The sequence below is a fragment of the Trebonia kvetii genome, assembly GCF_007827045.1.
Taxonomy (GTDB): Bacteria; Actinomycetota; Actinomycetes; order Streptosporangiales; family Streptosporangiaceae; genus Trebonia; species Trebonia kvetii.
Map to the genome: position 1 here is coordinate 167,260 of NZ_RPFW01000002.1, position 57,266 is coordinate 224,525.

Genomic DNA, 57,266 nt, shown 5'->3' on the forward strand with positions numbered 1-57,266 from the left:
GGACGATGTGGTGGCCGAGCGGCGTGTCGAGCGGGTTGCGCGGGTCATGAAAGCAGTTGTACGGGTCGATCTGGTGGCCGTGCTCGACGCGGATCTTCTCGCCGCTCGGCATCACCAGGTCGGCGGCGAGGCAGAGCTTCGCGCCCGTCGCCTCGCGGACCGCCGTCGCCGCCTTGAGGTCCCAGGCGAGGTCGCCGTCGTGGTTGCCGACGGTGTAGACGACCTGGCCGCCGCCTTCCGTCACGTGCGCGAGCGCCCGGCACAGGTCGTCGTGCGCGTCGAGGACGTCGGCGGCGGCGCGTCCGGGGTGGGCGAGCATCTCCACGATGTCGCCGGCCAGCACCACGGTGAGCGGACCTGGTTCGGCGCCAATCCGGCGAGCGAGTACCTCGCAACTGCGCCCCGAGACCGTCGTCCGCTCTGGCGGCAGGTGCAGATCGCTGATCGCGATCACCTTGCCGCCCGGAGCGACGGATATCTCTAGCCGATCGGAGACGTCAGCCCGCGGCGAAGCCATGACAATCCAGTTCCTTCCCCCGCAGTGATTCCATAATGCACCCGGGGCATCGAGTCCGGTGAGGCGAGGCCCACAAACAGTAGCGCTCTTCCCTGAGTGAGACGTATGGGTTGGCCGAATGCTTGGCCGGCGCTGAGTTGACTTGTACCGTGCCGATCCACGCCATGACAACTACCGGGAAAGCGGCGGTAGTAACGTGTCCGGCGTGAGCCGCATCTACCACATCGCCATCCGCGCCGACTGGGAGCAGGCGCTCGCGGACGGCGTCTACACGCGATCGTCTGTCGACAGAACGCTGGCTGAAGAGGGTTTCATCCACGCCTCCCAGGAGTCGCAGGTCGCCCGCACCGCGAACAAGTTCTACCGGGACGTGCGCGGCGATCTGCTGCTGCTGGTGATCGACACGGACCTGGTGGCAGCCGAGGTCCGCTACGAGGACGTGCCAGGCGCGGACCTGCCGTTCCCGCACATATACGGCCCGCTGAACACCGGCGCCGTGCTCGCCGCGGTCCCGCTGACGGCGGGTCCCGACGGAACGTTCGCCTTTCCGCCCGAGGCTGCTGCGCAGGCGTGACCGCCCTGCCGGGCTGGCGGCGTTTCGATATTCGTCGTACATGCGGGCCCATCGTCGTCTTGCTACGGATCCAGCATGGCTAGCCAAGTTGCCCGCCTCGTGAAAGTCCCTTGAAGGCGCAACTAAATGACCGTGTACGCCCGGCTAACGGGGTGACGCGGCCGCGTCCCTGGCGGCTTCACCTCACCCCGTGCGGATGAGGCGAGGCCGCGCCGCCTCCGGAGAGCATGGTCCCAGCCATCAGGAGGTGGGGTATGAAGACAAACCAGGGCACGGGTAACGACTTCATGGTTGACTCACGGCATCTCATTATCGGCGGGACGCTGTTCGGAATTGGCGTGGGCGCCTGCATCGCGGGGATCGCGATCAGCGGTTCCGCCTTCCTGTCCGCCGTCCAGTCCTGGGTCAGCGCCATGGAGCGCCCGCCCTCAGAGCTTGCCCGCGGCACCTGGGCACAGGCGAAGGCGGCGGCCGCCGCCGGCCGGCAGGCCTGGACGGACAGCTCGCAGGACATCAATCAGCGCGTTCACGCCTGATCAGCACGCACGCGCGGCGACGGTCCTCGGGCCGCGCCGGGCAGCCGTGTGCCGCGGTTAACCGCGGCACACGGCTGTCTTGTCAGGCGAACTAACGGTTCCGCGGCGTCAGCAGCGCCCAGATGACGAGGATGTCAAGGGCGATCACGACGAACGCCCAGACCGGGTAGTACGGCAGCAGCACGAAGTTCATCACCGCGCTGAGCGAGGCGATGACGACGCCGGCGATCCGTGCCCACAGATGGTCGGTGAGCAGCGCCGCGCCGATGACGAACACCACGGCGCCAAAGATCAGGTGCAGCCAGCCCCAGGTATGGACCGAGGTGCTGAAGGCATAGTGCGGCTGGGTCGTGAAGAACGATCCCCTGATCAGGGCGGCGAGGCCCGCGAAGAAGTCGAAGACGCCGGCGATCATCAAGAACACGGCGGCCATGAGCGTCAGCCCGAGCGCGAGGCCGCTCGGGCCCTCGGCCTCGTACGTCACGTCGTCGTAGCCGGGTGCGGGCCGGGGGACGTAGGTCCCCGACGACGCCGACGCGCTGCCTGAGGTGGCAGAGGCGGTGCCCTGTGTGGTGCCGCCCGGCGCGCCGCCGCTTGACGGCTGGTTCTGCATATCGCTCATAAGAGACTTTCTCCTTTCACGCCCGGGGCGCTCGCGCGGTCCCTCGGGCGGAAACAGGTGTTTCGCTGTCTCCCGTCCCAAAAGGTGAATCTCGGTCGATCCTCTCCCGTGCGGGGCAGCCCTGACGTCATCCACCACGGGTGAAACCCGGGGCCGGAGGGGCCGGGTGGACGGTCACCGTTCCGGCGTCCGATGCCGCCGCCGTGACCTCGGGCGGCCGCTGCTCGCCCGAAGGCCGGGTGTGTTCACCCGCCGTGGGTGATGAGCCACCAGCGGTCACGGCCGATGCTGCACGCAAGGGAGTAATCCGGATTCCGGTGACCCCGCAACAGCGACAGGACGATCTGGAGGGCGAGATGGCATCCCTGACCGTGTGGAAGTTCTCCACGCCGTACGGTGCGGAAGCGGCGATGGAGAAGCTGGAGGCGCTGCAGTCTCAGCAGCTCATCACGGTGCAGGACGCCGCCGTGGTCAGCTGGGATGAAGGCAAGAAGAAGCCGAAGACCCATCAGCTGCACGACACCAAGAAGGGTGGCGCGCTCGGCGGCGGGTTCTGGGGCCTGCTGTTCGGCCTGATCTTCTTCGTCCCGATTCTCGGCCTGGCGATCGGCGCGGCCACCGGCGCGCTGTTCGGCTCGCTGGCGGACGTCGGCATCAGCGACTCGTTCATCAAGTCCGTGCGCGACCAGGTCACGCCGGGCACCTCGGCGCTGTTCCTGCTCAGCTCTGACGCGGTCATGGACCGGCTCAGGGAGGAGTTCCCGGCGCATGACGCCGAGCTGATCAGCACGAACCTCTCCACCGAGCAGGAAGCGAAGCTGCGCGAGGCCTTTGCGGACTGACTGCCGCGACGGCCGCGAAGAGTGAGCCTCGAGGGCTGAGGCGCGAGGACTGAGCGGAGGACCGAGCATTGGACGAGGAAAGCCGCGAGCCCGGCGCCGCTACCCCGGGGCAGCCGGGGCAGCCGGGGCAGGCGGACACCGCGCCGCCCGCCGACGTACCCGCCGCCCGCGAGCCTGAGGCGGCGGGCGCCGATCCGGCCGGGGTAAGCCCGGCCGGCGTGGTGCCCGCCGCGAGGGCACCGGACAGTACGCAGGAGGCGCCGGCCGCCGCTGACGAAACGGCCGCCACCGCCGAGGCGCTTGCCGAGGCTGAAACGCTGTCCGGGGAAGCGTCGGGCGGCGAGGCCACCAAGGAGGAGCGCGAAGAGCTCCAGCGGCTCCGCGCCGAGCTCGAGACGCTACGCGGCCGCCACGCCGCCGTGCCGGCCGTGAAGCGGCACGGCCGCTGGCGGGCGCCGGTGGCCTCGCTGCTCATCGTCCTTGGCTGCATCCTCGCCCCGCTGGCCGTGGTCGGCGTGTGGGCCGCGCAGCAGGTGTCCAACACCGACCGGTTCGTGGCCAACATGGAGCCGCTGATCCACGAGCCCGCGATCCAGAGCGCGCTCAGCGCCAGGATCAGCGCGCAGATCGAGGCCAGGATCAACGTGCCCGCTCTGGTCGACAGCACGTCGTCGCAGCTGGCGAGCGCGCACCTGCCGCGGTTGTCGCAACTGGTGCAGACCTTCTCCGGACAGATAGAAAGCGGTGTCAACAGCGCGATCCACACCGGGGTGTCCCGGGCGGTGGCGAGCCCGGCGGTGGCCACGCTGTGGGTCACCGCGCTCAGGACCGCGCACACGGGCGTGGTGAAGGTGCTGTCCGGGCAGGGCAACGGCTCAGTCAGCGTGGTGAACAACCAGGTGGTGGTCAACATCGGGCCGCTCGTCACCCAGGTGAAGGACACTCTGGTCGCGCGCGGACTGACCATCGCGGAGAAGATTCCCGCCGTCAGCGCCACGTTCCCGCTGTTCGAGGCGCCGAACCTGGCGAAGGCGCAGCAGGGTTACCGGCTGCTCAATACGCTGCGCTGGGTGCTGCCGTTCGCCTCGCTCGCGCTGCTCGGCGCCGGCATCTGGGTGGCGCGCAACCACCGGCACGGGCTGATCGGCGCGGCACTGGGCCTCGCCGCGTCCATGCTAGTGCTCGGCATCGTCCTGACGATCGCCCGCAGCGTCTACTTGAACAGCGTGCCGTCGACGGTGAATCACGACGCGGCGGGGGTGCTTTACGACACGCTTATCCGCTTCGTCAGGCAGGCGCTGCGGGTGCTGCTGCTCGTCGGGGTCATCGTCGCGATTGGCGCGTTCCTGACCGGCCCCTCGACCACCGCGGTCGCCACCAGGCGCGCGATGAAGTCGGGCATCGGCTGGCTGCGCGAGCGGGGCGAGCAGCGCGGGCTGAACGCCGGCCCGGTCGGCGAGTGGGCGGCGGCGCACAAGACGGTGCTGCGCGTCGGCGCCGTCGCTCTGGTGGCGCTGATCTTCGTCTTCTGGAGCCACCCCACACTCGCTGTGGTGATCTGGCTGATCGTGCTGCTGCTCGTGCTGCTCGGGGTGATCGAACTGATCGGCGGCAGGCCGCGGGTCGCGACGGCGGCGGGGACGGGCGCCGCGCCGCGCGCCCCGTAGCCGGCCCTCGTCAACAGAAAGCAAGGCGGGCCGGGCCGTCAGGCAGGCCAGAAGGAGGGGACCAGTGCTCGCCCAGGCCGCGGGATTCGCCGTACTCGCCGCCATCTCGCCGACCGCGCTCCTGGTCATGGCCGTGTTCCTCGGCTCGGACAACCCACGGCGGATCGCGGGGCTCTACGTTACTGGCGCCGTGGCGATGACCGTGGTGATGGCGATCACGGTCTTGCTCCTGCTCCAGGCCGCCGGCCTCAACCAGCCGCGGCAGCACGAACCCAGGTACGGCCTCCGTCTCGGCCTGGGCATTCTCGCGCTCGTCTTCGCGGCCGTACTGATCATGCGCGCGCGGCGGGCGTCCGCCGCCATCGCGGGCATCCCGTGGCCGGAGCCCGCCGCGATGAACGGCGCCGGGGTGAGCGGCACGCCGCGGCCTACCTCCGCCGTGGTCGCAGGTCCAGTGGGTGAGGGCGCAGTGGGTGCGGGCACCGGGGCGGCGCCCGCGTCGGTGAGAGACAAGGCGCGCAAGCCCGGCCTCATCGCCAGGCTCACCGCGAGCCCGCGGCCGGTGACCGCCTTCCTGGCCGGCGTGGTGCTGTTCGCGCCGTCGACCACGTTCATCGCCGCCGTTCAGGTCATCGCCACCTCCGACGCCAACATCTCGCTTGTCGCGCTCGCGATGCTTATCGTTGTCGTGCTGACGGCGCTGACCGTCTGGCTGCCGCTCATCGCCTACTTCGCCGCCCCCGAGGCCACCACGCGCACGCTGCGCAATGCCAACGCGTGGCTGGTCGCGAACGGCCGCATGCTGGCAGTCAGCGCCCTGCTGATCGCCGGCGTGGCCCTGGTGGTCAACGGCGCGCTCAACGTCTGACACCGCCGCAAGGACCCGCCGCGCGTGCCAGCAAGCCGTGATTTACGTCACGCCGACGTGCCGTAAAACTTGCCACGGGCGTCCCATTTACGGCACACTGGTGTTGTGAAAAACTCGGGGACGGCTCAGACGGCCGCTGCTGTCGTTTCAGCAGGGGCCGGACGTGGGTCCGGCGCGCCCGAGCACACCCGCGGCCAGGTGGCCAGGCTGATCCTCGAGCTCGGCCCGTGCACCGCGGCGACACTCGGCGGCCGCCTCGGCCTGACCCCCGCCGCCATCAGGCGTCACCTGGACAACCTCATCGCCGACGGCATGATCGAGACGCGCACCGCCCGGACATACGGGAATAGGGGACGTGGCAGGCCCGCTAAGGTCTTTGTCATCACCGACGCGGGTCGCAGCGCCTTCGAGCACGCCTATGACGACCTGGCGACCAGCGCGCTGCGGTTCCTCGAGGGAACCTACGGCACGCAGGCGGTCGCCGAGTTCGCCAGGCAGCAGGTCTCCGAGCTTGAGCGTCGCTACACGGCGGTGCTCGACCAGGCCGGCGGTGCGCTGGCCGCCCGGGTGCAGGCCCTGGCGGACGCGCTGTCCGCCGACGGGTACGCCGCCTCGGCGGGCCCGGCGCCCGCGGTGATCCCCGCGGGGAAGGGCACCACAAGCGGCGCCGCGCACGGCAGCACAGTGAGCGGCGAGCAGATTTGCCAGCACCACTGCCCGGTCGCGCACGTCGCGGCCGAGTTCCCGCAACTTTGCGAGGCGGAAACGGAGGCGTTCGGCCGGCTCCTCGGAACCCCGGTCAGGCGGCTCGCCACCATCGCGCACGGCGACGGGATCTGCACTACACACGTGACCTGTACCTCACGGGAAACGACACCAACGAGTCCGGAGGGCTCTACATATGACGACCACCGCGAATGACCAGCTCGAAGGGCTGGGCACGTACAAGTTCGGCTGGGCCGACTCTGACGTGGCCGGCGCGTCCGCTAAGCGCGGGCTCTCCGAAGAGGTGGTCCGCGACATCTCCGCCCGCAAGAGCGAGCCTGCGTGGATGCTCGAGAACAGGCTCAAGGGGCTGAAGTACTTCGGCCGCAAGCCGATGCCGAGCTGGGGCAGTGACCTGTCCGGCATCGACTTCGAGAACATCAAGTACTTCGTCAGGTCGACGGAGAAGCAGGCGGAGTCGTGGGATGACCTCCCGGCCGACATCAAGAACACCTACGACAGGCTCGGCATCCCCGAGGCTGAGAAGCAGCGCCTGATCGCCGGCGTCGCGGCTCAGTACGAGTCCGAGGTCGTCTACCACAAGATCCGCGAGGACCTCGAGGAGAAGGGTGTCATCTTCCTCGACACGGACACCGCGCTCAAGGAGCACCCGGACCTGTTCAAGGAGTACTACGGCACGGTGATCCCGGCGGGCGACAACAAGTTCGCCGCGCTGAACACCGCGGTGTGGTCCGGCGGCTCGTTCATCTACGTGCCGAAGGGCGTGCACGTCGAGATCCCGCTGCAGGCCTACTTCCGCATCAACACCGAGAACATGGGTCAGTTTGAGCGGACGCTGATCATCGTCGACGAGGGCGCCTACGTGCACTACGTCGAGGGCTGCACCGCGCCGATCTACAAGTCGGACTCGCTGCACTCCGCGGTCGTCGAGATCATCGTCAAGAAGGACGCCCGCTGCCGGTACACGACCATCCAGAACTGGTCGAACAACGTCTACAACCTGGTCACCAAGCGCGCCGTCGCCTACGAGGGCGCGACCATGGAGTGGATCGACGGCAACATCGGCTCCAAGGTGACGATGAAGTACCCGGCGGTCTACCTGATGGGCCCGCACGCCAAGGGCGAGACCCTGTCCGTCGCGTTCGCCGGCGCGGGCCAGCACCAGGACGCGGGCGCCAAGATGGTGCACTGCGCGCCGAACACCAGCTCCACGATCGTCTCCAAGTCGGTCGCGCGGGGCGGCGGCCGCACCAGCTATCGCGGCCTGATCAACGTGCAGGAGGGCGCGACGCACTCCAAGTCCACGGTCAAGTGTGACGCGCTGCTTGTCGACACGATCAGCCGGTCTGACACCTACCCGTACAACGACATCCGCGAGGACGACGTTGAGATGGGCCACGAGGCCACCGTCTCGAAGATCTCCGCGGACCAGCTGTTCTACCTGATGTCCCGCGGCCTGACCGAGGACGAGGCGATGGCGATGATCGTCCGCGGCTTCGTCGAGCCGATCGCCCGCGAGCTGCCCATGGAGTACGCCCTGGAGCTCAACAGGCTGATCGAGCTGCAGATGGAAGGAGCGGTTGGTTAATGTCGGGCCTGTCGGGGGCGGTCGAGACCGTCCCGGTTTCTGATCTGCATGCCCTCGGGTCGACCGACCCGGCGGACTTCGCGGTCCCCGGCGGCCGCGAGGAGGAGTGGCGGTTCACCCCGCTGAACCGGCTGCGCGGCCTGCACAAGGACGCGGCGCTCACCGGCGCCGTCACCGTCGACGTCGGGGCCGCGCCGGAAGTCGCGGTGGAGAAGGTCACAATTGACAATTCGGAACGGGTTCGGCTTACCGCGGCCGGCTCATTCCTCCCCACTGATCGGGTAAGCGCCAGGGCGTTCGCCGCCGTGACCGAGGCGACGGTCCTCACCGTGCCGAAGGAAGCGGTCGCCTCCGCCCCCACGTACGTCCGCGTCACCGGCACGGGGACCGAGACCGCGGCCGCGGGGCACCTCGTCATCGACGTGCAGCCCTACGGCCGGGCTACCGTGATCATCGACCAGCGCGGCTCGGCGACCTACGCGAACAACGTGGAGATCCACGTCGGCGACGGCGGCGACCTGACCGTCGTGGCGCTCGCCGACTGGGCCGACGACACGGTCCAGGTGGCGCACCACGTGGCGAGGCTCGGCCGGGACGCGCACCTGGCGCACTACGCTGTCACCCTCGGCGGGAACCTGGTCAGGCTCTCGCCGACCGTCAGGTACGACGGTCCAGGCGGCGACGCGGAGCTGTACGGCATCGTGTTCGCCGACGCCGGGCAGCACCTGGAGCACCGGCTGTTCGTCGATCACGACACGCCGAAGTGCCGCAGCCGCGTCGGCTACAAGGTCGCGCTGTCCGGCGAGCAGGCGCACACGGTCTGGATCGGCGACGTGCTCATCAGGCCCGAGGCCACCGGCACCGACACCTACGAGTACAACAGGAACCTGGTGCTCACCGACGGTGCGCACGCCGACTCGGTGCCCAACCTGGAGATCCTCACCGGCGAGATCGTCGGTGCCGGGCACGCGTCGGCGAGCGGCAGGCTGGACGACGAGCAGACGTTTTACCTGCAGGCCCGCGGCATCCCCTTCGAGGAGGCCCGCCGCCTGGTGATCCGCGGGTTCTTCGGCGAGCTGATCGCCAGGATCGGCGTGCCTGACCTGGAGGAGCGCATCACAGGCGCCATCGAGGCCGAACTGTCATGAGCCAGCAAGAGTCAGCCGCATTCGTTCGGGCGTGCGGTGTTTCTGATCTTAAGGACGACGGCGCGATCAGCGTTGTGCTCGGCGGCGACGAGGTCGCGATCGTGAAGACCAACGGAGAGGTCTTTGCGATCAAGGACTGGTGCTCGCACGCCGCGGTGCCGCTGTCCGAGGGCGATGTGGACGGCTACACCATCGAGTGCTGGCTGCACGGATCGTGCTTCGACCTGCGCACCGGCAAGCCGACCTCGATGCCCGCCACCGTTCCTGTGCCCGTTTACCCCGTGAAGATCGAGGGCGACGACGTCCTCGTCGCTATAGAGGAGTCATAATGTCCACCCTGGAGATCCGCGACCTGCATGTCGCCATCAGTGAGGCCGACGGCAGCCTGCGCGAGATCCTGCGCGGCGTTAACCTCACGATCCGCGACGGGGAAACCCACGCCATCATGGGCCCGAACGGCTCGGGCAAGTCCACCCTGGCCTACGCCCTTGCCGGGCACCCGAAGTACACGGTGACCTCGGGCACGGTGACGCTGGACGGCGAGGACGTGCTGGCGATGTCCGTAGACGCGCGCGCCAGGGCCGGCCTGTTCCTCGCCATGCAGTACCCGGTCGAGGTGCCCGGCGTGTCGGTGTCGAACTTCCTGCGCACCGCGGTCACCGCGACGCGCGGCGAGGCGCCCAAGCTGCGCGACTTCATGAAGGAGATGCGCGGCGCGATGAGCGGCCTGTCCATCGACCCGAAGTTCGCCGAGCGGTCGCTGAACGAGGGCTTCTCCGGCGGTGAGAAGAAGCGCCACGAGATCCTCCAGCTCGAGCTGCTCGACCCGAAGATCGCCGTCCTCGACGAGACCGACTCGGGCCTGGACGTCGACGCGCTCAAGGTCGTGTCCGAGGGCATCAACCGCTTCCGGGCCAAGCCGGGCCGCGGGGTGCTGCTTATCACCCACTACACGCGCATTCTCCGCTACGTCCAGCCCGACTACGTGCACGTCTTCGTGGCCGGCCGGATCGTCGAGGAGGGCGGCCCCGAGCTGGCCGAGGTGCTGGAGAACGAGGGCTACGAGCGGTTCACGGGAGCGGGCGCATCGGCATGACCGACACCGTGCTCGACACCATCCCGTACGACGTCGACGCGATCAGGAAGGACTTCCCGATCCTGTCCAGGACCGTGCGGAACGACAAGCCGCTTGTCTACCTGGACTCCGGCGCCACCTCGCAGCACCCGACGGTCGTGCTCGACGCCGAGCGTGAGTACTACGAGCGGCACAACGCCGCCGCGCACCGCGGCACCCACCTGCTCGGCCAGGAGGCGACGGAGATCTACGAGGGGGCCCGCGTCAAGCTGGCGTCCTTCCTCGGCGCCGCCCGCCCCGAGGAGATCGTCTTCACCAAGTCGGCGACCGAGGGGATCAACCTGGTCGCGTTCGGGCTCGCCTGGTCGCTGCGGCCCGGCGACGAGATCGTGATCTCGGAGATCGAGCACCACGCCAACCTGGTGCCGTGGCAGCAGCTCGCGCTGCGCACCGGGGCGACGCTCAAGTGGTTCAAGGAACTGCCCGACGGCCGGCTGGACATCGACCCGTCGCTGATCACCGAGCGGACCAAGATCGTCGCGGTGACCGGGCAGTCGAACGTCACCGGCGTGATCCCGCCGCTGCGCGAGATCGGCGAGCTGGCGCACGCGGTCGGCGCGCTGTACCTGGTGGACGGGGCGCAGCTGGTGCCGCACCACCCGGTCAACGTGCAGGAGCTCGGGGCGGACTTCCTTGCCTTTTCCGGGCACAAGATGCTCGGCCCGCTCGGCCTTGGCGTGCTCTACGGCAAGTACGCGGCGCTCGACGCGCTGCCCCCGTTCCTCACCGGCGGCTCGATGATCGAGGTCGTCCGGATGGAGGAGACCACGTTCCTGCCGCCGCCGGCGAAGTTCGAGCCCGGCGTCCCCGCGGTGTCGCTGGCCGCGGGCCTCAGTGCGGCGGTGGACTACCTGTCCGCGCTCGGCATGGACAACGTGGCCGCGCACGAGCAGGCGCTGACCGCCCACGCGCTCGAGGCGCTCGGCGAGATCGAGGGTGTCCGCATCCTCGGCCCGCTGACCACGGAGAACCGCGGCGGGACGGTCGCGTTCGAGGTCGAGGGCGTGCACGCGCACGACGTCGGCCAGGTACTTGACGAGCTCGGCGTCGCGATCAGGACCGGCCACCACTGCGCCTGGCCGCTGCACCGCACCCTCGGCTGCCAGGCATCCAACCGGGCGAGCTTCTACATCTACAACACGCACGCCGAGATCGACGCCCTGGCGGACGGCATCCGCTACGCCAAGAAGTTCTTCCGGGCATAACGGCAGGAACACTGGGTAACCGCACGGCGTTACAGAAGGCACTATGCAGCTTCAGGACATGTACCAGGAAATCATCCTGGATCACTACCGGAACCCGCACCACAAGGGACTGCGGGATCCGTTTGACGCGCAGGTCTACCACGTCAACCCGACCTGCGGCGATGAGGTGACGCTGCGCGTCCAGCTGAAGGGCAGCGGGGACGACGCCGTGGTCGAGGACGTCTCCTTCGACTCCCTGGGCTGCTCGATCAGCCAGGCGAGCGCGTCGGTGATGACCGACCTGGTGATCGGCAAGCCGGTCGGCGAGGCCATGAAGATCAGCGAGGCCTTCCTTGAGCTGATGCAGTCCAAGGGCCAGCTCGAACCCGACGAGGACGTCCTCGAGGACGCGGTGGCATTCGCGGGCGTGTCCAAGTACCCGGCGCGCATCAAGTGCGCGCTGCTCGGCTGGATGGCCTGGAAGGACGCGACCGCCCAGGCGCTTTCGCACACAGACAGCAACTCCGACACCAACGGGGGACAGGCATGACCGAGAACTCGGCAGCTACCGCGGCCGTTCCGGGACTCACCGACGAACAGGTCAAGCAGAAGACCGAGGACATCCTTGAGGCGCTGCGTGACGTGGTTGACCCCGAGCTCGGCATCAACGTTGTCGACCTGGGCCTCATCTACGGGGTCCTGCTCGACAGCCCCGACCGCTGCACCATCGACATGACCCTGACGAGCGCCGCCTGCCCGCTGACCGACGTGATCGAGGAGCAGGCCGCCGAGGCGCTCAAGGACACGGTTGATGACTTCTCCATCAACTGGGTCTGGATGCCCCCGTGGGGCCCGGAGAGCATCACCGACGACGGCCGCGAGCAGCTCCGCGCCCTCGGCTTCAACATCTAGCACCAGCCTTGGGCGAAACGGCGGGCGCGGGAGATACCCCCGCGCCCGCCGTCGCATCAGCCATGCCCTCGACCTGCCGCCGACCTAAGCCCGTTCTGTCGGCGATCAGCGCCACGGTTCGGCGCCAACCTGTGCCACGGCCGGCCAGGCCCGGGGACCGGCATCCAAGGGCAGAGCGGGCCGCTCACCCCAGCCACCCGCACACCTCAGCCAGCTTTCCCGGTTTCCTCAGATCCGCTGACGCCCGCCGGGGGACCGCGCCTGCCAGAGCGCGCGGGCCAGGCCAGCCCCGCAGCAGGGCGCCGCGTTACCCAGCAGGCCTCCGCAACTCGCCGAGGATCTCCTCAAGCTTTGCTTCGAGGGCATCGAACCGAAGGTCAACCGCCGCACCGAATACCGCGTATTCGAGGGCGGCTATGCGCTCTTCGAGCGATGGGGGAGTAGTCATGGCGTCATCGTAGGAGGCGCCGCCGACAATTCAACGGATTTTCTAAGATGTGTCGTGAATGGCAATTCGTTGCCAACTGAGTGACCAGAAATGGCAACGCCTTGCGCAATGGCGTTCGTTGCGAGTTGCTCTGAGTTGCGGCATGGGCTCTGCCTGCACGGCCTGGTCTTGGGAGCCCCCTCCGTGGTGGTGGCGGCCGCTGTGCGCGGTGTCACCGATGTTGGATAGTCGCGACCCAATGATGTGACGCTAGATGACGATGAGCCGCGCGCCGCCAATCTGGCCGTCCAAGCTTGGCATGATTATGGAAACTTTTCTCCTGATGGAAACAAAGACCCCGATTCGGGGGAAAAGTTTCCATTGAAATCCGAATTTCCATGATTATGTTCAGACCATTGCCGCCGGGCCGGGGCGGGTGTGATCAGCCTGGTTCCTGAGGTCCGTTAGCTGACCGCTGGCGGCTTCTGGCCGTGCTCGCGACAAGCCCCGGGCAGGCGCGTCGCCAAGCGACCGCGTCGCGAGGCGAACGTTGCTAGGCGGGCACGTTGCGGGCGTAGAACGGGCGGGTGCTTCCCGCGATCCAGGCGTCGATCGCGGCGAGCGGCGCAAGCGCCTCCGGCTGGTCCTCGCCCGCGACCCGCTCGCCGGGAAAGGTGATGTCCAGCGGGAACGGGACGCGCAGCGCGACGGATGCCGCCGCGCGCTCGATGGCCCGCGCGGCGGCGGCGCGCGAGTCCTCGCGCGTCGGCTCGTCGAGTACGACGGAGATCACCAGTCCCTCGCCCTCTCCCGGCGCCGACAGCCAGGCGCGGGACGCCTGGCGGACCGGGGGCAGCGCCCGCAGCGCGGTGCGCGTCTCGGCGAGCAGCGCGGACGGCTCGGCCGGCGGGTGACCGATCAGGAAGTCGACGCCGCTGCCGTGCACCAGCTGCCCAAGGGCAAGCCCGCCTGGCGCGCTCTCGCGGCCCGCCCGGCCGCCGCCCGCCGCCACGGCGCTCTCCCGCATGGCGAGCCTGGCCAGGTACGGCACGCACTCGGGGTAGATCGGGAGCCCCGTGGGAGTGTCCGGGTTGATCGCCAGGCCGAGGCCCGCAGGCACCCGCTGGGCCAGGCCTCCGGCGGGCACCACGACGTGCGGCGCGATCCGCGGGTCGCCCGCCCGCTGCCATGCCCTGCCGTTCTCGCCGCGGTCGGCCCAGGCGGTGAGCCGCTGCACGGAGGTGAAACAGGGCACGAAGTCGGTGCCCTGATAGCCGATGAGCGGCAGCCGCACCGCGGCGCCGTCGGTGAACGGGCGGTGCCTGAGGGGCAGCGGCACCCACAGCCGGGACACGGCGAGCTGAGTGAGCAGCAGGGGCAGTTCGCTCGGGTTGCGTGCCGTCGCGGTCAGCATGCGCTCGATCGCCTCGAACGAGGAGTAGTCTCCCTCCCGGGTGTCTCTCGTCCCTCCCCAGGCGACCGCCCCAGGGCGGATGATCGCCCCGCCGTGCGCGATCAGCTGTGGCGGGACGATGGCGTGCGGTGGGGCTGGTGCGACCGTGGGAGCGGCAGGGCCGTCATGGCTGACAGTGGGCGCCGCGCCTTCGGGAGGAACGGGGGGTTGCCCCCCCGAAAGAGAGCTGCCCGGACCCGTGCCTGGATCGTTCGGGAGCATCAGGTTGTTCCTTGTTTAGTCTTGTGCGCACGTCACCCGTGCACCTGGTATGTTGCACGGTTAGTAAACAGGATAGGGCAGTGTGTAGTGAAGAACGTCGCTGGTAGTGGCGCTAAATGGCTCGACGTTTCGGCCGAGCGCTTCCCCGGCTGGATCGCCTCCTTCGCCCGCCGGCACGCGGTTTCCGCACCCTCAGCCGGCGCGGAGAGCACCCAAGCCGACGCTCAGGAAGGCGCGAAAATCGACGTCAAGGAAGGTGCGGCAATCGAGCCGCAGGAGGACGCGCGGAACGCGGCGCGATCCGGTGCGGGCGACCGGCTCGCGGTGACGGTCGACGGCGCCATGGTGACGTTCACCGCACCGGACGGCGCGGTCGCGCAGTGTCACCCCCCGTTCCCGGAATCGTTCGCGCCGCCGACCGCGGGTCCAGGGCAAGCCGGCCCGGGGCCGGACGTGATCGCCGAGGCGATCTCCGCGCACGCCAGGACGCCCCGCACCGTCGGCGTCCTCCTGGTCCGGCTCGGCGGGTACGCCGCCGGGGTCTTCACCGGCTACCCGCCTGAGCTCGCCGACGCGAAGGCCGGTGCGCGGCCGGTGCACGGCCGCAGCGCGGCGGGCGGCTGGTCGCAGCATCGGTTCGCCCGGCGCAGGGAGAAGCAGGCGAACGAGGCCCTGGAGGCGGCCGCCGACACGGCCGTCTCGATATTCGGCCGCGGGCCGCGGCTCGACGCGGTCGTGCTCGGCGGCGACAAGCGCGCGATGGCGGAGCTGCGCGGCGATCCGCGGCTCGCCAGGTACCTGGCGCTCGCGACGGAGCGCTTCCTCACCGTCCCCGATCCGAAGCGTGCCGTCCTGCTCGATACACCCCGGCTGTTCACCGCCGTGCGGATAAGGATTACGGAGCCCTAAGCCCCATCCGGTATTCTTGTTAATCATGATCGTCGCCAGTGGCATTGAGCTGCGTGCTGGTGCCCGGCTCCTGCTGGCGGACGCGTCTTTCCAGGTCGCTCAGGGCGACCGGATCGGCCTTGTGGGCCGGAACGGCGCAGGCAAGACCACCCTCGCCAAGGTGCTGTCAGGCGCCGGACAGCCCGCATCGGGAACCGTAAGGCACTCCGGTTCCGTCGGCTACCTCCCGCAGGACCCCAGGACCGGGGACCTTGACGTGCTCGCGCTCGACCGCATCCTGTCCGCGCGCGGCCTCGACGAGGTGCGCAACGAAATGCGCCGGGCCGAGACGCTGATGTCCGACCCCGACCCAGCCAAGGCGGAGAAGGCGATCCGCCGCTACGGAGCGCTCAGCGACCGGCTCGCGGTGCTCGGCGGGTACGCGGCCGAGTCCGAGGCGGCGTCCATGGCGGCCTCACTCGGCCTGCCTGACCGGGTGCTGCAGCAGCCGCTGCACACCCTGTCCGGCGGTCAGCGCCGCCGGGTCGAGCTGACCCGCATCCTGTTCTCCGACGCCCAGACGTTGCTGCTCGACGAGCCGACCAACCACCTGGACGCGGACTCGATCATCTGGCTGCGCGACCACCTGAAGAACTACCGCGGCGGGCTGCTGGTGATCAGCCACGACGTCGACCTGGTCGAACAGGTCGTCAACAAGGTCTTCTACCTGGACGCGAACCGCTCGGTGCTTGACATCTACAACGTCGGCTGGAAGGCCTACCTGGCGCAGCGCGAGGCCGACGAGCGCCGTCGCAAGCGGGAGCGGGCCAACGCCGAGCGGCAGGCCTCCGCACTGCAGCTGCAGGCCGCCAAGCTTGGCGCCAAGGCGACGAAGGCCAAGGCCGCGCAGAACATGCAGCGCCGCGCCGACCGGCTGCTCGACGGCCTTGAGGGCGAGCGGCAGGCGGACCGCGTGGCGAAGCTCCGGTTCCCGGAGCCCGCCTCGTGCGGCAGGACGCCGCTGACCGCCTCGGGGCTGTCGAAGTCCTACGGGTCTCTCGAGGTCTTCACCGATGTGGACCTGGCGATCGACCGGGGCAGCCGGGTGGTCGTCCTCGGGCTCAACGGCGCCGGCAAGACCACGCTGCTGCGGCTGCTCGCCGGCGTGGAGAAGCCGGATACCGGGGAGGTCGTCCCCGGTCACGGCCTGCGGCTCGGCTATTACGCCCAGGAGCACGAGACGCTCGACACCGAGCGGTCACTTATCGAGAACATGCGCACCGCCGCGCCCGAACTCACCGATACCGAGCAGCGCAAAGTCCTCGGCTCCTTTCTCTTCTCCGGCGACGACGTCGATAAGCCGGTCGGCGTTCTATCAGGTGGCGAGAAGACGCGATTGGCGCTTGCGCTTCTCGTTGTCTCCGGGGCGAATGTGCTGCTGCTCGACGAGCCGACGAACAACCTGGACCCGGCCAGCCGCGAGGAGATCCTGGCAGCGCTCGCAGGCTACCGCGGCGCGATCGTGCTGGTCACCCACGACGAGGGCGCAGTGGACGCGCTTTCGCCCGAGCGGGTGATCGTGCTGCCCGAGGGAACGGAAGACACCTGGTCGGCTGATTTCGCCGACCTGGTCGCTCTCGCCTAGCCTTTTCCGCCCGTGTTAACAACAGGGCGCATTGCGAATCAGCCGCATTGTGAACTATCCCCCTATGCGGCTGGCCAACACCGTCCCGATAGGTGATCATTGCGGGAGGGGAAGTAACGCAATGAGTACTATGCCTTACGGGAGGTTAAGGTGGCCGACACCCTCAGGAAAGGCACCCGCGTCACCGGGACGGACCGCAGCGAGCTGGCGACCGACCTGAAAGAGCGGTACGACGCGGGCGAGTCCATTCGTTCCCTGGCGACCGCCACGGGGCGCTCATACGGGTTCATCCACCGTATCCTCACCGAGACCGGGGTCACCCTGCGCGGCAGGGGCGGCGCGGCACGGAAGTAGGCGCCCGCAGACGATAAGCACCGCGTCGGCTATTAGCCGGCGCGGTCGCCGTTCGCCTGGCGGAAAACCATGCCATGACAGTTCGCCGGGCGAACTACCATGGCCAGCGTGATGGTCCACGGTCCCATGATGGGCGCGGTGCGCGGGTTCCGCATGGACCCGTCGGTCACCAAGCAGAAGATCAAGCCGGGCACGGTCAAGCGGATGTTCGGCTACGCCAGGCCCTACCGCTGGCCGCTGACCATCTTCCTATTCGCCACGGCGCTGGACGCCGCGATCACGGTGGTCAACCCGCTGCTGCTGCGCGAGTTGATCGACAACGGCATTATCGCCCGCGACGAGGCGGTCGTGATCACCGTGGCGCTCACCGTCGCCGGCGTCGCGCTGTTTGACGCGCTCCTCAGCGTGGTGACCCGGTACTTTTCCGCGCGGATCGGCGAGGGCCTCATCTATGATCTGCGCACGCAGGTCTTCGACCACGTGCAGCGGCAGCCGCTCGCCTTCTTCACCAGGGCGCAGACCGGCTCGCTTGTCAGCAGGCTCGACGGCGACGTGGTGGGTGCGCAGCAGGCGATCGTGGGCGTGCTGTCCAGCGTGCTGTCGAACGTGCTGACCCTGATCGTTATCCTGATCACCTTGTTCTACCTGTCCTGGCTGGTCAGCCTGATCGGGCTGCTGCTCATCCCGTGCTTCATCCTCCCTGCCCGGCTGCTCGGCCGCAGGATGCAGCGCCTGGCACGCGAATCAATGCAGCTCAACGCCGAGATGGGCACCACGATGAACGAGCGGTTCAACGTGGCGGGCGCGATGCTGGCCAAGCTCTACGGCCGACCGCGCGAGGAGTCGGAGCTGTTCGCGGCCAAGGCGATGAAGGTCCGCGAGATCGGCGTCACCCGCGACATGTACGGCATGGTGTTCATGATCGCGATCACCTTGCTGACCGCGCTGTTCACCGCCGTGGTCTACGGCGTCGGCGGCGTCCTGGTGATCAGGGGCAGCTTCGAGTTCGGCACGCTCGTCGCGCTCGCCCAGCTGCTCGCCCGGGTCTACGGGCCGATCGGCCAGCTCTCCAACGTCCAGGTCCAGGTGATGACCGCGCTGGTCAGCTTCGACCGGGTCTTCGAGGTCATCGACCTGGAGCCGCTGATCAAGGAGAAGCCGGGCGCGGCGGTGCTCGCCAGGCGCGACGCCGCCGGGACCGCGCCGTCGATCGAGTTCGACCGGGTCTCGTTCCGCTACCCCACCGCAGCCGAGGTGTCCCTCGCCTCCCTGGAGTCGATCGCGCTCAAGCAGCCGGAACGGACCGATGCCGCCGCCGGGGTGCTGCACGAGGTGTCGTTCGCCGCGCCGGCCGGGAAACTCACCGCCCTCGTCGGGCCGTCGGGCGCGGGCAAGACCACCATCACCCAGCTGGTCTCCCGCATGTACGACCCGAACGACGGTGCCGTCCGCATCGGCGGCCACGACATCACGGACGTGACGCTCGACTCGCTGCACGACGTGGTGGGCGTGGTCACCCAGGACGCCCACCTGTTCCACGACACCATCCGCGCCAACCTGCTGTACGCGCGCCCGTCGGCGACCGAGCGGGAGGTCATCGAGGCCTGCCGGGCGGCACAGATCTGGGATCTGGTCGAGGTGCTGCCCGACGGACTCGACACGATCGTCGGCGACCGCGGCTATCGGCTGTCCGGCGGGGAGAAGCAGCGGGTGGCCCTTGCCCGGCTGCTGCTCAAGGCCCCGTCCATCGTGGTATTGGACGAGGCGACCGCGCACCTGGACTCGGAGTCCGAGCTCGCCGTGCAGCAGGCCCTGTCGGTCGCGCTGCAGGGGCGGACCTCGCTGGTCATCGCGCACCGGCTGTCCACCGTTCGCGAGGCCGACCAGATCCTGGTGATCGAGTCTGGCCAGGTCGCGGAAAGCGGCACCCACCTGGAGCTGCTTGACGCGGGCGGGCTGTATGCCGACCTGTACCTGACTCAGTTCAAGAGCCAGGAAAGCCGGGAGCATCCGTCCGAACGGGTTCGTGACTCCGCCCTTGGCGTCCCGGAATTCGCGGATGGCGGCGGCCCGATGGTCAGGGGACCCCGCGGCGAGCGTCCGTCGTGGCTGCCCCCGCGCGGCAACTAACAGTTACTTGTAACCCAGCCTGCGCAGTTCCTCGCCCGCGACCTTCTCGATGTCGGACAGCTGGCTAAAGCTCAGGGTGCGCCGCCACTGGTTCTGCTCAAGCTTGGCGCGCTTGGTCGACGGCGTGACGGGCGCGGCGATCTTCGACCCGGTGAAACTGGTCAGGGTCGCGGCGGCGGCACCGGGGTCGCGGGCCATGTCCTCGTAGCGGAGCGTCTTGAGCTGGTCCGGCGCCAGCGCGCGGCGCAGCCGGGCGGCGAGCCTGATGGCGCCGCGCCAGCGCAGCGCGCACTTGCCCACGTCCGACAGCGACGGCCACGTCAGCCGGTCGGACTCGTCCTCCACGCCGTAGAACGGGTTGGGGAACTCGGTCTCGATGTTGACCACGCTCGGCCGGAACCAGGACATCGCCATCGGGTCGGCGAGCATCGCGGCCACGGTGTCCCTGCCGTCCCGCACCACCTGGACGATCAGCGCGTCGGGGAAGGCCGCGACCAGAGCCTCGGCGCAATAGGCCAGGTCAGGGCTCGCGTCGCCGAACCGGTTCAGCCCGCGCAGCTCGGCGCACGGGCCGACTTCGCCGTCGCGCAGCCCGGCCGCGGAACGGCACTGCGGCGTGCAGTCCAGGCAGCTCGTCGGGCCGATCTGCCAGCCCTGCGCGAACGCGTCCCTGATCACCGCGGCGGCGGCGTCGCCGCGCCCGCTGTATAGCGACGGGCGCCGCGCGAAGCCGTAGACCGCCTGGAGCACGACGTGATGCCCGATGGTCACGTGGAACCCCGGGGAGATCTTGAGCGCCCGGCCGACCGACTCCGCGCCGGAGTGCGGCGCGCCGATCACGAAGACCGGCCGGGTCACGTTGCGGGCGTTCACAATAAGAAGGTGGCGCGGAGGCATCAATGCCGTATCGGAGCGGGCCCTGTTCAGGCGGAGGGGCGGAGGCGGGCGGAGCGTCTGGTCGGTCTCGTGGGCGGACCCGTTCGGGTCTCCCCAGTAAGGTACTCGCTGCGCCGACCACATATGCTGACTCCGTGCCTCTACTACCCCGCGTCGTGATAGGGCCCGTCGCCGTCGCCATGGCCGCGGTGGCCTGCTGTATCGGCGTGACCGGGTGCGCCCAGTTCAACAAGGCATTGGGGCAGCAGAAGGCGATGGTGTACTTCCAGACGAGCACGCCGGTGGCCTTCAAGCTGAGGGTCCGCGCCGCGTGCGACAACCTGCCGCACGTCAAGGCCGTCCCGATCTCGAAGGGCGTGCCGCTGGCGTCGGCCGTCGACGTGGTGACCTACGACACGACCGGCGCGGGCCTCGCGGACATCGCCCGCCTTCAGGAGTGCGTGGACAAGTTCCAGCCGCAGGTCCAAGGCATGAACTACACCGACTCGTCGGACGACTCCTAATGGGAGTTAGCCGGGTCAGTCCCGCGTAGAACACCAGCCCCGTGAGGAGCGGGAGTTCGCAGGGGTGCAGACTCGGTCCGGCAGCCGCTGGCGGGTGAGCACTGCACACCCCCAGGAGCACGTGAGTCCTAGGGTTAGACCGTGCCCCTGCCAGTGAGTCCGGGAGACATGACCGCTGTTGGGCTGTCGTGCCCGCCGTTCGCGGCGTGAGCACTGATCCATTAGGGTGCGAGCCGTTCTCCCGCAGGCTGCCGTGGCCGGTCGTTTCGTGGTCGTGATGCGAGGAGAACTGAGACGTTGCTGTTCGTCGGGGATGACTGGGCCGAGGATCACCACGATGTGGAGATCCAGGACGAGACGGGCCGCAAGCTGGCCGCCCGGCGGCTGCCGGAAGGCGCGGCCGGGATCGCCCGGCTGCATGAGCTGATCGCCGCGCACCTGGGCCAGGACGGCGATCCCGGCGAGGTGGTCGTGGCGATCGAGACCGACCGGGGACTGTGGGTGCAGGCACTGACCGCGGCCGGCTACCAGGTGTACGGGCTCAACCCCAAGCAGGTCGCGCGGTTCAAGGAACGCTACAACCTGTCCGGGGCCAAGAGCGATGCCGCCGACGCGCACGCCCTGGCCGACATGGTGCGCACTGAGCGGCACCAGCTGCGTGCCGTGGCTGCCGACACCGCCGCCGGGCAGGCGATCAAGGTGGTCGCCCGGGCGCACCAGACGCTGATCTGGGAACGCACCCGGCATACCCTGCGGCTGCGCTCGGCGCTGCTGGAGTTCTTCCCCGCCGCGCTGGCGGCCTTCGCCGGCCTGGGCCTGACCGGCGCTGACACCCTGGAGCTGCTGGCCCGGGCCCCTGATCCGGCGGCCGCGGCGAAGCTGACTCTCGCTCAGGTCAGCGCCGCGCTGAGACGGGCCCGCCGCCGCGACGTGCCCGCCAGGGCCGCCGCGATCAAGGACGCGCTGCGCGTCCCGCAGCTGGCCCAGCCCGCCCAGGTCACCGCCGCCTACGCCGCGGCCGTGCAGGCCGCCGTCGCCGTCCTGACCGTGCTCAACGAGCAGATCGCGCAGCTGGAAGCCCAGGTGGAGGCACATTTTCTGCAGCACCCGGACGCTGAGGTCTACCTGTCCCAGCCCGGCATCGGTACCGTCAACGGCTCCCGGGTGCTCGCCGAGTTCGGGGACGCGCCCGGCCGCTACGCCTCCGCCAAGGCCCGCAAGAACTACGCCGGCTCCAGCCCCATCACCCGCGCATCCGGGCGCAGCAAGGTCGTCCTGGCACGGTTCATCCGCAACGACCGGCTAGCCGACGCCCTGCAGTCCCAGGCCCTCTCCGCGCTGAGCGCATCACCAGGAGCCCGCGCCTACTACGACAAGCAGCGCGCCCGCGGCCTCGGCTACAACTCCGCACTCCGCCAGCTCAGCAACCGCCTCGTCGGCATCCTGCACGGCTGCCTGAAGACCGGTACCCGCTACGACGAGGCAACCGCCTGGCCAGGCGCCGCAAACACCGAACCCCTCGCAGCTTGACATCTAAGCCCTTGGGATGTCTAACCCGCCGCCGGCTGACTCTCTTACAGGCTCGTGACCCCGATCACGTTACATTCGTTGCCGGGGTGTTTCCTACTTAACAGGTCTGCTATATAGTGCTTTCATAGCCTAGTAAACCGATAGGGAATGGAAGTTTAATGCGCAGCATCCTGACTGGTGCGGCCGTCCTAGCCGGCGGCGCCCTCCTCGCCGCCGGCTGCTCCTCTGGCGGCTCCTCCTCTTCAGCCGCCGCCGGCGGAACATCCTCGGCCGGCGGCTCCGCGCCCGTCACCGTGCGCCTTGGCTACCTCGCTAACATCACGCACGCGCCGGCCCTGATCGGCGTGAAGAACGGGTACTTCGCGAAGCAACTCGGCAGCGCCGGGACGCTGAAGACGACCGTTTACACCAGCGGCACCCAGGAGACCACCGCGATCCTGGCCGGCCAGATCGACGCCGCCTACGTGGGGCCGAACCCGGCCATCAACGCCTGGCAGAAGTCCAACGGCACCGCGATCAAGGTCATCTCCGGCGCCGCCACCGGCGGCGCGTCCGTCGTGGTCAAGCCCGGCATCACCTCCGCGGCGCAGCTCAAGGGACAGTCGCTGGCCACCCCGTCGCTTGGCAACACCCAGGACGTGGCGGTGCGCTACTGGCTGAAGCAGCAGGGCCTCGCCACCAGCACGACAGGCGGCGGCGACGTGGCCATCAAGCCGACCGCGCCGAACTCCGCTTCCGTGCTCGAGTTCAAGTCCGGGCAGATCGCGGGCGGCTCCGAGCCGTCGCCTTACGACGTCGAGATGGTCCAGGCCGGCGGCAAGGTGCTGCTGAAGGAGCCTGGCGTCACGACCGTCCTGATGGTCACCCAGCCCTTCCTGAAGGCGCACCCGGACATCGTGGTCGACCTGCTGAAGGCGAACCTCGAGTCGATCGACTACATCAAGTCGAACCCGGCCGCGGCCGCGACGGCCGCCAACGACGAGCTCGCCGCCTACACCGGCAAGCCGCTGAAGTCCTCGGTGCTCACTCCGGCGTTCAGCGAGATCACCTTCACCGCAGACCCGGACGCGGTGTCGTTCGACGCGGACGCGCAGCAGGCCAAGGCGGTCGGGCTGCTCGACTCGGCCGACCTGACCGGAATCTTCGACCTCGCCCCGCTCAACGCGCTCCTCAGCGCGGCCGGCCAGGCGTCGGTCAGCGACGGATAGCGCATGACCACGGCGGCGGTAACGCAGACCGCGGCGGTGACCCTGGCCGGCGTCTCCAAGACGTACGGCCGGGGCGCCGCCGCCGTCCACGCACTCGACCAGGTGTCCCTGAGCACCGCGCCTGGTGAGTTCACCTGCATCATCGGCGCGTCCGGCTGCGGCAAGTCCACGCTGCTGTCGCTCGTCGCCGGCCTCGACCAGCCCACGGGCGGCGACATCACCGTCAACGGGCGGGTGGCGTTCATGTTCCAGGAGCCCGGGCTGTTCCCGTGGCTCACCGCGGGCGGCAACGTCGAGCTGGCACTGCGCGCGCGCAAGGTGCCCAGGTCCGAGCGGAAGGCGCGCACGCGCGAGCTGCTCGAATCGGTCCAGCTTGCCGGCTTCGCCGGCAAGCAGCCGCACGAGCTGTCCGGCGGCATGCGCCAGCGGGTCGCGCTGGCCCGCGCGCTTGCCCAGGACGCGGACGTGCTGCTGATGGACGAGCCGTTCGGCGCGCTCGACGCGATGACCCGCGACCTGCTGCACGACGAGCTCGACCGGGTCAGGATCAGCGTCGGCAAGCCGCTTACCGTCCTGTTCGTCACGCACAACGTGCGCGAGGCGGTCCGCCTCGGCGACCGCGTCGTGCTGCTGTCGAGCAGGCCGGGCCGGGTCATCGAGGAGTACCAGGTCCCGATCGACCGGCCGCGGCGCATCGACTCCGGTCAGGTCGCCGAGCTGGCCGCCGGCATCACCGACCGGCTTCGCGCGGAGGTAAGCCGCCATGGCAGCTGACACGACACTCGCCGGTCTCGACGCCCTTGACCTTGCCCCGCCGCCCAAGCGCGCGGGCGCCGGCGAGCGGGTGCGGCGCTTGTGGGCGGCCCTGTGGCCGAAGCTGGCCGCCATCGCGCTTGTCTGGGTCGTCTGGGAGCTGATCCACCTCACCGGCTGGAAGAAGCTGATCCTGCCGGGACCGGGCGTCACCATGACGAACCTGTGGAAGCAGGCGCAGACGGGCCTGCTGTGGCACGCCATCGGTGACACCCTGGAACGTGCCGTCATCGGCTACGCCGTCGCCCTGGTCATCGGCACCGTCGTCGGCCTGCTCGTGGCCCGCATCCCCCCGTTGCGTGCCGCGATCGGCTCGCTGATCACCGGCCTGCAGACGCTGCCGTCGGCGGCGTGGATACCGTTCGCCATCATCTTGTTCGGCTCGAGCTTCTCCGCGATCGTGTTCATCATCGTGATGGCCGCCGCGCCGGCCATCGCCAACGGTGCCATCGCCGGCGTGGACTACATTCCGCCGCTGCTGCTCAAGTCGGGCAAGGTCATCGGACTGCGCGGGCTCGGCCTGACCTGGCACCTGGTCATCCCCGCGGCGCTGCCCACGTACGTGGCGGGGATGAAGCAGGCCTGGGCGTTCACCTGGCACGCCCTGCTCACCGCGGAACTGCTCGTGCTCATCGCCGGGGAACCCTCGATCGGCGTGCTGTTCATGTCCGACCAGGATCAGGCGGACATGCCGTCCACGATCGCGGTCATGATCGTGATCCTCATCCTCGGCATCGCCGTGGACGTCGCGTTCGGCCGGGCGAACCAGGCGATCAGGCAGCGCTGGGGGTTGCGAACTGCTTGACGGATAGTGAGTGACGATCGGAAGACGCGCGCACGGCCACAAGGCGCGGCGAAAGGCAGGTGTGACCGGGACCGTCCGGAGGAACGGGACCCGGAGAGCTACCCCCCGAGCGCCCCAGGCGCGGCAAGCGACCAGGGATACTCAGTACCGCTCAGTGTTGAGAAACGGTTGACGTACGGACGTGTCGGAAAAATCCACCACGAACGCACTCGATCATCGGTAGCCTTAAGAACGAACTACACGCATGTAATTTGGTCTGTGCTACCTGACAATCGGGGGTTGGGCAGTGGAACACGCGAGCAGCGGAACGCGAGCGACCGACCCGGAGCTGGATGAGGCCCTGGCACGGGCCATCAGGCAGCTCATCGCCGAGGCGGTCGAAGCGGGCGAGGCGGGCGAGGCTGATCCCGCCGGATCAGCGCAAGCCGCCGCGTAGCCAGGGCGCAGGACTCTTGGGGGAGTCCTCCGCCTTTCGCTACGCGATGGCCACCTCGGCCTCGATCTCGACGGGGATGCCAAACGGCAGCTCGGCCACGCCGATGGCCGACCGGGCGTGCGGGCCGGCCTCGGGACCCCACAGGTCGAGGATCAGGTCGGAGAAGCCGTTGATGACGGCCGGGGTGCGGTCGAAGCCTGGCGCGGTGTTGACCATGCCGAAGACGCGCAGCCACGCGGTCACCCGGTCCAGGTCGCCGAGGGCGCGCCGCAGGCTGGCCAGGATGGCGAGCCCAGTGGCCCTGGCGGCCACGTAGCCCTCCTCCTCCGCGAGGTCGGCGCCGACCTTGCCGCGGGCCGGCCACACGGTGCCGTCCGGCTGCAGCGGCCCGTGACCCGAGACGTAGGCGCGGCCATCCCAGATCCGCACCCAGGGGAAGGGCAGCGTCAGCCCGGCCGGCGCGGGCATCGGCTCGGGCAGGGCGAAGCCAAGTTCGGCGAGACGCCGTTCGATCAGCATGCCCTCATCCTCTCGCACGGCCGGGCAGCCTGGCGCGGGGCGCGCCGTGTTCATTCGCCGGTGCCCGCCCCGGCGAGCTCGCACACGATATCCAGATGGCCGATGTGGCGGGCGTACTCCTGCACCAGGTGGAAAAGTACCCGCTCCAGGGTGGCGGGCGGATCGCCGTCCCACCGCTCGCCGGGCACGCCGACCTCGTCAAGATCATGCCTGGCGATCACCGCCCGGCTCCGTTCCGCCTGGCTGTCCAGGGCGGCGAGCAGGCCGTCGAGGGTGTCGCCAGGGGCCGCGTACCAGCGCCCGTCCCGCTGGTCGCCCCACGGGTCGCCGACGTCGCGTCCCTCGAAGCCCCACTCCAGCCAGCGCAGCTCGACGAAGGTCAGGTGCTTGAGCAACTCCAGCGGCGTCCAGCCGGACGGCAGCCCGCTGGCGCGCAGATCCGCGGGCGGCAGTTCGCGCAGCTTGGCGGCGAGCCGGTCTCTGAAGTAGTCGAGATAGCGGTTGAACACCTCGGCTCGCGACTGCGCGGGCGCGGTCGGCTCTGGAAAGGGCACGGTCATGCGGCCAACGCTAGCCGCGGCCGATGTCGCCGCGCACCCGGGTTTGCGCCGGGCCACGCCGGTCATGTGTTAGCTTCCGGTCGTGGCCCTTGTCGGTATCGCGCGCTCCCTCGAGCCGCTCATCCGCGAGCACGCGCCGGCTCTCGAGGAGGGGCGCATCCCGCCGCCGCTGGTGGCGGCGCTCTACGACGCGGGCGTCTTTAAGGCGCTGCTCCCGCGTGAGGTCGGCGGCCTCGAGGCTGAGCCAGTCGAGTGGCTTGCGATGGTCGAGGAGTTCGCCCGGCTCAACTCCTCCGTCGGCTGGCTGGCGTTCATCCAGTCGGGCGTGGGACTGACGTTCCTCGATCCGGCGCGGTTCGAGCGGTTCCGTGAGCGCGGCGGCGGCCGGCTGATCCTCGCGATGAGCCTGGGCCGGGTAGGCGGCACGGCGGTCAGGGCCGACGGCGGCTACCGCGTCAGCGGCCGGTGGCCGTTCGCCAGCGGTTCGCCCTTCGCGACCTGGCTTGGCGGCATGTCGCTCGTCTGCGACTCCGGCGGCGCACCGGTCATGGACGCCGCCGGGCAGCCGCAGCGCCTGCTCGCGATATGGCCGGCGGACCAGGCCCGCCTCATCGACACCTGGGACGGCCTTGGCCTGCGCGGCACGGGAAGCGGCGACTTCGAGGTGTCCGACCTTTTCGTCCCCGACGATCAGGTCAACCCGGGCTTCTACGGACCGCCGGCCTACGACCGTGCGCTGTTCCGCATCAAGGAGATGCCCGAGGTGGGACACGGGGCGCACGCACTCGGCATCGCGTCCGCCGCCATGGAAGCGTTCGTGGCCGCGGTCAACACCAAGCCGGTTCCCGGGTCGGCGCGGCACATGGCGATGGGGCACATGCAGGCGCACCAGATCGCGTTCGCCCGGGCCGACGCTCAGGTCCGCGCGGCGCGGGCGCTGCTGCACGAGACCGTCCGCGCCGCCTTCGCCGACGCCGGGGTGAGCCAGGAACTGTCGCTCGACCTGCGGGTCCGGCTGCGCGAGGCGAACATCTTCGCCGTCAGGTCGGCGCGGGAGGCGGTCGGAATGATCTTCGAGATGGCCGGCTCGAGCGCCGTCTACCGGGGCCGGCCGATCGAGCGCGCGTTCCGCGACATCAACACCGCGGCAGCGCACACCAACTACGTGGAGACTGCCTACACGGCGATCGGCTCCTACTACCTGACGAAGGACCGCGAGGGCGGCCCGCAGATCGCCGGCGGGCCCTTCTTCTGACCGGTCCCGCCTGGCTCACGGTCCCGCGCGCCTGCATCACGTCACGCTCGTCGTGCCCAACTGCTGATCATGAGCGGTGCGAAGATGACGCTGTCGCTGTCACGGCATATCGCGGTGAACGACTCAAGATCGGTCTTGTCGATCCAGCCGCCCGCGAGCAGGCCAGGGGCGAGCTGCGCCACGAGCAGTTCCCACTGCGGGATGCCGCCAACGGCATCGGCCCGCACCTGTACCGCGACCGCTTGCGCGCCGACATCGGCGAGGCCGGCCGCGGCGAGGCACCGTGGTAGCCGCCTGGCGAACTCCGGGTCGTAGCCGCGGCTGCGCATGAACTCGCGGCACGCGCCGGTGACCCGGTTGTAGACGGGCGACGGCGGGTCGATGACCTCCGCCGTCGCCCAGTCGAGGTCCTCGACAAGCAGCCAGCCGCCGGGCGCGAGGCTCTCCCCCAGTGAGGCGAGAACATCGTCACGCCGCGGGAGATGCTCGAGCAGCAGCCTCGCGTGGATGAGGTCGAACTGGCCGCGGGGAAGCGCCGTGGCGGTCACGTCCTGACGGGCGACGGTGATGACGGCGTCGGCGAGCGGGTCAAGGAACCGGGTGTCGGTGTCGACGGCCAGGACCTGACCGCCCGGTCCGACATGGCGCGCGAGGAGTTCGGCGACGCTGCCGGTGCCGGCGCCGATCTCGGCGCAGCGGGCGCCAGGACGCAGGTCAAGGCGCTCGACCAGCGCCATCGTGCCGGGATCGTACAGTCGGGTCAGGCTGTTGAGCCGGTCACGCTCGGCGTACCAGGCGGGGTCGAGCAGGTACTGAGTCGGCATGGGAATCTCCAGGTTTGCGGTGCCGGTTTCTGATGATCGCAGCGGCGACGGGGTGACCGCGTACTTGGAATCGTCGCCGCCGGGGCGCTCGCCTGGCACTGGGGCGGGACCCTAGTATTAGTGGTCTTGGTCCCCGGGAATTTGACGGTCAAGGACGCGGGCCGCGTGCGCGCGGATGGCTTCGGCGCGGGCCGCCGAGCGGAAGGGGCGCCAGTTGGCGGGTGGCGACCTGTGGGAGCGCGAGAGCGAGGTCACCGCACTCGGTGCCGCTTTCGACTCCGCTGTCAGCGGGACCGGCCAGCTGGTGCTCGTCGAAGGTCCCGCGGGGATCGGCAAGTCACGTCTGCTCGCGGTGGCCCGGTCGCTCGGGACCGAGCGGCAGTTGCCCGTGCTCGCGGCCCGTGGCCTGGAACTTGAGCGGGAGGTGCCGTTCGGCGTGGCGCGGCAGTTGTTCGTGCCGCCGCTGCTGCGCGCCTCCGGCCGGGAGCGGGCCGGCCTGCTTGCCGGGCCGGCGGCGCTGGCGCAGCCCCTGCTTGACGGGTTCGACGCCGATGCGCGGCTCGGCGAAGGTCAGGCCGGGGCACTGGTCGAAGGCCTGCACTGGCTCGCGGTCAATCTCGCGCAGGCGCTCGCGGACGGCTCGTCGCCCGGCCGCCTCGCTGTCGTCGTTGATGACGCGCAGTGGGCTGACCGGCCGTCCTTGCGCTTTCTCGCCCATCTGGCCGGGCGTTTCGAGGACGTGGGGTTCTGCGTCATCGTAGCGGTGCGTACCGGCGAACCGGGGGAGACGCGCGATCTGCTCGGGCGCCTGCGCGCCCAGCCGGGCTGCGTGCGGCTGCGTCCGGCCGTGCTCACCGAGGCGGCGGTCAGCGGCCTGATCCGCGCTCACCATTTTCCCGACGCTACAGACGAGTTCTGCCGGTCATGCGCGCACGTCAGCGGCGGCAACCCGTTCCTGCTCGAAGAGCTGCTCGCGGTGCTGCGCGCCGACGCGGTGGCGCCTACTGACGACGCCGCGCGCCGGGTCGCCACGCTGCTGCCCGAGTCGGTCATGGACGCCGTCGTGGTCAACCTGGCCCGTCTGACAGAAACGGCGAAGCGGCTGGCCAGCGCGGTCGCGGTGTTCGGGCAGGCGCCCGTGGCGCGAGCCGCAGAGCTGGCCGGCCTCGACACTGCCGAGGCCGAGCAGGCCGCCGACGCGCTGGCAGCGGGTGCACGAAAGCCAGTGGCTCGCCTGGCAGCAGCAGGCCGGCGCCGGGCGGCGGTACTCGCTGAGCTCGGGCCTTTCAGGCGGGCACGCGAGCACCGCCGGGCGGCCGCGCTGCTCGACCGCGACGGTGCCGATGCCGCCAGCGTCGCCGGGCACCTGATCGAGACCCGGCCAGAAGGCGAGGCGTGGGCCTCCGCGGCGCTTCGCGCGGCCGGGCACGACGCGCTGGTGCACGGTGAGTCACGGGTGGCGGTGCGGCTGCTGCGGCGCGCGCTTGAGGAGCGGCCGCCGCCGGACCACCGCGATGCGATCCTGATCGAGCTGGCCCACGCTGAGGCGGCCGACGGCTCGCCGGACGCGGTCAGCAGGCTCGTCCAGGTACTTGAGCACGTCGGCGACCCGCACACCAGGGGCGACGCGTACCACCAGCTGGCGCGCCTGCTGTTCTTCAAGGGCGAGATCGCTGAGTCAGCCGCCGCGGCCGAGCGGGGCCTCGCCGAGATCGACCCGGGCGACGAGCTGGCCGCCCACCTGCTGTCCGCCCAGCTCACAGCGGCCACGTTCGTCCCTGCGCTGCGAGCAGGACTCACCGACCAGCTGCAGAGGTATCTGCCGGATGCGCGCAGCGGGCGGCCGCCCCGTGATCCGATGATCTGCGCGCACGTGAGCGCGCGCATGGCCATCGCGGGTGATCCTGCCGCGCTGGTACTGCCTGTGGCGGAGGGTGCTTTCGCCCGCCATCCGCTGGTGGATGACCAGGCACACGGGATAGTGCTTGGCTTCCCTGTCGTTGCCCTCGTGATCATCGACGAACTCGAGCGCGCGGCGGACGCGCTCGCGTGTGCCCTGCGCACCGGGCGCGCCCGCACCTCCCTGATCACCGAGACAGTCGCCTACCACTGGTCCTCGGTCGTGGCTTACCGGCGCGGCGATCTCGTCCAGGCGCACGCCTATGCCCAGCATGCGCTGACCGCGTGCCGCACCGACGACTGGAACCTGTACGGCCCGTGGATCGCGGCCAATCTCGCGCAGGTCTACCTGGAATGGGGAGACACCGATGCCGCCCGCGCTGTCCTTGACGCTGACAGCGACGACGCCGTCGACCCAGTCGGCGCAAGCCTGCGGCTCGAAGCACGCGGCCGCCTCGCATCCGCGCTTGACCAGCCCGGGCAGGCACTCGCGCACTTCACCGCCGCCGGCGCGACGGCCGACGCCCTCGGGCTCGTGAGCCCGGGCTTCCTGCCCTGGCGTTCCTGGGCGGCGCAGGCGGCGATCGCGGCCGGACACGGCGAGCGGGCGGCGGGACTGATCGCTGACGAACTCGTCCTCGCCCGCCGCGCGGGCAACTCCCGGTCGGCCGGCATCGCGCTTCGCGCGAGTGGCCTGGTCGCCGAGGGCGACCAGGCGATCGCGTTGCTGTCGGATTCGGTAAAGACGCTGGAAGCCACGCCCGGGCGACTGGAACTCGCTCGCTCCCTGACCGAGCTCGGCTCCGCGCTGCGGCGCGGCGGGCAACGCGCCGCTGCCCGCCCGGTGCTGCGCCGCGCCCTTGACATCGCCACCAGCTGCGGTGCGCAGGTCCTGGCCGGACGCGCGCGGACCGAGCTGCTTGCCACAGGAAGCCGGCCCCGGCGCATCCGGCTCAGCGGAATCGAATCGCTGACACCGGCCGAGCGGCGCGTCGCCGAATTCGCAGGGCACGGCCGCACAAACACCGAGATCGCGCACGCCCTTTTCGTCACCACGAAAACCGTCGAATGGCACCTGGCAAACGCGTTCCGCAAACTCGGCATCACCAGCCGCCGGGATCTCGTCATCGCCGTGGGCGGCGACGGACCATCATGACCCGCTGATCTCCAGCAGTCGGCGACGCCGTGCCCGATGATCGACCTTAGTCGGGTGGCACCGGGTCCATCGGCCCTACCCAGGTCCCCTAGCCCGGTGTCTGGTTGAGGTGCTGGCATGCTGCCGGCGCAAGGAGGTGACGGACATGCTCCGGCCTTTTCCCGGTTTCACCACGTATACGACCCGCCACTGCGTGACCGGGTCGCTGAAGCACATCTACGACTGCCACGGCTACCCGATCTCCGAGGACATGCTGCTTGGACTGGGCCGCGGGCTCGGGTTCGTGTACTTCCACATCAAGGGTGCCGACCCCTTCTACGGCGGCAGGGCCAACGTCGCCCGCCCAGGAGAGGAAGGCCTGGAGAAGACCGTCGGCCGGCGAACCGGTGTCGCGGTCGCGTCGCACGCCACCTCAAGCGCCCGCACCGCGCAGGCTGCGCTGCGCGAGCTGCTTGAGGCGGATGAGCCCGTGCTCGTGTATCTCGACATGGGCTTCCTGCCGTACCTCAAGTTGCCTGAGGGCTATCACTTCGGCGGGCATGTCGTCGCGGTGGCCGGCTACGACCCGGACACCGGGCAGGTGCTTGTCGCCGACCGGGACGGCGAGCTGCATCCGGTCGGCTGGGACGCGCTGGAAAGAGCGCGCGGCTCACGGTACAAGCCGTTCCCGCCTGGGCACACGTGGTACACGTTCGACTTCGCCGCCGCCCGGCCGCCGGCCCCCGCTGAGATCCGGGAATCGATCGGCGAGGCATGCCAGCAGATGCTGGCCCCGCCGATCGCTAACCTCGGCGTCAAGGGTATCCGCAAGGCGATCAGGGAGACAGCGAAGTGGCCGCAGGTCCTGGACGCGGGCGCGCTGCGGCGCACCTGTTTCAACGTGGCGCTGTTCATCGATCACCGCGGTGGGACCGGCGGCGGGATTTTCCGTTACATGTACGGCCGGTTCCTGACCGAGGCCGCGGCGGTAACGGACGAGCCGCGCTTTGCCGGGATGGGCACGGAGCTGACCGCGATCGGCGACTTGTGGGAGCAAGTGGCCGCGGCCTTCGCCGCGGCGGCGCAGGCCGGCAAGCCCGCGGACCTGCTGCAGAGCGCCACGGAACCGATGCGCGACATCGCCGACCGCGAGCAGGACTTCTGGGAACGCCTCGCCGTGCTGATCGCCGCCTGACGGCGGGCAGGGAAGCAGCCCGTGATGGGTGATTGCACCGCCGCTGGACCGTCCCCGATGGCGGCGGCTCCGGCCGGGAAGGCCACGCAACGGCGGCCGCGAATGAGCGCGATGGCGCTCGCCGCGGCGGCTCTGGGCCTGGCTCTCGGCTGCGGGCGGGTCGCCTCGCCAAACCCCGGCGGCGCCGCTGCGGCCCCGGCCGCTGCCCCGGTGGCCGCTGCCCCGGTGGCTGCGGGCCCCGCGGCTGCGGCCCCGGCAGTCGCTGCCCCGGCGGCCTGCGCATCGGGCACCTGCTACGTGGCGGTCAGCGTGGCCACGGTATGGGTCAAGCCGCGGTACCCGCGGGCTGTCGACAAGCCCGCGCTCGGCAACCCCGCGCACCCGCAGCTGTGGGTCCGCGCGATGACCGTGGCGCAAAAGAGCTGGCTGGTCGGCAGGCTGGAAACCCAGGCCCTTTACGGCACCAAGGTCACCGTCACCGGGCACTGGCGTAACTGGACGCAGGTGGCCGTCCCCAGCCAGCCCACCAACCGTGACCGGCGCGGCTATCCAGGCTGGGTGCCCACGGTGCAGCTCACCCGCACCGCGCCGCCCGCGGCCGCCACCTCCGCGGTGATCCGGTCCCAGGCCGCCTGGCTGTGGAGCCGCTGGACGGCCGGCGGTGTCGCCGGGACCAAGATGATGCTGGTTTCCTACGACACCCGCCTGCCCGTGGTCCTGGCCGCCGCCACCTACGTCGAGGTGACCCTGATCGGCGGCCAGAAGGCCGCCGTGCGCCGCGGCGACGTCGTCCTGCACGGCGCTGGTTCCTCCTGGGGCGCCACCAGGGCCCGGGTCGTCGCCGAAGCAAGGAAATTCCTCCGGCTGCCCTACCTGTGGGCCGGGACATCAGGGTTCGGCTACGACTGCTCCGGATTCACCTACTCCGTCTACCATTCCTACGGGCTGACCCTGTCCCGCGACGCCGATCAGCAGGCCGTCCACGGCACCGTCATCGCCCGCAGCGGCCTGCAGCCCGGCGACCTGGTGTTCTTCCGCAACAGCACGAACGGCCCGATCAGCCACGTCGGAATGTACGTGGGCGGCGGCACCATGATCGACGCCCCGCACACCGGCGCTGTCATCAGGATCGACCCGGTATCGTCCTTCGCCTACTACGCCGGCGCCCGGCGCTACCTGTCCCGCTGACAGCAGGCGCTCGCCAGCGGCCACTCGTGCCGCGCCGGCACTCTTACAGCAGGCGAGGACGCGGCCTTGCTTTACCGTGCGGTGCGGCGGGAGGAGGATGGCGGGGTGGAGTCGCTGGCGGACCTGCTTGAGCAGCGGGCGTTCCGATGCCGCCTCGTCCCTGAGCGGGCCCTGGCCTCGGTCGAGGAGGCGGAGGGGTTTCTGCGTGACCGCGGGCTGCTGACCCGCACGGCGGACTGCGCGCTGCCGAGCTTGTACGAGGCGTGCCATGAGGACCCGTACCAGGCGGGCGGTGCCGGCTTCGCGTCGTGGCCTGCTACGAAGTGGCCGTGGTTCGGTGCGCTTGCCGAGCGCGGCTACCTGCCGACCGCGGTGCATCGTGGCAAGAACCTGCTGGTGAGCGCGGAGGTCGCGGCCCTGCTCGACCCGGTCTGCCGGGCAGAGATCGCGCGTATGCGCGCTGCCGACCGCGGCTGGGCCCGGCTGCTCGACCACCTGGCCGCCGCCGGGCCGTCCAGCATTGACGACCTGCGCACCGAACTGGGGCTCAAGCGGCCCGAGCTGAAGGCGCTGCGGTCACCGCTTGAGCGCTGCGGCGCGATCGTCTCGCGTTCGCCGGTTGTGGCAGCGGGCGAGGGACACCGGCATTCGAGCGAGCTGGCCCGCTGGGACCAGGCGTACCCCGGCGCCGGCGGCACGGACGCGGACCCGCGCCGCGCGTTCGGTGACCTCCTCGTCGCCGGCGTGCGCGCGGCGGTCGTGGCACCCGAGGCTGACCTGCCGCGGTGGTTCTCCTGGCAGTGGTACTTGACCGGCCCGCTCATAGACGATCTTGTCCGGGAGGGGCGGCTGCGGCGGGTGGCGGGTCAGGTCGTCGCGACGAGGAAGTCCTCGCCCGTCGACATGCGCAGCCCGTCGGGGCGCCCGGCGAAGTAGCGCTCGTTCAGGTCGACCCCCGATACGTGCCTGATAGCGGTGAAGCCGGCCGAGCGGGCCAGGTCGAGGAACTCCAGCGGGGCGAAGAAGCTGAGGAACGGGGTCCCCGATGACCTGGCGCCGTTCTCCGCGATGATCCAGCCCTGCCGGTCCCGCTCGTCGAGCAGTTCCAGGGGGAGCAGGAACGTCATCGCCACGGTGGAACCGGGCGTGAGCGTGGCGAACTCGCGGAGCGTCGCCAGGTTCGCCTCCCTGGTCAGGTACATGCTGACACCGGTGGAGGCGACCACGGCGGGTCGCGCGGCGTCAAAACCGGCCGCCGCGATCTCCGCCTGCCACGAGGCGCCCGCCTCGAAGTCGACGGGGACCAGGCGCAGCCAGTCCGGTATGCCGTAGCCGAGGTCGGCGAGCCGCCGCCGCTTCCACGCCTGCGTGCCCGGCTGGTCGACCTCGAACACCCGGAGCCCGGCGGCCAGGACCGCGTCGGCGCGGCGCTGCGCGAACGTGTCGAGGCCGGCGCCGAGCAGCACGTACTGGGTGACGCCGCGCTCGGCCTGCGCGGCGACCAGGTCTTCGATGAACCTGGCGCGGGCCACGATGGAGGCGCGGAACCCGGCGGTGAACACGGGATCCATATCGGGCCTGTCGCGCCAGCCGTCGGGCGGGTCGGCGAGCCGCAGCCCGATCTCGTCCTGCAGCACGTACGGCGGCGCGTCTACCAGCACGTGCATGGCCCGCCAGAGCGCGACGCGCACCGCGGTGCTGTCCGGCTCCGTCATCTCCGCATCGGTCACGCCGGCCAACCTACACCGCCGGGAAAAGAGGCGCCGGGCGGGACCGGCGAAGCACGCTTCCGTTCGGGATAATCGCGCTTATGGCCCTGCACCGGATTAAGCCCACCCCAGCGGACACCACCAACTGCTTCTCCGCCGCGCACGAGCCGGTCGTCACCATCGATTCCGGCGACACGATCGTCGTGGAGTCGCTCGACGCCGCCGGGTACCTGGAGCGGCACGAGTTCCCCGGCGACACGGGCAAGCCGGTGATGTTCCCCGGCGACTTCCGCGGGCACTGCGTCAACCGGCCCGTCGCGGTGCGCGGCGCGGCGCCCGGTGACATGCTCGCGGTGCGCATCGTCGCGCTGACGCCGGTGCCGTGGGGCTGGACGGTCTCACCGGCCGTGCCGGGCTCGCCGGTGGCGCGCCGGGTTGGACTGGACGGCGCCGAGCCCGCCTGGCTGCTGTGGGACATCGACAGCGCCGCGGGCACGGCCACCGCCAACGGCCGGTACACCAGGCCGATCGCCCCGTTCCTCGGGGTGACCGGGGTCGCGCCCGCCGGGCCAGGCGAGCACTCCACGATCCCGCCTCGCCCCGACGCGGGCGGCAACATCGACTGCAAGGAACTCGTCGCCGGCTCGACCCTGTACCTGCCGGTCGCCGCCGAGGGCGCGCTGCTCTACCTCGGCGACGGGCACGCGGCGCAGGGCGACGGTGAGTCCTGCGGCACCGCCATCGAGTGCGGCATGACGACCGAGGCCGTCGTCAGCGTCGCCGCGGGCAGGCCGCTTGCCTCGGTGCACGCGCAGACCCCGGCGGGTCTGGTCACCTTCGGGTTCTCCGCCGACCTGAACGAGGCGATGGGGGACGCGCTCGACGCGATGGTCACCTGGATGGCGTCGCTGTACGGCACGTCACGCGCCGAGGCGCTCGCCCTCGCCTCCACCTGCGTCGACCTGCGGGTCACCCAGGTAGCCAACGTCACCTGGGGCGTGCACGCCCTGCTGCCGTCCGGCCTGCTGCTTTAGCGTGGACGTTTGGGCACACTCCCGGGTGCCCAAACGTCCACTGACCCTGCCGCGCTGGGCGAGGGACGATTAGTGGCTGACCATGGCGCGCAGCGACTCGCGCAGCGAGTCCATGGTGGCCAGGACAGCGGTCGGCTCGTAGCCGCAGTGCGCCATGCAGTTGTCGCAGCGCGGGTCCTTGCCGCGGCCGAAGGAGTCCCAGTCGGTCGTGTCGAGCAGTTCCTGCCAGGAGTCGACGTAGCCGTCGTCGAGCAGGTAGCAGGGGCGCTGCCAGCCCTGGAGCGTGTACAGCGGCACGCCCCACGGGGTGCACTGGAAGTCCTGCTTGCCCTCGAGGAAGTCCAAGTAGAGCTGGGAGTGGTTGAAGCGCCACTTCTTGCGGCGGCCCTCGGCGAACGCCTTGCTGAACAGCTCGCGGGTCTGCGTCACGCCCAGGAAGCGGTCCTGGTCGGGCGCCTTGCCGTAGGCGTAGCCAGGGGCGATCTCGAGGCGGTCGACCTTGAGGTCATCGTTGATGTAGTTGAGGGTGTCGATCAGGTCCTGCGGCGTGTCGGTGTTGAACACGGTGGTGTTCGTGTAGACCGCGAAGCCCTTCGACTTGGCCAGCTTGATCGCCTCGACCGCCTGGACGAAGACGCCCTTCTTGGCGACCGCCTCGTCGTGCCTGTCGCCGATGCCGTCCAGGTGGACCATCCAGGCGAAGTTCTTGTTCGGCTTGAACTTGTCGATGTGCTTGGGCAGGAAGACGGCGTTCGTGCACAGCACGACGAACTTCTTCCGCTTGAGCAGCTCTTCGACGATCAGGTGGATCTGGGGGTGCATCAGCGGCTCGCCGCCGGCGACGGACACCATCGGCGCGCCGCACTCCTCGACGGCGGCGATGGCCGTCTCGACCGACATCCGCTGCTTGAGCAGCGCCGCGGGCTGCTGGATCTTGCCGCAGCCGCCGCACTTGAGGTTGCACGCGTACAGCGGCTCAAGCTCCATGATCAGCGGGTACTTCTTGACACCGCGGAGCTTCTGCTTCATCAGGTAAGTCCCGAGCTTCACCGTGAGGTGAAACGGCATCGCCATGATCCAGTCTCCGTCTCTCGTGGCCCCGTGCCGCGCATCTGACATGCATGACGCATCCAACATGCACTGTGCATCCAACAAGCACTGTGCATCCAACAAGCATTGCGCATTGAACATACACGCTGTATGTCACATGATGGCTGTATGGCAGCGAAACCGCAACCCCCCGCATCGCCGGATCCCGGCCCGGAGGTGACGGGCTCGTCAGCCGCCAGGGTGCGGGCGTCGTCGGCGCGACGGGCCGAGCACGCCGCCGACACCAGGGAGGCGCTGGTCGCCGCGGCGCGCCGGCTGTTCGCCGCGAACGGCTTCGACGGCACCGGCACGGAGCAGATCGTCGCCGAGGCGCGCGTCACCCGCGGTGCGCTGTACCACCACTTCCGCGACAAGGCGGACCTGTTTCGCGCGGTCATGGCCGAGGCGGCGGGCGACGTGGCGCAGCGGCTGATCGACGAGCAACTCGCCGCGGAGGCGACCTCGCCGCTCGAGGAGATCAGGGACGGGGTGAGCGCCTTCCTCGACGTCTGCATCGCCGGCGACTTCCAGCGCATCGTGCTCGTTGACGGGCCGCGGGTGCTCGGCGCGGACGCCTGGGACGACCTGGTGGACCGCTACGGCCGCGGCATCCTCGAGGAGTGGCTTGACCGCGCCGCCGAGACCGGGGCCCTGGACGCGATGCCGGTCCGCGCCCTGGCCCGGCTGCTCATCGCGATGCTGACCGAGGCCAGCCTGGCGATCGCCCGCGCCGACGACCCGTCCGCCGAGCGCGCCGACCTCGGCGAGGTCCTCGACCGCATGCTCACCGGCCTCCGCCCGAGATTCGGATAACAGCAAGAAGCGCGGAGCGTACGCCAGGACGCCGCGAGCTTGGCGGGGATGAGCGGTCATGTGGCCGGGGGGTGTTACCGCGCCTCCGTTCGGGATAATCCTGTTCTTGATCTTGCGGTTGTTCTTGCTGGCGATGGGAGGCGCGCGTGGACGCGGACGTGATCGTGGTGGGGGCCGGTCTGGCCGGCCTTGTCGCGGCGGCGGAGGCGGCCGACGCGGGGCGGCGCGTCCTGCTCCTTGACCAGGAGCCGCGGCAGTCGCTCGGCGGGCAGGCCTGGTGGTCATTCGGCGGGCTGTTCTTCGTCGACTCGCCCGAGCAGCGCCGGTTGCGCGTCCGCGACTCCTTCGACCTGGCGTGGCGGGACTGGCTGGGCACGGCCGGCTTCGACAGGCCGCAGGACGAATGGCCGCGCAAGTGGGCCCGCGCCTACGTGGAGTGGGCCGCGGGGGAGAAACGCGCCTGGCTGGCCTCGATGGGGCACTCGGTCATCCCGATCGTCGGCTGGGCCGAGCGGGGCGGACACTACGGCAGCGGCCTCGGCAACAGCGTGCCGCGGTTCCACATCACCTGGGGCACCGGACCGGGGATCGTCGAGCCGTTCGCCCGCCGGGTCCTGGCGGCAGCGGAGGCCGGGCGGGTGACGCTGCTGTTCCGGCACCGGGTCGATGCGCTCACCACGACCGACGGGACCGTGGACGGCGTCTCGGGGACCATCCTCGAGCCGAGCCACTCCCCGCGCGGCGTCTCGTCCTCGCGGACAGCTGCCGGGGAGTTCGAGTTCCGCGCGCAGGCGGTCATCGTCACCTCCGGCGGCATCGGCGGCAACCACGACCTGGTCCGCGCGGCGTGGCCGGCGCGGCTTGGCGCGCCGCCCGCGAGCATGCTGTCCGGCGTCCCCGCGCACGTCGACGGGCGGATGATCGGCATCGCGCAGACGACCGCGGGCGCCGCCGTGATCAACGACGACCGGATGTGGCACTACGTCGAGGGCATCGGCAACTGGAACCCGGTGTGGCCGCTGCACGGCATCCGCATCCTGCCGGGACCCTCGTCGCTGTGGCTGGACGCCACCGGGCGGCGGCTGCCGGTGCCGCTCTACCCGGGCTCGGACACCCTCGGCACGCTCGAGTACCTGCGCGGCACCGGCTACGACTACTCCTGGTTCATCCTCACCAGGAAGATCATCGCCAAGGAGTTCGCGCTGTCCGGCTCCGAGCAGAACCCCGACCTCACCGGCCGGGACCGCAGGGCCATGATCACCAGCCGGTTCGGCGGCGGCGTGCCAGGCCCGGTGCAGGCTTTCCTCGACCATGGCGCGGACTTCGTCGCAGCGCCCGACCTGGCCGGGCTTGTCGCGCGGATGAACGAGCTGGTCGGCGGCAGCCCGGCGCTTGACGCGCCCGTGCTTGACGCAGCGGCCATCAAGCGGGAGATCAGGGCGCGGGACGCGGATGTCACCCGGCCGTTCGGCAAGGACTTCCAGGCGAACGCGATCAGGCGGGCCCGCGCCTACCTCGGCGACCGGCTGATCAGGGTGGCCAAGCCGCACGCGCTGCTCGACCCGGCGGCCGGGCCGCTGATCGCGGTGCGGCTGCACGTGCTGACCCGCAAGAGCCTCGGCGGGCTGCACACCGACCTGTCGTCGCGGGTGCTGTCGGCGACGGGCGAGCCCATCCCCGGCCTGTACGCGGCGGGGGAGGCGGCCGGTTTCGGCGGCGGCGGCATGCACGGGTACCGGTCGCTCGAGGGGACGTTCCTCGGCGGGTGCCTGTTCTCCGGCCGGATCGCCGGCCGGGCCGCGGCCGCGGCGGCGTAGCACGCGCCGCGGCGGCGGCAGGGACGGCCACGGCCGTCAGGCGCGGGTCATCACGACCTTGATCGCGCCGGTGTCGGCCGCGTTGCCGAACACCTTGTATGCCTCCTCGATGTCATCGAGGTCGAAGCGGTGGGTGACGAAGCGTCCCGCCTCGATCTGGTGCGCCGCGACGAGGCGGAGCAGCGTCGGCGTGGAGAAGGTGTCAACCAGGCCCGTGGTGATGGTGATGTCCCTGATCCACAGCGACTCCAGGTGCAGGGTGGCCGGGTGCCCGTGCACGCCGATGTTCGCCACCCGGCCGCCGGGGCGGACCAGTTCGGTGCACAGCTCGAAGGTGGCAGGCACGCCGACCGCCTCGATCGCGACGTCGGCGCCGAGCCCGTCGGTGATGCCGCGGACGAACTCGACCGCGTCGGTCCTGCCGTTGTTGACCGTCAGGTCGGCGCCGAACGACTTGGCGGCGTCCAGGCGGGCGTCGGCCAGGTCGATCGCCACGACGTGGCTGGGGGAGAACATGCGCGCGCTGAGGATCGCCGACAGGCCGATCGGGCCCGCGCCGACAATCGCGACGGTGTCGCCCGGGCCTACGCGGCCATTGAGCGCGCCGACTTCGTAGCTGGTCGGGAGGATGTCGGCGAGCATGAGGATCTCCTCATCGCTGGTGCCGGCCGGGACCTTGTAGGTTGAGTTGTCGGCGAACGGCACGCGTACGTACTCGGCCTGGGTGCCGTCGATCATGTACCCGAGGATCCAGCCGCCGCCACCCAGGCACTGGCCGAACCGGCCCTCGCGACAGAATCGGCAGTGCCCGCAGGCGGACACGCAGGACACGAGCACCCGGTCACCCGGCTTGACAGCCTTCACGCCTGAGCCGACGGAGACGACCGTGCCGACCGCCTCGTGGCCGAGGATCCGGCCGTCGGCCACCTCTGGGGTGTCGCCCTTCAGGATGTGCAGGTCGGTTCCGCAGATCGTCACCGTCTCCACCCGCACGACCGCGTCGGTGTCGTCGATGACGCGCGCGTCCGGGACTTCCTCCCAGGATTTGCTGCCTGGACCGTGGTAGACAAGCGCCTTCATGGCATTCCTCCTTGAGCCTGATGCTGACCATGCCTTCACTCATGCTCCGGGACGGCGGGCCTGCCTCGCAGAGGCGAAAGCCGGCCCTGGGCCCGCCGAAGGTCCTGGGGCGGCGTCCGCTCCCGCACGCCGGCCAGGCGAAACGGGACTTTCGTCCTGGTGCACCCGGGACATTAGCCGGTGACCTCCACATATCCGGAAATGGTCAACTGTCCATCGCGCCGCGCCCTCGTGACGAGGCGGAACAAGAATTGACGGGTACTATTCCCACGTCGCGGGGGAGGCGAAAGAGTGAGCGTGCTTGAACTTTCACGATGGCAGTTCGGCATCACCACCGTTTACCATTTCCTTTTCGTCCCTATCACCATCGGGCTCGGATTCCTTGTCGCCGGGTTCGAGACCGCGTGGATAAGCACCAAGCGCGAGCGCTGGCTGCGGCTGGCGAAGTTCTACGGCAAGCTGTTCCTGATCAATTTCGCCCTCGGCGTCGTCACCGGAATTGTGCAGGAATTCCAGTTCGGCATGAACTGGTCCGCCTATTCGCGGCAGGTGGGCAACATCTTCGGCGCCCCGCTGGCGATTGAGGCGCTGCTCGCGTTCTTCCTCGAATCCACGTTCCTCGGGCTGTGGATATTCGGCTGGGACCGGCTGCCGCCCCGGCTGCACGCCGCCTGCATGTGGATCGCCGCGACAGGCACGCTGCTTTCCGCCTACTTCATTCTGGCCGCCAACGCCTGGATGCAGCACCCGGTGGGCTCTACCTACAACCCGGCGACCAGGCAGGACGAACTGACGTCGTTCGCCGCGGTGCTGTTCAACCCGGCCCAGCTGGCCGGCTTCCCGCACGTCATCGCGGGCTGCTTCCTCACCGCGGGGGCCCTGGTGGCGGGCGTGGCGCTGTGGCAGATCCTGCGGCCGGGCATCGCGGAAGCCCACGCACTGGCATTCAGGCACGCGCTGAAGACGGGGGCCATCACCGCGGTCATCGGCGCAGTCGCCGTGATCATCACCGGCGACACCCAGGGCAAGCTGTTCACCACCCAGTACCAGCCGATGAAGATGGCCGCCGCCGAGGCGCTCTACCACACGTCCACGCCCGCGCCGTTCTCGCTGCTCACCATCGGCTCGCTGAACGGGTCGAACCCGGTCTTCGAGATCACCCTGCCCCGCCTGCTTTCCTTCCTGGCCACCGGCAACTGGTCGCGCACCGTGCCGGGCATCGACAACCTGCAGCAGCAGTACCAGGCGCAGTTCGGCCCCGGCTCCTACATCCCGTACGTGCCCGTTATCTACTGGTCGTTCCGGATCATGGTCGGGGTCGGCATGCTCGCCGCGCTGATCGCCATCGTGTCGCTCTGGGCCACCAGGCGCGGCCGTACGCCCGCGCAAGGCAACCGCGGCTTGTGGCGCAAGACGCTGATCGCCTCGGCGATCGCGCTGCCGCTGCTGCCGCTGCTTGGCAACTCGTTCGGCTGGATCATGACAGAGATGGGCCGCCAGCCGTGGCTGGTCTACGGCCAGCTGAAGACCGCCGACGGGGTGTCGGCCAACTCCGCGGGCGAGGTGCTCACCTCGCTGATCGTCTTCACCGTGCTGTACGGGGGGCTCGCCGTCCTTGAGGTCGGGCTGCTGCTCAAGTACATCAAGGGCGGGCTGACCAGCGAGCCGCTGCCTAGCTACGGCGCGCGGGCGCCGGGCGGCGAAGACTCAGGCGGCCCCGGCGGGGCCGACGAGCCGATGCAACTGGTCTACTGAGCACGGAAGGCACCGACATGCACCTGTCCGACCTGTGGTTCATCGCCATCGCCGTGCTCTGGTCCGGCTACTTCGTCCTTGAGGGGTTCGACTTCGGCGTCGGCATCCTGCTGCCCTTCCTGTCCCGCGGCGACGAGACCGCGAAGCGCGTCATGATCAACACCATCGGCCCGGTCTGGGACGGGAACGAGGTGTGGCTGCTCACCGCGGGCGGCGCCACGTTCGCCGCCTTTCCCGCCTGGTACGCGGCCATGTTCAGCGCCTTCTACCTGCCGCTGCTGATCATCCTCGTCGCGCTGATCATCCGCGGTGTCGCGTTCGAGTACCGCGGCAAGCGGGACGGCGGCCGGTGGCGCCGCGGCTGGGACGCCTGCATCTTCCTCGGCTCGCTGGTGCCCGCCCTGCTGTGGGGCGTCGCGTTCGGCAACATCGTGCGCGGCATTCCGCTGAACGCGGCGGAGCAGTTCACCGGGAACTTCTGGACCTTCCTCAACCCGTACGCGATCCTCGGCGGCGTCACCACGCTGGCGCTGTTCACCCTGCACGGCGCGCTGTTCCTCGCGCTGAAGACCACCGACGACCTGCGCAGGCGCGCCAACGCGACCGCGTCCGCGGTGGCGATCGTCGCCATCGTGGCCGGCGCGGGCTTCCTCGCCTGGACCGGCGCGTCCTACCGGGCGAGCACGACCTCGGGCACTTCCATCGCCTCGGTGGTGCTCGCGGCGCTCGCCGCCGCCTGCCTCATCGGGGCCGCCCTGGCCAACAGGGCGGGCCGCGAGGGAGTCGCGTTCGCCGCCAACGCCGTCGCGATCCTCACCGCCACCGCGTCCCTGTTCACCGCGCTCTACCCGCGGGTGCTGCCCTCCACGACGTCGCCGGCGTTCTCGCTGACCACGGCCAACGCCGCCTCCGCGGCGAAGACCCTCGCGATCATGACCGTGGTGGCCTGCATCTTCCTGCCGCTGGTGATCGCCTACCAGGCGTGGACGTACTGGGTGTTCCGGCGGCGGGTGATCGCGCCGCCGGCGTCCGCACTGCGCCCGTCCGCCCAGCCTCCGTCCGCCCAGTCCCCGTCCGCACCCTCGGCCCCTGGGGGCTGGTAGGCATGCGCCCACTCGACCCACGCCTGCTCCGCTACGCCGGCGGCGCCCGCGCCCCGATCGGCGCGCTCGCCGGAGTCGGCCTGGTGACCGCCGGGCTGACGATCGTCCAGGCGTGGCTGCTCGCCACCGTGATCGCGCGGGTATTCATCGACAAAGCGACGCTGTCCGCCGCGGCGCTCATCGCGTTGGCCGCGGTCACCACCGGCCGCGTCGTCACCGCCTGGGCGGCGCAGGCCCTGGCGCACCGCGCCGCCGCGACGGCACGGAGCCAGTTGCGCGGCGCGCTGCTCGCGCGCATTGTGGCGCTCGGCCCCGGCTGGCGGCGCGGCCGTGGCAGGGATGCCGGTCAGGCTGCCGGCGGGATCAGGGACGCCGCGGGGCTGACCCAGCTCGCCACCGTCGGCCTCGACGGACTCGACAGCTACTTCACCAGCTACCTGCCCGCGCTGATGCTCGCCATCGCGGTCCCGGTCGCGGTGCTCGTCACGATCGCGGTCGCCGACCCGCTGTCCGGGGTCACGGTCGCGGTCACGCTGCCGCTAGTGCCGCTGTTCGGCGCGCTGATCGGGATGGTGACCGGCCAGCACGCCAAGCGCCGGCTGAACGCGCTTGCCAACCTGGCGCACCACTTCCATGATGTAGTCAGCGGGCTGCCCACGCTGCGGGTCTTCGGCAGGGCCGGCGCGCAGCGGAGCAGGATTGAGCAGGTCACGGGGGAGTACCGGCGCGCCACGATGGCCACCCTGCGCCTCGCGTTCCTGTCCAGCCTCGCCCTTGAGCTCATCGCCACGATGTCCGTTGCGCTCGTCGCCACCGAGATCGGGCTGCGGCTCGCCTACGGGCACCTGGACCTGCGGACCGGCCTGCTTGTGCTGATCCTCGCCCCGGAGGCGTACCTGCCGCTGCGCGCGCTCGGGACCCAGTTCCACGCCACCGCCGACGGACTCGCGGCGGCCAGCGAGGTTTTCACGCTCCTGGAGACGCCCGCGTCAGCGGACATGCCGGCAAGCAACGTTCCGGCCGTCCCCGATGCCTGCCTGACTGCTGTCAGCGCGGCTGACGGCGCGGTCATCCGGGTGAACGGCGTGAGCGTCCGGCACGAGGGCCGCGCCGTCCCTGCGCCGCACGCGGCCACGTTCCGCATCGTGCCCGGCCGCCTCACGGTGCTGACCGGACCGAGCGGCTGCGGTAAGAGCACGCTGCTTTCTGTCCTGCTCGGCTTCACCGAGCCGAGCGCGGGCTCGGTCACGAGCAGCCCGCTCGCGGGCGACGCGGTGACGCAGGGCGCGGTCGCCGCCGCCTGGCTGCCGCAGGAGCCGACCCTGTTCGCCGGCACGGTCGCGGAGAACATCAGGCTCGGCTGGCCGGACGCGCCCGACGAGGCCGTGGCGGACGCCGCCCGCGGCGCCGCGCTCGACGATGTCGACCTCGCCAGGGTGCTTGGCGAGCGCGGCGCGGGCCTGTCGTCCGGCCAGCGGCGGAGGGTCGCGCTTGCCCGTGCGCTGCTGCCCGCCGCGCCGCTGCTGCTGCTCGACGAGCCGACCGCGGGCCTGGACGCGCGGCGCGAGGCCGTGGTGATCGCCACCTGCTGCCGCCACGCCGCCGCGGGCCGCGCGGTCCTCGTCGTCTCGCACCGCCCCGCGGTCATCGCCGCCGCCGATGAGGTCGTCGACATCGGCGCGCCCGCGCAGCCGCACGGGCCCATGCCGACCGGAGCCCGCCGATGAACCGATCTGATAACAGCAACAGGCGCGCAGCGCAACCCGGCACCGTGCACGGGACCGCCGCGACCAGCAAGGCGGGATCGTCGGGTGACCGGGCTCGCCTCGTCCTCGCCGCCATCCTCGGCACCCTCGCGGCCGGCTGCTCGGTCGGGCTGCTCGCCACCTCGGCCTGGCTGATCTCCCGTTCCGCGCAGCGGCCGCCGGTGCTGTACCTGATGGCGCCGGCCGCGGTCGTCCAGGCGTTCGGCCTCGGCCGCGCGGTCCTGCGCTACGCGGAACGGCTCGCCGGGCACGACGCCGCGCTGCGGCTGCTCGCCGACCGCCGGGTCCGCGCGTGGGACGCTCTCGCCAGGCTCGCGCCCGCCGGGCTCGGCGACTACCGGTCCGGCGACCTGCTCGCCAGGCTCGTCTCCGACATCGACTCGTTCGCCGACCGCTGGCTGCGGGTCCGGCTGCCGTACGCGGTCGCCGCGGCCGTCGGCGCGGGCTCTGTCGCGCTCGTTGGCGTGCTGTCACCCGCGGCCGGCCTGGTCCTCGCGGCGACCCTCGTCGTCTCGGCGCTCGCGGCGCCGCTGGTCGCGATCGCGCTGTCCCGCAGGGAGGAACGGTTGGTTGCGCCGCTGCGCGGCGAGTTCGCCGCCGCGACGACGGAGTTCATCGAGGGCGCGGCGGAACTCGCCGCGTTCCGCGCGGACGCGCGGGCGCTGGCCGCACTGAAGAGCAAGGAGGCGCGACTGGGGGCGGCCGCCATCCGTTCGGGATATGCCAGGGGCGCCGGAGCGGCGGTGAGCGCGCTCGCGGCGGGTGCCGCGGTGTGGGGCGCCGTGTTCTTCGCGGTGCCCGCGGTCCGCGCGGGCGCCCTGGCCGGGGTGCTGCTCGCCGTCGTCGTGCTGACCCCGATCGCCGTGCACGAGGTGTTCGGCGGGCTCGCGCCGGCCGCGCAGGAGGTGCCGCGGCTGCGCGCGGCGGCCGCGCGGGTGTCCGACGTGCTGCACCGCCGCGCCCCGGTCGCCGAGCCCGTGGTGCCCGCGCCGCTACCGCAACCGCCCTACCACCTGGCGGTCCGCGGCCTGCGCGCCGGCTGGGTGCCGGGCCGCGACGTGCTGCGGGACATGAGCTTCGACGTGCCGTCCGGCTCGCGGGCCGCCATCGTCGGCCCGTCGGGCTCGGGCAAGACCACGCTGGCCATGGTGCTGCTGCGGTTCCTTGACTACTCGGCGGGCACCGTGACCCTCGGCGGGCGGGATCTGCGGACGCTCGACGGCGACGCGGTGCGCTCGGTCATCGGCCTGTGCGAACAGGACGCGCACGTCTTCGACTCCACCCTGGAGGCCAACCTGCGGCTGGCCCGCCCGGGCGCCACCACGGCCGAACTGCGCTCCGCGCTCGCCGGCGCCCGGCTGCTCGACTGGGTCGACGCGCTGCCACTCGGCCTGGCGACCCCCGTCGGTGAGCACGGCGCGCGGCTGTCTGGCGGCCAGCGCCAGCGGCTGGCGCTCGCCCGGGTGCTGCTCGCGGACTTCCCCGTGGTGATACTCGACGAGCCCGCCGAGCACCTGGACGAGGCGACGGCGCAGGACCTCACCCGCGACCTGCTCACCGCGGTCGAGGGACGCACCGTGCTGCTCATCACCCACCGGCCGGTCGCTCCGGGCACCGTCGATCAGGTGCTACGGCTTGACGGCGCCCGCCCTGCCGCGGGCTATGACGAGGGAAGCGTCGTGAGGTCGAGTATCTGAATCTGCGCCGTCCCGGCGTCCGAGACGTACAGGGAGTTCTGGTCGAAGGCGGCCTGCGCGAAGCTCAGCGGCGTCTTGCCGCTCGCGATGTACCCGACGAGCGCGGGCTTGCCGGCCGGGGCCAGCCCGGCGTCGACAACCGCGAGGTTGTCCGCGCCCGGCAGGCCGTTCAGGTTGCTGTCGGCGACCACGATCGTCTTTCCGCCGTTGACCACGATCACTCCCGTCGGCGTCTGCCCCACGGGGACGGACGCCGTCAGCGCGTGCGCGGGATCGGTGCGCAGCTTGGCGGCCGAGAAGCCGAGCAGGGCGTTGCTCGACTGGGCGGTCACCCAGACCGTCGTCCCGTCCGGTGAGACGGTGACCCCGGTCGCGCCGCAGCCCGCCGCCGCCTGCGCCACCAGCGCGGAACTCGGCTCGGTCTCGAGCTTCGGAATGCTCAGGACGCTGATCACGCCCTCGCTCGGGCCGAAGGCCGCCGTGCGCGCCTTCGCGCCGCTGACGACGTACAGCCACAGGCCGTCGGGGGAGACCGCCAAGCCCGCCGGGTGGATGCCGAGCGTGATCGTGCCGACGAAGACCCCGGGCTGGTTCTGCCCGCTGGTGAGTGCCTTCGCCATGTCGAACACGGCGAGCTTGTTGGAATTCCGCAGCGTCACGAAGCCCCAGCGGTTGTCGGGTGAGATCGCGACACCGCTCGCGTCGGTGACCGGGCGCACGCCGGGGACCGCCAGGGTCGCGGCCTGGGCGGAGCCCGAGTCCTGCTCAGCCACTGTCGCGTTCTCCACGAAGATCATGTTGCCGGCGGCGACGGCCGCGTACTTGCCGTCGCTCGTGAGTGCCACGCCCCTGGCCGCCTCGCCCGGGTACGCCACCGTGTCGCCGTACTGCTTGGTCGCGGTATGCCCGCTGTTCATGACCAGAACGCTGAGCTTGTCCGGGTTCGTCGCGAACACGTACTTGCCGGTTCGGCTCACCGCGATGCCGTACCCGCCGCCGTTCTGGAGTTTCACCGTCGTGCCGCTGACCGTCAGCGTCTTGCCTGCTGCCGCGGCCGTCGAGCAGCCAGGCACGGCGACCGCGGCCGCCGCGACCGAGGCGGAGGCGGTGGCCGATGACGTCGAGGTCGAGGCCGATGTCGGGGTCTGCCCTGTTTGCGTGCCCGACGGGGAAGCGGCGGGCTTGGTGCCCCCCACGTGCCCTGCCACGTACGCGCCGCCGCCGCCCGCGGCGAGCACCACCACGATGACCCCGGCGAGGACGCCGGGGGAACGCCAGGCCGGCCGTCTGCGCACGGCGACCGCGGGGGGCAAGGAGGCGCCAGACGCGTAGGCCTCGGTGGCCGCGGCGCCCAGCTCCGAGTCGAGCGCCATGTTCTTCGTCTTCGGGTGACCGGAAGCCGCTCCTGCCGCGGCAGGCTTCGGACCGGAACCGCCGCCGGACGGCCGGATGTCGGCGAGCTGCGTCACGATCCTGGGTGTCGGCCCGGAACCGCCGCCCTGCGCGGGCAGCGCACCCGTCTCATACGGCGCGAACCCCAGGGCCGACCGCAGCGCGTCCGCGAACTCACCGCAGGTCGGCCACCGGTCCCCTGGCGCCTTGGCCAGGGCCCTTTCCAGCACCGGGTCGACCGCGGCGGGAAGATCGGGCCGCAGGCTGGTCACCGCCGGCGCCGGCTGCGAGACCTGCGCCCAGATCACCGCCATGGCCTCTTCCCGACGGAACGGCGGCGACCCGGTGAGCAGCTCGAAGGCGGCGCAGGCGAGCGCGTACTGGTCCGCGCGCCCGTCCACCGGCTTGCCCTCGATCTGCTCGGGCGAGACGTAGTCCACGGTGCCGAGGAACGACCCGGTGCCCGTCAGGCCGCTCGCCGACAGGGTGGCTTTGCTGAGCCCGAAGTCCGACAGGTACACGTGGTCCGGCCTGCCACTGCCCGCGGAGGAGTCGAGCAGCATGTTCGCGGGCTTGACGTCGCGGTGCACGAGACCTCGCGCGTGGGCGGCGTCAAGCGCCGTGGAAACCTGCGAGATGATCTCGGCGACCCGGGCGGGCGGCAGGTGGCCCGCGCCGTCGAGCAGCGATCGCACGTCACCGCCACGGACGTACCGCATCGCGATGAACAGCACGCCCGCCGCCTCGCCGGCCTCGAAGACCGGGATGATGTGCGGATCGTCCACTGCGGCCGCGGCCCGTGACTCGCGGATGAACCGCTGCCGGAACGCCTGGTCCGCGACGAGGCCCGGCGCCAGGAGCTTCAGCGCGACCTGACGGTCGAGGCGTTCGTCGTGCGCGCGGAAGACAACCGCCATTCCGCCCGCGCCGACTTGTTCCTCAAGCACATAACCGGCGATGCGCGAACCAGGCCCGAAACCCGCCAGCGATCCGCCGGCTGCTCCCTTAGGCAGTGACTCGCCGGCTCCCTCGGGGACGTCCTCGCTCACGATTCCTCCATTAGGCAGGCCGCCGGTTGGCCGCCCCCTCGGCACCGCCGCCACCAGCAAGGAAGCGGGAGATCAAGCTGATCACGACGCAGCTGCACGTGCGATCCGCGCCATTTTATGGCAAGAGTCGTCAATTCCAGAAGCGAGTCGTATTTTAGAATGGGCTAGTGCCAATAGGTGGATAACTGTTTTAATCCGTGCGCATGACCGCAGCGTTGAGAGCTGGCTTATTTCGAAGGGAAGGGTGGGAATTAGGTGGCCGGGTCGGCCGCCGGGCCGGCGGCCGGTCGCCTAGGATCGCTGTGTGGCTACCGTTACCGACGCGACTCCCTGGCTGCGGGCCGTCCGCGCCTCCCACGACCGGCTGGCGGGCATCGTCGCCGGACTCGACGCCGAGACCCTGCGCAAGCGGTCCTACGACACGGACTGGTCCATCGCCGATGTGCTGTCGCACCTCGGCAGCGGCGCGGAGATCTCCGCCATGTACGTCAACGCGGGCGTGACCGGCGGCGACCCGCCGTCGCAGGACGCCTTCAAGCCGATCTGGGACACCTGGAACGCGCGGTCGCCTGAGGACCAGGCGGCCCGCTCCGTTGAGGCCAACGAGGTCCTCGTCGCCAAGCTCGAGTCGCTGACGCCGCAGCAGCACGAGACGTTCCGGGTGACGATGTTCGGCGCGATGTCCATGGACCTGGCCGGCGTGCTCGGCATGCGCCTGTCCGAGCACGCCGTGCACACCTGGGACGTCGCCGTCGCGCTCGACCCGTCCGCCCGGATCGCGCCCGATGCCGTCGACCTGCTCATCGACCAGCTGCCCCGGATGACCGGCTTCATGGGGAAGAAGGCGTCCGCCCCGGTCACCGTCGCGGTCACCACGACGAGCCCGGACCGCGCGCTCACCCTCGACACGGGCGGCGTGACCCTGGGGCCAGCCACGGCGGACGAGATCCCGGGCGCGTCCCTGACCCTGCCCGCGGAGGCGTTTGTCCGACTCATCTACGGCCGCCTCGGCAACGACGCCGAGGTCACGGCCTCCGGCGTGACCCTGACCGAGCTCAGGACGGTGTTCCCTGGCTTCTAGCCCGCGGTAAGGCAGACCAGATCTTGCACTCCAGGCGCGGGACGGCGCCCAGGCGGACACGGCCGCACGGTGGCCCGCTCACTCGTCGCGACTTATATAGTCGACCCTATTCGAGTATTGTTGTGCGTAGCACGCCGAACCACCCCCTGGGTTCCCGAGAGAGGCATCGATGCCGCGCACCCGCATGCCCCGCGACCGGCAGGCACCATGACCAGCGGCGAAGACGGCCTGCCCAAGTACGCGCGGGTCGCCGCCGCCGTGCGCGGCCAGATCGCCGCGGGCGCGCTGCTGCCCGGGCAGCCCGCGCCAAGCGGCGCGGCGCTCAGCCGCCTGACCGGGTTCTCGACGCTGACCTGCCGCCGCGCGCTGCGCGTGCTCATCGACGACGGCCTGCTCACACCGGGGCCGAGCCGCAACGCCCGGCCGCGGGTAGCGGGCGCGGCGCAGCCGCCGGCCGAGCGCGATCTCGCCGCCGCGACGCGCGCCCTGTCGGCGGGCCTCGCCGCCCGGCGCCGCGCGCACGGGCTGACCCAGCCGGAACTCGCCGCGCTCAGCGGCGTTTCCGTCACCACGGTCGGCCATGCGGAGACCGGCCGGCTGTGGCAGTCGCGCCGCTTCTGGGAGCACGCCGACGCGATCCTGGACGCCGCGGGCGGGCTGCTCCGGCTGCATGACGCCTACCGCCAGGCGGTCGCGGCGGGCCAGGCCGCGCAGGACGGCATGCTGCCTGCCGTGGCCGGACCGCGGGCTCGCGACGGCGACGGCGAGGACTCATCGGAACGGGTTCGGCTGCCTCGCCAGGCCACCGCGGTGCCGGCCAGCCTGGTGACGCCGACCTGCGTCATGATCGTGTGGGCCGATGGCTCGGTCACCACGGTCCACCCGCCGCGCGCGCTAGCCGGCGAGGGCGCTTCGGGAGAGATCCCGTCCGGGGGACCGGAACACCCGGACTGGTCGCCGCAGGCCTGATCGTTGCCGGACCTCAGCGGGCGGCCGGCTCGGGCAGCGACGTCAGGAACGCGCGCAGCTTGTCCGGGTCCGTGAACACGTGGCCGGTGATGCCCAGGGCCTCGGCCCCGGCCACGTTGGACTCCTTGTTGTCGATGAAGACCGCCTCGGCCGGCGTGATCCCGAGGTCGGCAAGGACATGCAGGTAGATGTCCGCGCCCGGCTTGAGCAGGCCGAGTTCCCCGCTGACGTAGCAGGCGGCGCCGAAGAAGTCGCCGAGCGGCCCGTGCCGGAAGTAGCTGCCGAAGTCGGCGCCGGCGTTGGAGAGCAGCGCGAGCGGCGTGCCGCCCTCCCGCAGGTCAGCGAGCACCTCGACGGTCGCCGGGTTGATCGACAGCCAGCTGCGGAAGTCCGCCGCCCACAGTTCGTGCACCCTGGCCTCGTCCCAGCTGGCGCCGATCTCGGCGGCGATCGCCCGCCAGTAGGCGGCCACGCCCGCCGTGCCCTGGTCCAGTCCGTCGCGGTGCGCGAAGTAGGCGGCGAAGAACCGCTCGGTGGCGTCGTCACCGCTCACCCCCGCGAGGTCCGCGAGCACCGCCCTGTCGGCCGTCGACGGCGTCAGGGATATGACCTCGCCGTAATCGAAGATCACGGTTCTGCCAGGCAGCGAAAGGGGAGCACGAGTCACCAGCTCACCGTATCGTGGCGCCCCGGCGGGCGTGGTGGCACGGCCCGCTCTCCGTGCCACCACACCCTGCCCGCTCCCGCGTTGCCGCGGGTCCCCTCCCCGCAGGCAGCGCTTTGAATATAGGAGTTAATGGTAAAATTCAGGTCTAATTCATTGTTTGCCACGTTTTAAAGAAGTTTCAGCCGCCAGCGGGCCGGTGTTTCACGAGGAAGGAGCCGCATGCCTGCCGGGACGATCATCATCCTGGGGCATGTCGAGCTGCGCTCGGGCGATAAGCCGGCGAGCTTGCGCAGGCAGCTGCGCAAGGCGCTGGCGCTCATGGTCGCCGCCCGGGGCAGGCGAGTGCGCCGCCAGGAGATTTCCGCCGCTGTCTGGGAGAACGAGGACAGCGACGTACGCACCCTGATGTGGTCATTGCGACGTGCGTTGCGGGATTGCAACAGTGGCTTTGATGTGCCGCCTGATAAGGGCAAGGAAGGCAATTACCGTCTCGTCGCCGCCGAGCCAGGCAGCCTTGACGACGCGGTCGACGCATTCCGCTTTCTCGCCTTGACCAGGCAGGCCGAGGCATCGCTCGACGACGGCCAGGAGACCGATGCGGTCGGGCTGCTGACCACGGCGGCCGTGCTGTGGGGCGGCGAGCCGTTCTCGGGCCTGTGGCCCGACGGACCGCCCCAGGCGTGCCGTCGACTACGGGCGGAACTGGAGCAGGCGGGCGACCAGGTCGTCCGCACCCTGGCCGAGGCGGCGCTGCGCCAGGGCGCCCCGTACCGAGCGGCCCGCGCCTATCACGGCCAGCCGATCGGCGAGCGCGCCGCGGACGGTGACATCGGCTGGCTGGCGGACTTCCTGATCGCCCTGCACGACCGGCCGGGCGGCGAGGAGGCCGGACGCCTGCTCGCGGCGCGGCGCGGCCCGGGCAGTGACAACCGCCTTGGCGAGCGCGTCGTGGCGCGCGCCGACGACCTGCTGATGCTCGCCGAGGCGGGGATCGACGTGCACCGCCCGCTGGCCGAGGAGCGGCGCCCGCCGGTCGCCGGCAGCCCGCGGGTCATGGTCGGCAGGGATGCGGAGATGACCGCGTTCCGCCAGGCGCTCGCGGGCATGCTGGCCGGCCGCCCCGCCACCGTGCTCGCGCGCGGCGCCAGCGGGCGCGGCAAGAGCAGGCTGGCGGGCGAGTTCGCCGTCGCGGCCGGCACGGCCGGCGTCCCCGTCGTGCTCGTCGACGCCGACCAGCCGGGCGACCTGCGACCCTGGCAGGAAATCGCCAGGAGACTCTGGCCCGCCGCGTGCCGTGACCTAGGCCAGGGCCGGGACCTCGCGGCGCCGTGGCTGACGCTCGCGCAGCGGCGCGCGCTGCTTGACTTCGTCGCACCGCGGGCGGGCGGGTCCGCACCGCCAGAGCCCGACCAGGCGCAGCAGGCGCGCTTCGCGGACATCGCGGGCGCGCTGAGCCTGCTCGCGCGGAACGTCGCCGGCCGCAGGGGCCTCGTGGTGGCCGTCGACAACGCGGACCGCCTCAGCGAGCGCTCGCGGGACCTGATGGGGCTGTTCCTGGCCAGCCTGCGCGACGCGCCGGTGTGCGTGGTGCTCCTCGGCCGCGGGGAGGGAGGCGACGCGGCGCCGTGGGCGGAGGTGGCGGCAGACGCGGGGGCCGGCCTGGTGCGCCTGTTCCTCGGGGCGCTGCCGGAGGAGGCGATCGGCGGCTGGCTGCGGCAGGTGCGCGAGCAGGAGCCGACGGCGGAAGAGATCGCGCTTGTCGCGCGCGCGACCGGCGGTGAGCCGGTGCGGATCGGTGACCAGATGGCCGGCGCGGCCGTGCTAGCCCCCTGGTCGCGGGACCCGGCCGACCCGCGTACCGCGGCGGAAGACGCCGGCGTCCCCTCGGCCTGGCTTGCGGCCGCGGCGATCACCGCCACCGGCCTGGCCATCGAGACCGCGCTCGTCGCCAGCATGCTCGACCTGACCGATGAACAGGCCGACCGCGAGGAACTGCGGGCTCGCCGCATGGCGTGGATCGACACGTCGGCGGGCGTGCGCTTCTCGCACGGCAGTCACCGCGAGGACGTGATCGCACGGCTGGACGCCGACCCGGCGCTGCGGCGCGCCCTGCACGCGCGCGCGTTCGCGGCGCTCATCGAGCGCGTCCCGGCCGCGGGAGACCCCGACCCGAGCCTGCCGGTCAGGATCGCGGAGCACGCGCTGCGCGCCGACCGGGACCTGTCACCGGAGGAGGCGGCGCGTGCCTTCCTCGCGGCGGCCCAGGCCGAACGGGCAAGCGGCGAGGCGGCCGAGACGTGGGCGAGGGCCGGCATCATGCGCAGGCCGCGGGATATGGCGATGCGGGCCAGCCTGCACCTGGCGCTCGGCGACGCGCTCGACCAGCGCGGCGCGGTCACCGCGGCCGACCGCGAGTACCAGCTGGCCTTCGACATCGCGGCCGACCGGCCGCTGGTGCGGGCGGAGGCGCTGATCAGGCTCGCCCGCCGGTGGACGGACCCGGGCAAGATCGACTGGTACCTGCTGCGCGGCCTCCAGGACGGCATCGCCGCCCTGGAGGGCCACGACGAGGAACTGGCGGTCGCGCTGCGCCTGCAGCTCACCGCCCACCTGGCCCGCAAGTCCACGCTGGCCGTCCCGGTGCTCGGCACCGAGGCCGACGAGATCAGGCAGGGCGGCGTCGCCCTGGCCCGGACGGCGCTCGGCCAGGCGGCCGGCCTGCCGCCGGCCGCCGCCTGCGAGGTGCTCAACGAGTGCCGCTGGGCGCTGTACGACTACGACCCGCCGGCCGAGACAGTCAAGCTGTCGCAGCGCCTGGACCGGGTCAGCCTGCTCGCCAGGTCGCCGTACTTCCAGCGGCAGGCGCTGATGACCCTCGCGGTCGACCAGCTCAGGCTCGGCCAGGTCACCGAGGCGCAGGGCACGCTGCTCGCTCATGAGCGGAGCATGCCGGACAGCCACGCCTCCCGGTGGCTCCAGCTCACCATGGAGAGCGCGCTCGACCTCTGGTTCGGCAGGTTCGCCGCGGCGGAAGACCGGCTGTTCGGCGTTGCCGCGCCGCTCGTCGCCCAGGCGCACGCGGAGCAGGCGCGGGTAGCGGACACGCTGCAGCAGACCTGGCAGGGACAGGTGCTCTGGCTGCGCCGCGAGCGCGGTGAGATCCTCAGCGGCACCGACCCCGAGGTCTACCGGCAGATCGAGGGCCACGCGTACTTCCCCATCTGGCGGGTCGCGCTCGCCCTTCTCAGCTCCGACGACGGCGACCTGACCGCGGCGGCCGCCCACGTCCGCGCGCTCGACGAGGAATATCACCGGTTCGCCGCGTTCCCGCCGCACGGCTGGACCGTCTCCGTCGCCGCGATGCTGGCGGAGACCTGCTGGGCGATGAGCCCGCAGGGCCGTCGTCGCTCGCGGGAAGACCCGCTGGGGGAGATGCTCCCCGACATCCTCGCCCGGCTGCGAGCCATCATCGACAGGCACCCAGGCGAGGTCGTCCTCGCGGGCTGGCCGTCGGTCCCGCTCGGTCCCGCCGAGCGGTTCGCCGGCCTGCTCGCCCTCGCCGGCGGGGACTTCGGCGAGGCGCTGCGCCTGTTCGACGCGGTGTCGGGCAAGGTCGCCGCGGCGCCCCCGCACGCGGCCCGCCTCCAGGTGGACAGGGCACGCGCCCTGATCGGCCGCCTCGGCGCCGGCCGCGCGGGCGGCGGCCGTGGCAGCAGCGACCGGGACGCCGCCGTCCGGCTGCTCGACCAGGCCGCGGCGACGGCCGGGCGGCTCGGCATGCGCGGGCTCGCCGAGGAGGCCGGCCAGCTGCTCGCCCGGTGCTGACCCGGTTACCGCGCAGGGTTTTCTGCCGCACCGCGTCCTAGGATCGGGTTCATGACGACCATCCTCATCACGGGCGCCGCGGGAAGCATCGGCACCATGCTCCGCTCCCGGCTGGCCCGCGAGGGACGCGTGCTGCGGCTGCTCGACGTCGCGCCGCTGCCCGGCGGGCCAGGCCCCGGTGAGGAGTCCGTCACCGCCTCGGTGACCGACATGGC

Annotated in this window: 52 protein-coding genes (2 of these 52 only partly in view); 39 read left to right on the plus strand and 13 right to left on the minus strand. The window is 70.8% G+C overall.

What is annotated here, in order from left to right; genetic code table 11:
• A protein-coding gene (locus EAS64_RS09480) for a metallophosphoesterase (protein ID WP_145852569.1) crosses the window boundary here: on the minus strand, positions 1–517 show its 5' end (the start). The gene continues 827 nt to the left of window position 1, outside the view; only the first 517 of its 1,344 coding nucleotides appear in the window; it begins with the start codon at positions 515–517; its stop codon lies beyond the left edge, outside the window.
• A 205-nt stretch (positions 518–722) separates the two neighbouring features.
• Between EAS64_RS09480 and EAS64_RS09485 the strand changes: the two genes are divergently transcribed.
• Together EAS64_RS09485 and EAS64_RS09490 are read left to right on the plus strand one after the other, a co-directional pair.
• On the plus strand, positions 723–1,091 hold the full coding sequence (locus EAS64_RS09485) for a DUF952 domain-containing protein (RefSeq protein ID WP_145852570.1): 369 nt from the start codon (positions 723–725) through the stop codon (positions 1,089–1,091).
• Between the two features lie 254 nt (positions 1,092–1,345).
• A complete protein-coding gene (locus EAS64_RS09490) occupies positions 1,346–1,627 on the plus strand; it encodes a hypothetical protein (RefSeq protein ID WP_145852571.1) in 282 nt (93 codons plus the stop codon).
• A 91-nt stretch (positions 1,628–1,718) separates the two neighbouring features.
• On the opposite strand, the gene EAS64_RS09495 is transcribed toward EAS64_RS09490, so the two are convergent.
• Entirely contained in the window at positions 1,719–2,249 is a 531-nt protein-coding gene (locus EAS64_RS09495; protein WP_145852572.1) for a DUF7144 family membrane protein, read from the minus strand.
• 356 nt (positions 2,250–2,605) lie between these two features.
• Between EAS64_RS09495 and EAS64_RS09500 the strand changes: the two genes are divergently transcribed.
• The 11 genes from EAS64_RS09500 to EAS64_RS09550 all read left to right on the plus strand — a co-directional run bounded on the left by EAS64_RS09500 (position 2,606) and on the right by EAS64_RS09550 (position 12,319).
• Positions 2,606–3,091: a DUF1269 domain-containing protein gene (locus EAS64_RS09500; protein ID WP_145852573.1), complete on the plus strand. Its 486-nt coding sequence runs from the start codon at positions 2,606–2,608 to the stop codon at positions 3,089–3,091.
• A 68-nt stretch (positions 3,092–3,159) separates the two neighbouring features.
• Positions 3,160–4,758, plus strand: a complete 1,599-nt coding sequence (locus tag EAS64_RS09505; protein WP_145852574.1) for a hypothetical protein — start codon at positions 3,160–3,162, stop codon at positions 4,756–4,758.
• A 64-nt stretch (positions 4,759–4,822) separates the two neighbouring features.
• On the plus strand, positions 4,823–5,626 hold the full coding sequence (locus tag EAS64_RS09510; protein WP_145852575.1) for a GAP family protein: 804 nt from the start codon (positions 4,823–4,825) through the stop codon (positions 5,624–5,626).
• A 105-nt stretch (positions 5,627–5,731) separates the two neighbouring features.
• Positions 5,732–6,547 carry a helix-turn-helix transcriptional regulator gene (locus EAS64_RS09515; RefSeq protein WP_145852576.1) on the plus strand — a complete coding sequence of 272 codons (816 nt, stop codon included), beginning with the start codon at positions 5,732–5,734 and terminating at the stop codon, positions 6,545–6,547.
• Positions 6,528–7,940, plus strand: a complete 1,413-nt coding sequence (sufB, locus tag EAS64_RS09520) for a Fe-S cluster assembly protein SufB (RefSeq protein WP_145852577.1) — start codon at positions 6,528–6,530, stop codon at positions 7,938–7,940. The genes EAS64_RS09515 and sufB overlap by 20 nt, the downstream gene beginning before the upstream one ends.
• Positions 7,940–9,088, plus strand: coding sequence for a Fe-S cluster assembly protein SufD (gene sufD / locus EAS64_RS09525; RefSeq protein ID WP_145852578.1), 1,149 nt, complete (start codon positions 7,940–7,942; stop codon positions 9,086–9,088). The genes sufB and sufD overlap by 1 nt, the downstream gene beginning before the upstream one ends.
• Complete coding sequence (locus EAS64_RS09530; protein WP_145852579.1) at positions 9,085–9,417, plus strand: non-heme iron oxygenase ferredoxin subunit; 333 nt, start codon at positions 9,085–9,087, stop codon at positions 9,415–9,417. The genes sufD and EAS64_RS09530 overlap by 4 nt, the downstream gene beginning before the upstream one ends.
• A complete protein-coding gene (sufC, locus tag EAS64_RS09535) occupies positions 9,417–10,184 on the plus strand; it encodes a Fe-S cluster assembly ATPase SufC (RefSeq protein WP_145852580.1) in 768 nt (255 codons plus the stop codon). Before EAS64_RS09530 ends, sufC begins: the two co-directional genes overlap by 1 nt.
• The gene (locus tag EAS64_RS09540) at positions 10,181–11,428 is read left to right on the plus strand and encodes an aminotransferase class V-fold PLP-dependent enzyme (protein ID WP_145852581.1); all 1,248 of its coding nucleotides are present in this window, start codon (positions 10,181–10,183) and stop codon (positions 11,426–11,428) included. Before sufC ends, EAS64_RS09540 begins: the two co-directional genes overlap by 4 nt.
• Before the next feature lie 43 nt (positions 11,429–11,471).
• Complete coding sequence (sufU, locus tag EAS64_RS09545; RefSeq protein WP_145852582.1) at positions 11,472–11,957, plus strand: Fe-S cluster assembly sulfur transfer protein SufU; 486 nt, start codon at positions 11,472–11,474, stop codon at positions 11,955–11,957.
• A complete protein-coding gene (locus EAS64_RS09550) occupies positions 11,954–12,319 on the plus strand; it encodes a metal-sulfur cluster assembly factor (protein WP_145852583.1) in 366 nt (121 codons plus the stop codon). The genes sufU and EAS64_RS09550 overlap by 4 nt, the downstream gene beginning before the upstream one ends.
• Positions 12,320–12,626: 307 nt before the next feature.
• On the opposite strand, the gene EAS64_RS43435 is transcribed toward EAS64_RS09550, so the two are convergent.
• Together EAS64_RS43435 and EAS64_RS09555 are read right to left on the minus strand one after the other, a co-directional pair.
• Entirely contained in the window at positions 12,627–12,767 is a 141-nt protein-coding gene (locus EAS64_RS43435; protein WP_187365810.1) for a hypothetical protein, read from the minus strand.
• A gap of 532 nt (positions 12,768–13,299) precedes the next feature.
• The gene (locus tag EAS64_RS09555; protein ID WP_145852584.1) at positions 13,300–14,421 is read right to left on the minus strand and encodes an SseB family protein; all 1,122 of its coding nucleotides are present in this window, start codon (positions 14,419–14,421) and stop codon (positions 13,300–13,302) included.
• Between the two features lie 87 nt (positions 14,422–14,508).
• Between EAS64_RS09555 and EAS64_RS09560 the strand changes: the two genes are divergently transcribed.
• The 4 genes from EAS64_RS09560 (at position 14,509) to EAS64_RS09575 (ending at position 19,438) form a co-directional block, all read left to right on the plus strand.
• Positions 14,509–15,330, plus strand: a complete 822-nt coding sequence (locus EAS64_RS09560; RefSeq protein ID WP_145852585.1) for an acVLRF1 family peptidyl-tRNA hydrolase — start codon at positions 14,509–14,511, stop codon at positions 15,328–15,330.
• Positions 15,331–15,355: 25 nt separating this feature from the next.
• Entirely contained in the window at positions 15,356–16,954 is a 1,599-nt protein-coding gene (locus EAS64_RS09565; RefSeq protein ID WP_145852586.1) for an ABC-F family ATP-binding cassette domain-containing protein, read from the plus strand.
• 150 nt (positions 16,955–17,104) lie between these two features.
• Positions 17,105–17,308 carry a helix-turn-helix domain-containing protein gene (locus EAS64_RS09570; RefSeq protein ID WP_145852587.1) on the plus strand — a complete coding sequence of 68 codons (204 nt, stop codon included), beginning with the start codon at positions 17,105–17,107 and terminating at the stop codon, positions 17,306–17,308.
• A 111-nt stretch (positions 17,309–17,419) separates the two neighbouring features.
• Positions 17,420–19,438: an ABC transporter ATP-binding protein gene (locus EAS64_RS09575; RefSeq protein WP_145853472.1), complete on the plus strand. Its 2,019-nt coding sequence runs from the start codon at positions 17,420–17,422 to the stop codon at positions 19,436–19,438.
• A 3-nt stretch (positions 19,439–19,441) separates the two neighbouring features.
• Here EAS64_RS09575 and EAS64_RS09580 read toward each other — a convergent pair whose 3' ends face one another.
• Positions 19,442–20,311, minus strand: coding sequence for a sulfotransferase family protein (locus EAS64_RS09580; RefSeq protein WP_246115609.1), 870 nt, complete (start codon positions 20,309–20,311; stop codon positions 19,442–19,444).
• Positions 20,312–20,469: 158 nt separating this feature from the next.
• Between EAS64_RS09580 and EAS64_RS09585 the strand changes: the two genes are divergently transcribed.
• The 6 genes from EAS64_RS09585 to EAS64_RS43440 all read left to right on the plus strand — a co-directional run bounded on the left by EAS64_RS09585 (position 20,470) and on the right by EAS64_RS43440 (position 25,630).
• Positions 20,470–20,838, plus strand: a complete 369-nt coding sequence (locus EAS64_RS09585; protein WP_145852589.1) for a hypothetical protein — start codon at positions 20,470–20,472, stop codon at positions 20,836–20,838.
• 297 nt (positions 20,839–21,135) lie between these two features.
• Positions 21,136–22,368: an IS110 family RNA-guided transposase gene (locus EAS64_RS09590; protein ID WP_145851376.1), complete on the plus strand. Its 1,233-nt coding sequence runs from the start codon at positions 21,136–21,138 to the stop codon at positions 22,366–22,368.
• A 158-nt stretch (positions 22,369–22,526) separates the two neighbouring features.
• On the plus strand, positions 22,527–23,576 hold the full coding sequence (locus EAS64_RS09595) for an ABC transporter substrate-binding protein (RefSeq protein WP_145852590.1): 1,050 nt from the start codon (positions 22,527–22,529) through the stop codon (positions 23,574–23,576).
• A 3-nt stretch (positions 23,577–23,579) separates the two neighbouring features.
• Complete coding sequence (locus EAS64_RS09600) at positions 23,580–24,350, plus strand: ABC transporter ATP-binding protein (protein WP_145852591.1); 771 nt, start codon at positions 23,580–23,582, stop codon at positions 24,348–24,350.
• The gene (locus EAS64_RS09605) at positions 24,340–25,194 is read left to right on the plus strand and encodes an ABC transporter permease (RefSeq protein WP_145852592.1); all 855 of its coding nucleotides are present in this window, start codon (positions 24,340–24,342) and stop codon (positions 25,192–25,194) included. The genes EAS64_RS09600 and EAS64_RS09605 overlap by 11 nt, the downstream gene beginning before the upstream one ends.
• Before the next feature lie 286 nt (positions 25,195–25,480).
• A complete protein-coding gene (locus EAS64_RS43440) occupies positions 25,481–25,630 on the plus strand; it encodes a hypothetical protein (RefSeq protein ID WP_187365811.1) in 150 nt (49 codons plus the stop codon).
• Between the two features lie 39 nt (positions 25,631–25,669).
• Here the strand turns inward: EAS64_RS43440 and EAS64_RS09610 are convergent, their stop codons facing one another.
• Together EAS64_RS09610 and EAS64_RS09615 are read right to left on the minus strand one after the other, a co-directional pair.
• Entirely contained in the window at positions 25,670–26,149 is a 480-nt protein-coding gene (locus EAS64_RS09610; RefSeq protein WP_145852593.1) for a RidA family protein, read from the minus strand.
• Positions 26,150–26,199: 50 nt separating this feature from the next.
• Positions 26,200–26,709, minus strand: a complete 510-nt coding sequence (locus EAS64_RS09615) for a DinB family protein (protein WP_145852594.1) — start codon at positions 26,707–26,709, stop codon at positions 26,200–26,202.
• An 82-nt stretch (positions 26,710–26,791) separates the two neighbouring features.
• Between EAS64_RS09615 and EAS64_RS09620 the strand changes: the two genes are divergently transcribed.
• Positions 26,792–27,964, plus strand: a complete 1,173-nt coding sequence (locus EAS64_RS09620) for an acyl-CoA dehydrogenase family protein (protein WP_145852595.1) — start codon at positions 26,792–26,794, stop codon at positions 27,962–27,964.
• A 41-nt stretch (positions 27,965–28,005) separates the two neighbouring features.
• Here the strand turns inward: EAS64_RS09620 and EAS64_RS09625 are convergent, their stop codons facing one another.
• Positions 28,006–28,887 (minus strand): class I SAM-dependent methyltransferase, encoded by an 882-nt coding sequence (locus EAS64_RS09625; protein ID WP_145852596.1) that lies wholly within the window; start codon positions 28,885–28,887, stop codon positions 28,006–28,008.
• Positions 28,888–28,963: 76 nt separating this feature from the next.
• Between EAS64_RS09625 and EAS64_RS09630 the strand changes: the two genes are divergently transcribed.
• The 4 genes from EAS64_RS09630 to EAS64_RS09645 all read left to right on the plus strand — a co-directional run bounded on the left by EAS64_RS09630 (position 28,964) and on the right by EAS64_RS09645 (position 35,141).
• A complete protein-coding gene (locus tag EAS64_RS09630) occupies positions 28,964–31,843 on the plus strand; it encodes a helix-turn-helix transcriptional regulator (protein WP_145852597.1) in 2,880 nt (959 codons plus the stop codon).
• 145 nt (positions 31,844–31,988) lie between these two features.
• Positions 31,989–33,017 carry a BtrH N-terminal domain-containing protein gene (locus EAS64_RS09635; protein WP_145852598.1) on the plus strand — a complete coding sequence of 343 codons (1,029 nt, stop codon included), beginning with the start codon at positions 31,989–31,991 and terminating at the stop codon, positions 33,015–33,017.
• 102 nt (positions 33,018–33,119) lie between these two features.
• On the plus strand, positions 33,120–34,205 hold the full coding sequence (locus EAS64_RS09640; protein WP_187365813.1) for a C40 family peptidase: 1,086 nt from the start codon (positions 33,120–33,122) through the stop codon (positions 34,203–34,205).
• A gap of 66 nt (positions 34,206–34,271) precedes the next feature.
• Entirely contained in the window at positions 34,272–35,141 is an 870-nt protein-coding gene (locus EAS64_RS09645) for a hypothetical protein (RefSeq protein WP_145852600.1), read from the plus strand.
• Here EAS64_RS09645 and EAS64_RS09650 read toward each other — a convergent pair.
• On the minus strand, positions 35,072–35,935 hold the full coding sequence (locus EAS64_RS09650; protein WP_246115610.1) for a class I SAM-dependent methyltransferase: 864 nt from the start codon (positions 35,933–35,935) through the stop codon (positions 35,072–35,074). The genes EAS64_RS09645 and EAS64_RS09650 overlap by 70 nt on opposite strands.
• A gap of 80 nt (positions 35,936–36,015) precedes the next feature.
• Here EAS64_RS09650 and EAS64_RS09655 point away from each other — a divergent pair, with 80 nt between their 5' ends.
• Positions 36,016–36,948, plus strand: a complete 933-nt coding sequence (locus EAS64_RS09655; protein ID WP_145852601.1) for an acetamidase/formamidase family protein — start codon at positions 36,016–36,018, stop codon at positions 36,946–36,948.
• 69 nt (positions 36,949–37,017) lie between these two features.
• Here EAS64_RS09655 and hpnH read toward each other — a convergent pair whose 3' ends face one another.
• A complete protein-coding gene (gene hpnH / locus EAS64_RS09660) occupies positions 37,018–38,022 on the minus strand; it encodes an adenosyl-hopene transferase HpnH (RefSeq protein ID WP_145852602.1) in 1,005 nt (334 codons plus the stop codon).
• A 144-nt stretch (positions 38,023–38,166) separates the two neighbouring features.
• Here hpnH and EAS64_RS09665 point away from each other — a divergent pair, with 144 nt between their 5' ends.
• A complete protein-coding gene (locus EAS64_RS09665; RefSeq protein WP_145852603.1) occupies positions 38,167–38,850 on the plus strand; it encodes a TetR/AcrR family transcriptional regulator in 684 nt (227 codons plus the stop codon).
• Positions 38,851–38,996: 146 nt separating this feature from the next.
• Positions 38,997–40,667: an FAD-binding dehydrogenase gene (locus tag EAS64_RS09670; protein WP_145852604.1), complete on the plus strand. Its 1,671-nt coding sequence runs from the start codon at positions 38,997–38,999 to the stop codon at positions 40,665–40,667.
• Between the two features lie 36 nt (positions 40,668–40,703).
• Here the strand turns inward: EAS64_RS09670 and EAS64_RS09675 are convergent, their stop codons facing one another.
• Positions 40,704–41,747 carry a zinc-dependent alcohol dehydrogenase family protein gene (locus tag EAS64_RS09675; RefSeq protein WP_145852605.1) on the minus strand — a complete coding sequence of 348 codons (1,044 nt, stop codon included), beginning with the start codon at positions 41,745–41,747 and terminating at the stop codon, positions 40,704–40,706.
• Between the two features lie 291 nt (positions 41,748–42,038).
• Here EAS64_RS09675 and EAS64_RS09680 point away from each other — a divergent pair, with 291 nt between their 5' ends.
• From EAS64_RS09680 to cydC, 4 genes are read left to right on the plus strand one after another with little or no spacing between them, the layout of a single operon-like run.
• On the plus strand, positions 42,039–43,502 hold the full coding sequence (locus EAS64_RS09680) for a cytochrome ubiquinol oxidase subunit I (RefSeq protein ID WP_145852606.1): 1,464 nt from the start codon (positions 42,039–42,041) through the stop codon (positions 43,500–43,502).
• A gap of 17 nt (positions 43,503–43,519) precedes the next feature.
• Positions 43,520–44,605, plus strand: a complete 1,086-nt coding sequence (cydB, locus tag EAS64_RS09685) for a cytochrome d ubiquinol oxidase subunit II (protein ID WP_145852607.1) — start codon at positions 43,520–43,522, stop codon at positions 44,603–44,605.
• Positions 44,606–44,607: 2 nt separating this feature from the next.
• A complete protein-coding gene (gene cydD / locus EAS64_RS09690; RefSeq protein ID WP_145852608.1) occupies positions 44,608–46,332 on the plus strand; it encodes a thiol reductant ABC exporter subunit CydD in 1,725 nt (574 codons plus the stop codon).
• Positions 46,329–48,068: a thiol reductant ABC exporter subunit CydC gene (cydC, locus tag EAS64_RS09695; protein WP_145852609.1), complete on the plus strand. Its 1,740-nt coding sequence runs from the start codon at positions 46,329–46,331 to the stop codon at positions 48,066–48,068. Before cydD ends, cydC begins: the two co-directional genes overlap by 4 nt.
• On the opposite strand, the gene EAS64_RS09700 is transcribed toward cydC, so the two are convergent.
• Positions 48,032–50,509, minus strand: a complete 2,478-nt coding sequence (locus EAS64_RS09700) for a serine/threonine-protein kinase (RefSeq protein ID WP_145852610.1) — start codon at positions 50,507–50,509, stop codon at positions 48,032–48,034. The two genes, cydC and EAS64_RS09700, sit on opposite strands and share 37 nt — an antisense overlap.
• 304 nt (positions 50,510–50,813) lie before the next feature.
• Here EAS64_RS09700 and EAS64_RS09705 point away from each other — a divergent pair, with 304 nt between their 5' ends.
• Both EAS64_RS09705 and EAS64_RS09710 read left to right on the plus strand, forming a co-directional pair.
• Positions 50,814–51,590 carry a maleylpyruvate isomerase family mycothiol-dependent enzyme gene (locus EAS64_RS09705; protein ID WP_145852611.1) on the plus strand — a complete coding sequence of 259 codons (777 nt, stop codon included), beginning with the start codon at positions 50,814–50,816 and terminating at the stop codon, positions 51,588–51,590.
• Between the two features lie 207 nt (positions 51,591–51,797).
• Positions 51,798–52,559: a GntR family transcriptional regulator gene (locus EAS64_RS09710; RefSeq protein ID WP_145852612.1), complete on the plus strand. Its 762-nt coding sequence runs from the start codon at positions 51,798–51,800 to the stop codon at positions 52,557–52,559.
• Between the two features lie 13 nt (positions 52,560–52,572).
• On the opposite strand, the gene EAS64_RS09715 is transcribed toward EAS64_RS09710, so the two are convergent.
• Entirely contained in the window at positions 52,573–53,226 is a 654-nt protein-coding gene (locus EAS64_RS09715; RefSeq protein WP_145852613.1) for an HAD family hydrolase, read from the minus strand.
• A 219-nt stretch (positions 53,227–53,445) separates the two neighbouring features.
• On the opposite strand from EAS64_RS09715, the gene EAS64_RS09720 reads away from it, so the two are divergent.
• The gene (locus tag EAS64_RS09720; protein ID WP_145852614.1) at positions 53,446–57,051 is read left to right on the plus strand and encodes an AAA family ATPase; all 3,606 of its coding nucleotides are present in this window, start codon (positions 53,446–53,448) and stop codon (positions 57,049–57,051) included.
• A 51-nt stretch (positions 57,052–57,102) separates the two neighbouring features.
• Positions 57,103–57,266: the start of an NAD-dependent epimerase/dehydratase family protein gene (locus EAS64_RS09725; protein WP_145852615.1), read on the plus strand. It continues 670 nt past the right edge of the window; 164 of the gene's 834 nt are visible here — the first part of the coding sequence; the start codon lies at positions 57,103–57,105; its stop codon lies beyond the right edge, outside the window.

Coding starts and splice junctions, on each gene's coding strand:
- EAS64_RS09490 (WP_145852571.1), top strand. CDS start 1,346: ATGAAGACAAACCAGGGCACGGGTAACGACTTCATGGTTGACTCACGG.
- EAS64_RS09495 (WP_145852572.1), bottom strand. CDS start 2,249: ATGAGCGATATGCAGAACCAGCCGTCAAGCGGCGGCGCGCCGGGCGGC.
- EAS64_RS09500 (WP_145852573.1), top strand. CDS start 2,606: ATGGCATCCCTGACCGTGTGGAAGTTCTCCACGCCGTACGGTGCGGAA.
- sufB (WP_145852577.1), top strand. CDS start 6,528: ATGACGACCACCGCGAATGACCAGCTCGAAGGGCTGGGCACGTACAAG.
- sufD (WP_145852578.1), top strand. CDS start 7,940: ATGTCGGGCCTGTCGGGGGCGGTCGAGACCGTCCCGGTTTCTGATCTG.
- EAS64_RS09530 (WP_145852579.1), top strand. CDS start 9,085: ATGAGCCAGCAAGAGTCAGCCGCATTCGTTCGGGCGTGCGGTGTTTCT.
- sufC (WP_145852580.1), top strand. CDS start 9,417: ATGTCCACCCTGGAGATCCGCGACCTGCATGTCGCCATCAGTGAGGCC.
- EAS64_RS09540 (WP_145852581.1), top strand. CDS start 10,181: ATGACCGACACCGTGCTCGACACCATCCCGTACGACGTCGACGCGATC.
- sufU (WP_145852582.1), top strand. CDS start 11,472: ATGCAGCTTCAGGACATGTACCAGGAAATCATCCTGGATCACTACCGG.
- EAS64_RS09550 (WP_145852583.1), top strand. CDS start 11,954: ATGACCGAGAACTCGGCAGCTACCGCGGCCGTTCCGGGACTCACCGAC.
- EAS64_RS43435 (WP_187365810.1), bottom strand. CDS start 12,767: ATGACTACTCCCCCATCGCTCGAAGAGCGCATAGCCGCCCTCGAATAC.
- EAS64_RS09555 (WP_145852584.1), bottom strand. CDS start 14,421: ATGCTCCCGAACGATCCAGGCACGGGTCCGGGCAGCTCTCTTTCGGGG.
- EAS64_RS09565 (WP_145852586.1), top strand. CDS start 15,356: ATGATCGTCGCCAGTGGCATTGAGCTGCGTGCTGGTGCCCGGCTCCTG.
- EAS64_RS09575 (WP_145853472.1), top strand. CDS start 17,420: ATGGTCCACGGTCCCATGATGGGCGCGGTGCGCGGGTTCCGCATGGAC.
- EAS64_RS09595 (WP_145852590.1), top strand. CDS start 22,527: ATGCGCAGCATCCTGACTGGTGCGGCCGTCCTAGCCGGCGGCGCCCTC.
- EAS64_RS09600 (WP_145852591.1), top strand. CDS start 23,580: ATGACCACGGCGGCGGTAACGCAGACCGCGGCGGTGACCCTGGCCGGC.
- EAS64_RS09605 (WP_145852592.1), top strand. CDS start 24,340: ATGGCAGCTGACACGACACTCGCCGGTCTCGACGCCCTTGACCTTGCC.
- EAS64_RS09610 (WP_145852593.1), bottom strand. CDS start 26,149: ATGCTGATCGAACGGCGTCTCGCCGAACTTGGCTTCGCCCTGCCCGAG.
- EAS64_RS09615 (WP_145852594.1), bottom strand. CDS start 26,709: ATGACCGTGCCCTTTCCAGAGCCGACCGCGCCCGCGCAGTCGCGAGCC.
- EAS64_RS09630 (WP_145852597.1), top strand. CDS start 28,964: ATGGCTTCGGCGCGGGCCGCCGAGCGGAAGGGGCGCCAGTTGGCGGGT.
- EAS64_RS09635 (WP_145852598.1), top strand. CDS start 31,989: ATGCTCCGGCCTTTTCCCGGTTTCACCACGTATACGACCCGCCACTGC.
- EAS64_RS09640 (WP_187365813.1), top strand. CDS start 33,120: ATGAGCGCGATGGCGCTCGCCGCGGCGGCTCTGGGCCTGGCTCTCGGC.
- EAS64_RS09655 (WP_145852601.1), top strand. CDS start 36,016: ATGGCCCTGCACCGGATTAAGCCCACCCCAGCGGACACCACCAACTGC.
- hpnH (WP_145852602.1), bottom strand. CDS start 38,022: ATGGCGATGCCGTTTCACCTCACGGTGAAGCTCGGGACTTACCTGATG.
- EAS64_RS09665 (WP_145852603.1), top strand. CDS start 38,167: ATGGCAGCGAAACCGCAACCCCCCGCATCGCCGGATCCCGGCCCGGAG.
- EAS64_RS09675 (WP_145852605.1), bottom strand. CDS start 41,747: ATGAAGGCGCTTGTCTACCACGGTCCAGGCAGCAAATCCTGGGAGGAA.
- cydB (WP_145852607.1), top strand. CDS start 43,520: ATGCACCTGTCCGACCTGTGGTTCATCGCCATCGCCGTGCTCTGGTCC.
- cydD (WP_145852608.1), top strand. CDS start 44,608: ATGCGCCCACTCGACCCACGCCTGCTCCGCTACGCCGGCGGCGCCCGC.
- cydC (WP_145852609.1), top strand. CDS start 46,329: ATGAACCGATCTGATAACAGCAACAGGCGCGCAGCGCAACCCGGCACC.
- EAS64_RS09710 (WP_145852612.1), top strand. CDS start 51,798: ATGACCAGCGGCGAAGACGGCCTGCCCAAGTACGCGCGGGTCGCCGCC.
- EAS64_RS09720 (WP_145852614.1), top strand. CDS start 53,446: ATGCCTGCCGGGACGATCATCATCCTGGGGCATGTCGAGCTGCGCTCG.